Origin of the sequence: Flavisericum labens, assembly GCF_045446075.1 — a bacterium.
Taxonomy (GTDB): Bacteria; Bacteroidota; Bacteroidia; order Flavobacteriales; family Flavobacteriaceae; genus Flavisericum; species Flavisericum labens.
Genome location: NZ_JBJJBQ010000006.1, coordinates 116,601 through 174,271, shown reverse-complemented (window position 1 = coordinate 174,271; position 57,671 = coordinate 116,601). Strand labels below are relative to the sequence as shown.

Here is a 57,671-nt window from a genome sequence, read left to right as displayed (position 1 = left end):
CTTGGGTTGTACTCATGCATAACGGCATAAACGGCTTCGAAAATATCTTCGGCCGATGGTTTTGAAAAATAGTCGCCATCGTTTCCGTAGGCAGGACGGTGTGGTTTGGCCGTTAGCGTTTTAGGTGAGCTATCTAAATACTGAAATGCGTTTTGTTCATTTAAAATATGGTCTAAAATATAGGCCGAAGCACCACCAGGAACATCTTCGTCTATCACCATTACCTTATTTGTTTTCTTGATGCTTTTTACGATGTCATGGTTTAAATCGAACGGCATTAAAGACTGCACATCAATGATTTCCACATCAATACCTATCGCAAGTAATTCTTTGGCCGTTTGCTCGACAATGCGCAAGGTAGAACCGTAGGATACCAAAGTGATGTCGGAACCTTCCTTAATGGTTTCCACCACGCCAATAGGTGTTTTTAGTGCACCTAAGTTGTTGGGCATTTTTTCTTTTAATCGGTAGCCGTTAAGGCATTCTACGACAATAGCTGGGTCGTCGCCCAATAATAAAGTGTTGTAGAATCCAGCAGCCTTGGTCATGTTTCGTGGCACGAGTAAATTTACCCCTTTTGCTAGGTTTAGAATACCGCCCATTTGTGAACCGGAGTGCCAAATACCTTCTAACCTGTGGCCACGTGTACGTATTATTAATGGTGCTTTTTGTTTGCCCTTGGTACGGTAGTGGGTGGTAGCCAAATCGTCACTAATAATTTGAATGGCGTACAAGATATAGTCTAAATATTGAATTTCAGCAATAGGACGCAATCCGCGCAGTGCCATGCCGATGCCTTGCCCAATAATAGTAGCTTCACGAATACCAGTATCGGCCACTCGCAGTTCGCCATATTTTTCCTGTAAACCTTCCAGGCCTTGGTTAACATCGCCTATATTACCAGTGTCTTCTCCAAAAATCAATGTTTCTGGGTAACGGTTTAAGAGCGCATCAAAATTATCTCGTAAAATAATGCGACCGTCTGCTTGAGGCGCATCATCATGGTATGTGGGTTTAGTTTCTTTTATTCGCGTATTGGAACCCTGGGTTTCAGAATAGAGGTGCGAGCTAAATTTAGGCTGTGACAATTCAAATAGCGCATTGATCCAATTGGCGAGTTGGTTTTTTTCCGTGATTGATTCACCAATAGTATATCTTAAAGCTTTTCTGCCATGCGATAAAATATCTTTTCTGGTTGGCTCACCAATAGATGATAGGCTCTCTCTTATTTTAGCAATAAAAACGCCATTCGAACTTGTAGTTTCAACTTGTTTTAAAATTGAAATGAGCTCTTCTTGCTTCTTTTTTATTGGACTTAAAAATGTGTGCCAAGCGCTGTTTTTGGCTTGTCTTACCTCACGTTTTATAATTCTCTCTATGTCCAAAAGGTCTTCGTTGGTGGCAATACCGCTTTCAATCATCCATTCGCGCATTTTGGTATTGCAGTCACGTTGGGTTTCCCATTCTAACCGTTCGGGTGTTTTGTAACGCTCGTGCGAACCCGAAGTGGAGTGCCCTTGGGGTTGCGTGAGCTCGGTAACGTGAATTAATACGGGCACATGCTCGTCGCGAGCAATGGCTCCAGCTTCTTCGTAGGTTTCCATAAGGTTGGCGTAATCCCAACCCTTAACGCGTAAAATTTCGTAACCTTTACTGGCTTGATCACGTTGAAAGCCTTTTAATATTTCTGATATGTTTTCTTTTGTTGTTTGGTGCTTGGCGTGTACCGAAATGCCGTATTCGTCGTCCCAAATACTAATTACCATAGGTACTTGAAGTACACCAGCCGCATTGATGGTTTCAAAAAACAACCCTTCACTAGTACTGGCGTTTCCAATAGTCCCCCAAGCCACTTCGCTTCCTTTTTCAGAAAAATTTGTCGTGTTGATACCCTTAACTTCCCTAAAGATTTTTGAAGCTTGAGCTAAGCCTAAAAGCCGTGGCATTTGTCCTGCTGTTGGAGAAATATCGGCACTGGAGTTGTATTGTTTGGTAAGGTCTTTCCAACTGCCATTATCGTTTAAACTGTGCGATACAAAATGACCACCCATTTGGCGCCCGGCCGACATGGGTTCGAGTTCTAAATTTGTGTTGGCATATAATCCGGCAAAAAACTGTTCTGGGCTAAGTTCGCCTAGTGCCATCATAAAGGTTTGGTCGCGGTAGTAACCCGAGCGCCAATCTCCTTTTTTAAATGCTTTGGCCATGGCCAGTTGTGGTACTTCCTTACCGTCGCCAAATATGCCAAACTTAGCTTTTCCTGTTAATACTTCTCTGCGCCCCAACAAACTACATTCTCTACTGGTTACTGCGGTTCGGTAGTCGTTAATAACTTCGGTCTTAAAATCTTCGAATGATAGATTGTTTTCCAAATCGGGTAGGGTGTGCATTTGGTCTTTGTTTAGCTTGCGCAAAAGTAGGTAAATTTTACCTTTTTTGCAATAATAAGAGGCGTTAAACCTGTGTGAAATATATAAAAAAAAAGCTTTTTGTATGTTATATTTAAGAAAAATATATCTAAAAAGCTTTTTTAATAGGAATAATTCAAATTAAACCTAATACCAGCGTCTTCTAAAAAGCCCTAAGAGTGATTGGGGGTCTAAGGTAAATTTAAAGCGTATTTTTTGGTCGTAGCGGGGTTGGCCAATTTCCCAACCTAAGTTGGAATACATAGGTAAATAAATTTCAAAATAATCGGTTACCAAATTTACCCGAATACCAGAATCGTAAACAAACTTGGTCGAGTTGTGTTTGTTTTTCACTAAACCCATGTCGCCATATAACAAAACATATTTCCAAAGGGTTGTACTGGCGTTTAACGTGGTCATCCATTGGTTAGCATAAGGAGTTTCTAATTTCGATTTAAACCCACCTTCAGCGGTAATGTATTGCTGACTGAATATACCGGTGTCCTCGGAGCGGCCTAAATAGTTGTAATCAAATAGATAATCAGTTGGGCGGTCTAAAGCAAAACTAAAATAGTTAGAGCTTGGATCGTTATCGTTCTTTAGAAACGCCCCAGCAAAAATGCGTAAGTTTAATTGCCTGTTACTCTCAAAAAGTTTTCGGAATTCATAGTTGAAAGCCACTTTACTAAACTTTTTACCAAGTTGGAAATCGGTGTACCACTTGCTGAAATTGATTAAGTTGTCGTTAGAGTTGATGTAACGAATATTAAAAACACTGTAATTGGGCTCATTAGATGTTAGATTATTGTTCTCGTCTTTATCTCGGTTAATGTTTACATATCTGAATCTTAAAGAACTTCGTTTGTTAGAACGTAAATCATCATTTTCTCGAAATAAAAAGGTTAGCGACGGGGTAACTTGAGTAACAAATAAGTCTTTTGCATATGATGAATAGCCACCTACAATGCCATAGTTCATATAATAGAGGTCGCTGTTTTCAAAATAATGCGTGTTAGATACTGATGCTGAGCCCGTCAATGATTTAGACCCAAAGGAGTAGACGGGCGTTATTTTATAGTTGAAGGTCTTTCTTAGAACGGTCGTATTATAGGCTTTGGCACCTAAGGTGATACCGTCGTATATATTATTAAACTCAGCGATAGGCATCAAGAATACTTGATTGTAATAAGGGTCTTCAATGTCTTTGAATAACCTAAATTGTAAAGGTTTGTTGTTAAAAAAGAACCCCTTTAGTGATTTCCAGTTATCACGTTGATTGATTTCTGGAATAGTATTCTCGTAATTTAAAACCAGTTTGTTGGCCCCTTTTCTGGGTATGGTAATGGTTTTGTCGCCGTCTATATTTTCAATCCATGTTTTACTCACTATCTCGTCGTCATACAAACTATAAAGTGATACAGGCATATTGTTGTTACGCTTATTTTTAATAGTAACGGTAATAGAGTCTTGAGTTTTTTGAACGTTTTGAATTTTGAAATCTATCTTTTTTCTGGTTTTTAAATAATCGTTAAAAAACCAATCGATATCTTTTGTTGCTCTTGATTTAATATATTCTTCAAAGGCTTTCGCCGAGGTGTGCTCCAATTTGTTTTCTGCTAGAAACGATTCTACGCTTTGTTCAACAATATCATGGTTTACAAAATCGTCCAGATATTTTAGACCAACTCCCGCTTTGTATTTATTGGCAATATTGTAATTGAACTTCAATAAAGAATCTTTTGGTAAGGCCAAAGGCTGATCGCGGTTGGTGCGTGCCATTAGCATAAAGGCCAAAATGTATTTGTCATTAAATTTCATGTCGGCCGCATGGAACGAACGAACGCCCCAAAAATCGGCGATGGTGCCTAGAAATTTCATGTTGGGGTAGTGTTGGTCTACATAATTAATCAAGTAATAAATTTGAATACCATCCAATAACCATTGTTCTTTTCGTGGGTTTATCAATAATGTATTTTCCAAATAATTATGCAATGCAATTTTCAACAGTTTGAGTTCGTATTGAAAATGGCTAGGGTAGGGTTTTACAAAACTGGGCAGAAAATTTAATCCGTAAATAGGGTCTTTATCGTTATCAATTTGCGTTAGTAATAGCCTTTTGTGAGGGTATTTTCCGAAGTTATCGAATATAAAATTGGTTACTTTATCGGTAATTAAAACCTTATCAATCACTTCAAGATCTTTATCATGAATATTGGAAACTATAGTATAATCATCGGTTTGCAATGATGTAAACATTGAGTTTCGGCTTAAGAACAGTTTGTTATTAACGCGGTCTTTGCCATTTAAAGTTACAATTTGCTTGTATGGTAGGTGCTCAATTCTGGTTGTGTTCAGTTCTGAAGTCAATACATAGCCATTGGGGTGCTCAATCTCTAAATTAATATCAGCCTTTGGAATGTATAAATCGTCCAAATCTTTGTTACTGTAATATTGCCACTCGCCATCATAAACGGCTGGGGTGATGTACCAGTATCTTAAGTTATAATCGCCTTCATCCGTAACACCATAGCTTGTAAATTTGGCATGGGGCACCTGTACCGTATATTCCAAATTGAGGGTGTATGACTCTTTAGGTTTTAAAGGCGAGTTTAGTTCAATCTTTATAATATCTATTTGATTTTTGACTTGATTAAACTTTAGGTCTTCACCATTTTGTTTGATTGATGCTATAACTGAAAACCCACGATCTTCATTTTTTGCCAGATGAAAATCGTTTTTGTATTCATCGGCCATTCTAATGGCTAGTGGTGTTTTTTTTGTAGAATAACTATTGCTCCAGTCATTAAGATAAACGGTACTTAACTCGTCATTAGTTGAATTAAAGTATTCAATGGTTTGCGAAATCTTAATTTGCTTGTTCTCAATATCAAATACAGCTTTTATGTCAATTTTATTTTGACTAAAGTGTACCAAAGGAATTAGTAGGAGAATAATAAAACTAAAAAAGCGTATTTTCAATTTCAAAAAGCTTTTAGGTTAGCAATTTCATGTAAGGCGCTGCAAGATAATAAAATATATGAGGGCTAATGCCACATAATAAGATTTATTATGCATGCATAAGTGACTTAGCATGGTAATTTTTGTAAAGTACCTTTTTGTTTAAAAATTAGGACTTAAACCAGAATCTTTATAGAAGCTATCCAAAATATTGATAACCTCTTCTTCCGAATCTACAAGATGAATGAGGTCTAAATCTTTAGCACTAATATTTGAAAATGCGTTAAGCAGGGTTTTTTTCACCCAGTCAATAAGTCCTTCCCAGAAATCGGTTCCCACTAAAATAATCGGGAATTTTCCAATTTTATGGGTTTGTATAAGGGTAAGGGCTTCAAAAAATTCATCTAAGGTACCGAAGCCACCGGGCATCACTACAAAGCCTTGAGAGTATTTTACAAACATTACTTTTCTAACAAAAAAGTAATCGAAATCTAAACTTTTATCGGGGTCAATATAAGGATTGTCGTGCTGTTCGAATGGCAATTCAATATTCAACCCTACTGAAGTTCCACCACCTAAATGAGCACCTTTGTTACCAGCTTCCATAATACCGGGGCCACCTCCCGTAATAACACCATAGCCGGCTTCAACAATTTTTTTAGCTATGCTTTCGGCAAGTTTATAGTATTTTTGGTCTGGTTTGGTTCGTGCAGACCCAAAAATGGACACACAAGGGCCTATCTTGCTCATTTTTTCAAAACCGTTAACAAATTCGCCCATAATTTTAAAAATAGCCCAAGAGTCGTTGGTTTTTATTTCGTTCCAGCCTTTATGATGGTGTTCTTTTCTCATTGTTGTTTTTTAAACGTATTTTAATATCGGTACGCAAAATAATATTATTAAATGAAACATCCATAGTATAAAAATAAAGTCATTGAAGAAATGATTTAATGATTGCATTCCAAAGTAGGGTGAATAACAATAAAAAAGGCAAACCCGAAGGTTTGCCAAGTCATATTATTTTTAAACTGTACTATAATGGTTTGCGCCCGCTAATAATATTGTAAAGTATAACTATAACGGCTATTACTAGCAATACGTGAATCAGGCTACTGGTGCCCATTCCTGGAATGATAACTAATAAGCCCAATAACCAGGCGATAATGCAAATGACGGCTACTAACCAAAGAATGTTTTTTCATAGTGTTAATATTTTGATTTGTATTTAAATGTACGAAAAAAAATATTACAAAACTGCTGTTTATTTAATACCAGTTAACTTGTTAATGGTTTGAGCAAACGGTGTTTGTGATGTTGCATTTACTTCAATTCCTTTTTTAAAAATTGAGCCGTGTAACTTTTTTTATCTTTCAGAATTTCTTCTGGGGTGCCTTTTGCAACAATTTTTCCCCCACCTTTTCCGCCTTCATAACCAATATCAATAATATAGTCTACGGTTTTAATAACATCTAAATTGTGCTCAATGATTAGCACGGTATTGCCTTTGTTTACCAATTTGTTTAAAACCAACATTAGCACCCTAATATCTTCAAAATGAAGACCGGTGGTAGGCTCATCTAAAATATAAAACGTATTGCCTGTATCTCTTTTTGATAGTTCGGTAGCCAGTTTGATTCGTTGGGCTTCTCCACCAGATAGAGTAGTGCTTTGTTGCCCTAAGGTAATATATCCTAAACCGACATCTTTGATGGTTTTTAGCTTTTTGTGGATTTTGGGAATATGTTCAAAAAACTCAACGGCTTCGTTAATGGTCATGTTCAGCACATCGCTGATGGATTTTCCTTTATAACGAATTTCAAGTGTTTCACGATTAAAACGTTTGCCTTGGCAGATTTCGCAATCTACATAAACATCAGGGAGAAAATTCATTTCAATAACGCGCAGCCCAGCTCCTTGGCAGGTTTCACAACGGCCGCCTTTCACATTAAAACTAAATCGTCCTGGCTTGTAGCCCCGTATCATGGCTTCGGGGATTTTGGCAAATAAACTCCTGATTTCACTAAAAGTGCCCGTATATGTTGCTGGATTACTTCTAGGAGTTCTGCCAATGGGCGACTGGTTAATATCAATTACCTTATCAATATGTTCTAAACCCTTTATGCTTTTATAGGGCATGGGTTTTTTAACACCATTAAAATAATGGGCGTTTAAAATAGGGTAGAGGGTTTCGTTTATTAGAGTAGATTTTCCACTACCAGAAACACCGGTTACGCCTATCATTTTTCCTAAAGGAAATTTTACGGATACATTTTTAAGGTTATTTCCGGTACAACCTTTTAGTTCTAAAAACTTACCGTTGCCCTCACGGCGGCTTTTTGGGACTTCGATTTCTTTTTTTCCGTTAAGGTAATCGGCCGTAAGTGTGTTGTGTGTTTTTAGCGCATCTGGGTCGCCAATACTTATAATTTCACCACCGTGTTTTCCCGCTTTTGGACCTATGTCAATAACGTAATCGGCGCGCTCAATCATATCTTTATCATGCTCAACCACAATAACTGAATTGCCAATATCGCGAAGTGAAACCAGAGAATTAATCAGTTTTTCATTATCACGCTGGTGCAAACCAATACTAGGTTCATCTAGTATATACAGAACTCCCACCAGCTGTGAGCCAATTTGTGTCGCTAAACGAATGCGTTGTGCTTCACCGCCAGACAAGGATTTCGAGCTGCGATTTAATGCTAAATAATCCAAGCCAACATCCAAAAGAAACTGCAATCGGGATTTTATTTCCTTAACAACCTCTTCTGCAATCTTTATTTGCTTTTCTGAAAGATGCTTGTGCAAATTATTGAACCAATCTGCTAATTCAACTATGTCTGTATTGGCCAGTTCAGCTATATTTTTTTTGTTTATTTTGAAATAGAGTGATTCTTTTTTGAGTCTTGAACCTTCACAAACCGGACAATTTACTTTGTCCATATAATCTTTTGCCCAGCGTTTTAATGAGGTCGATTCGGCTGTTTTGTATTGATTTTCAATAAAGTTGGTCACACCTTCAAAGTCTATTTTGTAATCTCTGGTAACTCCCAAAGTTTTGCTTTCCACCGAAAATTTTTCGTTGCCACCATAAAGAATCATGTCTTTGGCTTCTTTGGGGATGTCTTTGTAAGCATCCGACAATTTAAAATCGAAACGTTGTGCAATGGTCGCCAATTGTTTAAAAATCCAACTGTTTTTTTCAGGACCATGAGGCGCCAAAGCTCCATTTTTTATGGATAAATTTTCGTCCGGTACAATCTTGTTTTCGTTAATTTGAAACAAGGTTCCAATACCATTGCAATTAGGACAAGCCCCTTTTGGCGAGTTGAACGAAAAGTTGTTTGGTTCAGGGTTAGGGTACGATATTCCGCTTGATGGACACATTAAATTTCGACTGAAATACCTTGTTTCTTTAGTGTCTTGGTCAATCACCAAAAGCACGTCTTCCCCGTGATACATGCCGGTATTAATGGTTTCGGTAAGTCGTTTGTCATTATCAACGTCGTCATTAATAACTAACCTATCGATAACAATTTCGATATCATGGGTTTTGTAGCGGTCCAGTTTCATCCCCTTTACAATATCTCGAATCTCGCCATCCGTCCGAACCTTTACAAACCCTTGTTTTGCAATTTGCTCGAACAGTTCGCGATAATGCCCTTTTCGGGAGCGTACAACTGGCGATAGAACGTTAATGCGCTTCCCGTTAAAATCTTTGATGATGAGTTCTTTTATTTGCTCATCGCTGTAGCTAACCATTTTATCGCCTGTGTTGTAACTGTAGGCATCACTGGCACGTGCAAAAAGCAGTCGTAAAAAATCATAAATTTCGGTAATTGTACCTACCGTAGACCGTGGTGATTTACTGGTTGTTTTTTGCTCTATGGCAATAACAGGTGACAAGCCGTCAATTTTGTCAACATCGGGCCGCTCCAAACCACCTAAAAATTGACGTGCATAGGCCGAAAATGTTTCAATGTAACGGCGCTGGCCTTCAGCATAAATGGTATCAAATGCCAACGAGGATTTTCCGCTGCCAGAAAGCCCGGTGATTACCACCAATTTTTCTCTAGGAATGGAAACATCAATGTTTTTTAAGTTATGCGCTCTAGCACCTTTTACTTCAATAAAATCGGTAAATTCACTCATAAAATGGCAAAAGTGCAAAGGTACAATATTAGTTGTTAAATTGTTGTGAAGTTTTGTTTTGGATTTATTATTATTGTGTTTGAAAACAAATGTTCTTTTTACAAAAACTAAGTAAATGAAATTATTAGGAATAGGTTCTCGAATTGATCATCCAGAATATGGAAAAGGTGTTGTAACCAACGTTACATCACAACATTATTGGGTAACTTTTATAGAAGATGGGTTGGAAACCATTGATTTGGATAGTGATTTTGAAGTCATTGAAGCTGCTGATGGCGATGTAGATACCATAAGTTTTTCTGAAGTTGAAAGTAGTTTGGTACAAATTCTTAAAAAATGGAGCGATGCTAGTGAAATTGTCCCAATTTCTGATAAGTTTAAAGGAGGCAAACTAATTCTTCAACCTGAAGAAGAAAGCCTAAAACCTTACGAATTGCCTATCGATAAGTTTTTTCATAAGATTATTATGGTTAGAGACCGATTGCGTGTAATGGAGCAGCGCATTAATGCCAGTGATTTAGACGAACAGCAAAAGATAGATTTACAACAGTACATCACTAGGATTTATGGTAGTTTAACTAGTTTTAACGTTTTGTTTAAATCGAAAACTCATCATTTTGTTGGGCAGCGAAGTAAGTAAATTATTTCGTGCCTTTAACACCCGTTAATTCCAATCCGAAGAATAAAAACTTATGGAAAATTGGTAATAGGGCACCGCTTTCTGTGGTGGTCCAGTCGGACCAAGTAGCTTCCAATCCACCAATGGGCAGTATGTTTACCCACATTTGGAATCTTATTGGTTTCCCGTTATCCTCGAGATGCCATAAATAGGAGTCTCCAGGTGTTGAGCCCCCAGAGGTATAGGTTACAAGTAAAGCATCTTTGTTGGTTTCGGTTTTTATCAATTGGCGCTTTGTGCCTTTGTCAAAAACTTTGTAGGGCGCAACCAGCCAGAATGAATCGTTTTCAAAATAACCAATGGCTTTTTCTATAAGGTCTTCTACCATATCGTTTTCGCTCCTAAAATTGTGGATGTACACCTCACTTTTGGTATAATCGCTTAAATTGAGAACGACTTTGTTTTCTTTCCAGAAAACAACACAGGTTTGCTTTGTTTTGTCCCATTGGTAATGGCGACGTTTTTTAAAGGTCCACTCAATGTAATTAGTGTTTTCATAAGCGTTGTAGTCTAGGGCATCGAGCATTTTATGCGCTAAAGCATCAGCTTTTGGCCCCTCTATTCCAATGGGAAGGTCTTCATTATACTTTATATACATAAAACCAAAAAAAAGAAGACTGGGCAGGGTGAAAAAAATGACTACTCCCGCAATAATTTTTAATGTTTTTTTTGATTTCATCGTTTTGGTGTAAATGGAAACCCATAATAATCAAGACCCAAATTATTAAATAAGCGGCTTTAAGAAAAAGAAAATCGCTAAAAACCGACGGCAGTATCATCCCCTCGATAATCGGCACCACCCTCATACGATTCATCCTCTAAAACGAGTATTGCATCGACACGGCCAATTACTGGTGAATGCTCCTCATTAATGGAATAGCCTTTTTCCACGAGGTTTTCTTTTAAAGACTCATCAAACGAATCGGGTTCCATGCGTATTTCATCGGGCAGCCATTGGTGATGAAAACGCGGAGCGTCAATAGCCTCTTGCATGGTCATGCCAAATTCATGAACATTTAAAATGGTTTGTAAAACGGTGGTTATAATGGTTGAGCCCCCGGGCGTGCCAAGCGACATATAAAATTCGTCATTTTTTTCAACAATCGTTGGTGTCATAGCGCTTAACATACGCTTTTCGGGAGCAATACTGTTAGCTTCAGCCCCAATAAGTCCAAACATATTGGGCTCACCAGGTTTGCTACTAAAATCGTCCATTTCATTATTAAGGAAAAAGCCAAGCTCAGAACAATACAACTTAGAACCATAAGCACCATTTAGCGTAGTGGTAACGGCAACGGCATTTCCATAGGGGTCTACAATGGAGTAGTGGGTGGTTTCGTCACTTTCAATTATTTCTATATTTCCATGGGATATTTTACTAGATTTTGTGGCCTTTTTAAAAGAAAAATCCATCATACGTCCTCTTAAATAAACTTCATTGATAAGGATGCTATCAGGAATTTTGACGAAATCGGAATCCCCCAAATAAAAGCTCCGGTCCGCATAGGCACGACGCTCAGCTTCAGTAATTACTTGGATGGTTTTTAGTGAATTGTGTCCAAGTTCATCTAAATGAAAAGGCTCCACCATTTTCATGATTTGAGCCAAACAAATACCACCACTTGAGGGAGGCGGAACGGAATGAACCGTTAAATCATCATAAGTGAAACTAATCGGTTTTCTCCAAATGGCTTCATATTTATTTAAATCGGCTTCGGTGATAATACCTCCATTTTCCTGAATGAATTTAGCTAAAGCTTTCGCGGTCCCCCCTTTATAAAACTCATCGCGGCCATTTTTTAAAATACGCTCTAAGGTTTGGGCTAATAAGGGGTATTTAATGGTGTCGTTGGTTTTCCAGTGTTTATCAAACGGAATGGAATCTTTGTTCACTTTAGGAAAAAAAGGTTGATATTCTTTAATACGGTCTTCTTGTTTTTTGGTAACCACAACCCCTTTATACGCTAAGTTGATGACCGGTTTTAAAATATCTTCCATAGAAAGTGAGCCTAATTTTTTATGCACGGCAAATACTCCCGCAATGGTTCCAGGAACACCAATGGCCATTGAGCCCAACGTACTTTTATCTGGAATAACATGGCCACTTGCATCCAAATACATGTTTTTGGTGGCTGCCAAAGGAGCTTTTTCTCTATAATCTAAAACGCCTGTTTCCCCTTTTGCTTTTCGGTAAACCATGAAACCGCCCCCACCTAAATTACCAGCGTAGGGGTAGGCGACGGCTAGAGCCATTTCTGTGGCTATCATAGCATCAAAAGCATTTCCTCCTTTTTTCATAATATCAAGCGCTATTTCTGAAGCTTCAGCCCGAGCAGAAACTACCATGGCATTTTTTGAGATAACACCTCTTTTGTTCTCAACAGGTTTAACCGTTTTTTTACAGGACGTAAAAAAAACGAAAAGTATTAAAATAATAATATAACCGCGTTTCATATGGTTTGATCTAATTCTTCTAATTTAAGCTTGGAAAATTGAATGAGTTCATCGAAAAAATTAGAGAATTCGTTTTCAAATTCGGTGTAGAATTCTTCAAGTTCAACCACAGCCTCGTTCATGCTAGACCTGTTTTTTGTACGTCTGTTCATACCATCCAAAACTCGTGAAATACCATCAATGGAAGCATAACTCAATAACCAATTATCGGCTAACAAATAAGGCATCATTTTTTGAATTCGCAAAGGAAGGATTTCGTAATGTTCCTCTAATGAATCGTAAAATGTTTCAACATATTCGCCTAACGGTACATCAGAATATCTGTCCCAGTTTTTGGCTAAAAAATGGTCATAAAGTATGTCGACAATAATCCCAGAATAATGTCCGTATTTTTTATGAAGCCGCTTGGTACTCAATCTTACAGTTTTATGAGCATCGGTATAAGTGTCAATATATCTGTGTAACAAAACACCAATCTGGATATTCTTGGGGTACTTTTTGTATTTACTGCCTTTTATGCCATCTGCAATAAAATTTCCAATAGTAACTAAATCATTTTCTCCTGAAAGGTAAATATGCGCCAAATAATTCATGGTTGAAATTTACAAATTCCACGTTAAGAAAACCCATTTTGAAATACTATATTTGTCATTTAACTTTTTAAAATACGTTATGACACTTATAAAATCTATTTCTGGAATTCGGGGTACCATAGGCGGAAAAGTAGGCGAAAACCTTACGCCCATTGATGCCGTAAAGTTTGCGTCGGCTTACGGTGTTTGGTTAAAACAGCAGCGTAACAAAGAAAACCATAAAGTAGTGGTAGGGCGCGATGCCCGTATTTCGGGGAAAATGATGCAGAATTTGGTGATGAATACGCTTATAGGCATGGGCATTGACGTGGTAAATATTGGGCTCTCCACAACCCCAACGGTAGAAGTTGCCGTACCACTGGAGCATGCCGATGGCGGTATTATTTTAACGGCTAGTCATAACCCAAAACAGTGGAATGCCTTAAAACTTTTAAATGAAAAAGGAGAGTTTTTGGATGCTGTGGAAGGCGCAAAAATCTTGGACATTGCCGAAAGAGGTAATATGGACTTTGCCGATGTTGACCATTTAGGGAAAATAACCAAAAACCAAGCTTATATAGATTTGCACATTATTGAGGTGCTGGATTTAGATTTGGTTAACGTAAAAGCTATTGAAGAGGCTAGGTTTAGGGTTGTTGTCGATGGTGTAAACTCCACAGGAGGTATAGCCATCCCGTTACTTTTAGAGCGTTTAGGTGTTGATGTAATAAAAATCCACTGTGAGCCTAACGGACATTTTCCACACAATCCAGAGCCGTTAAAGGAACATTTAACGGATTTATCGGAAGCTGTGAAGAAACATAACGCCGATTTTGGTATTGTTGTAGACCCCGATGTAGACCGTTTAGCCTTTATGGATGAAAACGGCGACATGTTTGGCGAAGAATACACTTTGGTGGCTTGTGCCGATTACGTATTGAGCAGAACACCGGGCAATACCGTGAGTAACATGAGTTCAACGAGAGCTTTAAGAGATGTTACTGAAAAACATGGTGGCACCTATGAAGCCAGTGCAGTAGGAGAGGTTAATGTTGTGAAATTAATGAAGAAAAACAAAGTGGTTATTGGTGGTGAAGGTAACGGCGGTATTATTTACCCAGCCTCGCATTACGGGCGAGATGCTTTAGTGGGAGTGGCTTTGTTTTTAAGCCATTTGGCTGATCAAAATATAAGCGTTAGTGCCCTAAGAAAAACCTATCCGAGCTATTTTATGGGTAAAAAGAAGATTGAACTGACTCCAGGATTGGATGTTGATGGTATTTTAAAGACCATGGAAGAGCGTTACAAAAATGAAAAACTAACCACCATTGACGGTGTAAAGATAGATTTTGCCGAAAGTTGGGTACACCTGCGCAAGAGTAATACCGAACCTATTATTCGAATATATACCGAGGCCAAATCACAGGAGGAAGCCAATGCTTTAGGCGATAAGTTTATTGAAGAAATTAAGAGCATTGCCTAAATATAACGGTTTCATTTTTAGCTGATAATAAAATTAATTTCATCCCGACTTTTATTTCTAAGGCGGGATGATTTTGTTTACATGGTTTTTAAACCAAGTAAAATAACTTATCTTGTCTCAAATTTATCTCAATTAGAAATTAACGTCAAAAACCCATAGAAGCTTTTTATGAAAAAACTAGCACTACACTGGAAAATAATTATAGGTATGGTTCTCGGAATCATATTTGGGTTTATTATGAATAACGTAGATGGCGGAAAAAATTTCGTAACCGATTGGGTTTCACCCTTCGGAACCATATTTATCAATCTTTTAAAGCTTATCGCCGTTCCTTTAATTTTAGCGTCCTTAATCAAAGGAATTTCAGATTTAAAGGATATTTCTAAAATCAAATCGATGGGCCTGCGTACTATTTCTATTTATATAGGAACTACCCTTGTTGCCATTATAATAGGATTAAGTATTGTAAATACATTAAAACCTGGCGTTGGCATGCCGCAGGACACCATTGAAAAAATCAAACTTAAATATGAAAACGACGCTGGAGTAACCGATAAAATCACAGAAGCCAGTGCACAAAAAGATGCAGGACCGCTTCGAGCACTGGTTGATATATTTCCAAGTAACATATTTCAGTCGTTTGCTGATGCTTCCATGCTTCAGATTATATTTTTTGCGTTATTTGTTGGTATCTGTTTGCTTTTAATAGGAGAAAAAAAAGCCAAACCCCTTATAGATTTTTTTGATTCGCTAAATGAAGTCGTCATGAAAATGGTCGATTTAATTATGCTTTTTGCGCCATATGCTGTTTTCGCCCTTCTAGCCAATGTTATTATTGCGTTTGATGATGCCGAAATACTTATCAAACTCGTTTATTATTCGCTTTGTGTTGTTGGTGGACTCATTTTAATGATATGTTTCTACCTCATTCTGGTTAGCGTTTACACCAAAAAATCGCCGCTATGGTTTTTAAAACAAATAAGTCCGGCGCAATTGTTAGCATTTTCAACCAGTAGTAGTGCGGCTACTTTGCCTGTTACCATGGAACGCGTGGAAGAACATATAGGTGTGGATAAAGAGGTGTCTGGTTTTGTTCTCCCAGTTGGAGCAACTGTTAATATGGATGGTACCAGTTTGTACCAAGGGATTGCTGCCGTCTTTATTATGCAGGTAATTTGGCCAGAAGGATTAACATTCACCAACCAATTGGTTATCGTTTTAACGGCATTGTTGGCATCTATTGGTAGTGCCGCCGTGCCAAGTGCTGGTATGGTGATGCTCGTTATTGTATTGGAGTCTATTGGTTTTCCGGCTGAATTATTGCCTATTGGTTTGGCGCTGATTTTTGCGGTTGATAGACCGTTGGATATGTGTAGAACCGTTGTAAATGTTACAGGAGATGCCACGGTTTCAATGATGGTTGCTAAATCTTTAGATAAGCTTCATGATCCGCACCCTAAAGAATGGGATGATCATTATGATGAAGTGAAATAAACAGTTTGAACATGGACTTAAAATCACCTATTGTTTCAGTTGAATGGCTAAATGAAAACTTAAATGCCAAAAATCTTATTGTTTTAGACGGAACGATTAATAAAACCTTTAATACTTCTCAAAAGCAGATTAAAAATGCTCGATTTTTCGATATCAAAAAGAAGTTTAGTAATACAGATGACCCGTTTCCCAGTGCTTTTCCTTCTGAAGAACAATTTCAAAAAGAAGCTCGGGCATTAGGTATTAATAAGAACAGTGCCATTGTGGTTTATGATGACAAGGGCATTTACTCAAGTGCACGTGTTTGGTGGCTATTTAAAGCTTTTGGTTTTGAAAACGTCGCTGTGTTGAACGGTGGTTTTCTGGCCTGGCAAAAAATGGAATTTCCGGCTGAACCGATGAAAGCATATTCAGGCAATATTGGAGATTTTGAAGCCCATTTACAACCTGGGTTCATGCAGTTTTTTGAAGATGTTAAAGAAGCCTCAAAACACAAGACCCACACCATAATTGATGCCCGATCGGCTGGCCGATTTAAAAGTCTGGAGCCAGAACCCCGCGAAGGCTTGCGAATGGGGAATATTCCAAATTCAGTAAATTTACCTTTTACGGATTTATTGGAAGATGGCAAGTTGAAACAAAAAGAGGCTTTGGAACATGCTTTTTTCAAACTTTTAAATAAAAAGGATAGCCGTGTTATTTTTTCATGCGGCTCAGGAATTACGGCATGCGTTTTGGCGTTGGGGGCAGATATATCTGGTTATACAAACCTGGCTGTTTATGATGGTTCTTGGACCGAGTGGGGGAGTCTGGTGGAAGAATAAGCTATGCGAAAAATGCGATTAAAAAATTAAGCGTATTGTTTTGATATTTTATGCGATGTCTCAATCGTGGCTCATTTCTACATGACTTTACAGGTGTTAGTTATAATTTACAAGTCATTTCGAACGCAGAGAGAAATCACATAATTAACTAGCTGTAATTGTGCTATGGAAAACATTACAAACAAGCTATTGTAAAAATTTACTTTTCAATTCGGGAGTAGGAATCATACAAGCGTCTTTTTTACCATACCACTTGTATCGGTTTTTGGCAATATAGTCGTAAACCCCATTCCTAATAAACGTTGGAATGATAAAAAACACAACCATCAAGTTTATTGGAAACCTTAGCTTTGATGCTATTTTTAAAGCGGCGGTTGATTTGTGCTCAATCCCTTTTTCTGGGGAGTAAAGCAGAATGGAATCGGTTTTAGAAGTGTCAATCTTAAACTTTTCAATAATTATCTTACCTATGTCACTTTGCAATGCGGCAAACATAAAAAGGTTGTTTTTGTCTTGCTTAATAACGTATTGAACACTGCCGGTACATAAATTGCAAACACCATCAAAGAGGATAAGTTTTTTGTTTTTAGGGAGGTTTACCATAACTGTCATTCCTGCCAAGGCAGGAATCTTTTTTTTGAGAGATTTAAGTTCATTGTAGATTCCTGCTTTCGCAGGAATGGCAAAACGTTACAAAGATAAGGCTTTAAAGCCTGTTTAAAAAGTCGGTTAAATCTGTTTCTTTGTCTAGGTTAAGTTTCTTTTTTAGACGGTATTTACTTTTTAGAACACTCTCGGGTAGCACATTAAGCATGGATGCAATTTCTTTTGTGGATAGGTTCATGCGTAAAAAGGAAGCGAGCCTTATTTCCTTTTCGGTAACATTAGGATCAATAGTTTTCAATTTATTGTCGAAATTGTTATGTACTTCAGAAAAGTAGGATTTAAAAACCTCCCAGTCTTTGTCTTCGGCACTTTCTTTTTTTAGCAGCATCACCAATCTTCTAAATTCTACTTTAAAGAGTTCAGGCGATTTTTTAATTTTTTCAAGATTCTTTTTCAATTCTTGTATAAAGGTGTTTTTTTGAACCAAATGTAAGGTTTGTGATGCCAATTCTTTCTTTTTAAATTCTATTTCCTGTTTGTAGATTTCTTTTTGTTTTTCGTGCTCAATATGGTTCTTTTTTATGCGTTGTTTAAAGCCAAAAAATAAAAGTCCGGATATTGCTAAAAATGAAAACGCACCAATACCATAAAGTGATTTGGTTAGTTTGTCGTTTTTTGCTTGAACATTTAGGGTTTTAATTTCTTCGTTTTGTAATGCAATTTTGGCTTCTTTTTTTTCTAAATCAAAGGTGGTCCTTAATTCTTCAATAATTTTAATTTTTTTCGTATTGATTATAGAGTCACTCAATATTTTGAACGCTTTAAAAGCTTCTAGAGATAAACTTGCTTTTCCTTGTTTTTCGTAGGCTTGACTTAAGTATTTCAACGCTGAATTTTTAATGGATATGTTTCCATTTTTTTCGGCGTAATTAAGAGCGCTATTTACGTATTTTAGGGCAATGGCAGGTTCATTTTTTAAAATATAAAGTTTTGCCATTTTGTTTTCTGCAATGGCGATTCGTCTTAGGGCGTTAATAGATTTTGAAACTTCTATTGATTTATTTAGGTGTTCAATGGCTTTATCATATTGTCCTTGTTTTATATAGGACTCACCAATATTGGTTTCTGCGGCAGCTTCCAAAGACTTTACTTGTGTTAATTTGCTTTTTTCAATACTTCTTCTAAAAAAAACTAATGCTTTTTCCTCTTGGTTTAAAAGGTTATACATTACGCCGATGTCATTTAAAACTTGGGCCTGATAATATGTGTCGCCAAAGTCGTTATAAATTTCAAGGGCCTTTTCGTTGTAAGTAATGGCTTTGTTCAAATTACCCAAGTTATGTTCAATAGTGGCCAAATGGTTATAGCAGTCAGCAATTCGTATGGAGTCTTCTAGTTGTTCAAAAATGTCGAGTCCCTTTAAGCTATTTGACAAAGCAAGGGAGTAGTAGCCTTTATTCTGATTGATTGTTCCTTTAAAATCATAAGCTAGAGCGATTCCTATAGAATCATTATGTTTTTTGGAATTTAGTAGGTCTATATCATTGATGCTATCAGCATTATTAAGGTTGCCTTGGGAGAATTCGAGAATAGCAAGCCCTCTATAAGATTGAGATATATATGCTTGATTTTTAAGTTCTTTGGCAATTTTAAGGCTTGAGTTGTAATAATATTTTGCTGAATCAATTTTGTCTTTATTGTTATGAAGGATACCTAATTGATAATATGCTAATGATATTCCAGATTTATACTCCAGTTGATTTGATAGCCTTAACAGTTCTTTTGCATAATACTCTGCTTTGTCTGGTGAGCGGTACATATAGTAGTTTATAATACTATTTGTTGTTCTAGTTTTTAATGTATCTATGGCTTGAGCTTCATATGCAGTTAAAAGACTATCGATATTCATTTTATTCTGAGAACCTCCAATTTGAAAAAGCACCAAAAATAAAATAAACAATGAGTATTTAGGTTTCATATAAAAAGTGTTTATGTTACTAAGTTAATGATAAAAGGTTTTCCTTGAAACATATGAAAAGCCTTAAAAAATCCAGGTGTCTATGTGTTGTCCATTTAAAGGTGTTTTATAAAACAATTTAAGTTATATTAAGGTATTGTAAATCAAATGTTTAAATGTTTTGGTTTTGTTTTTTTAAAATAAGGAGTCCATGTTTAAAGCATACTTGTTTATCGCTTCATGTCCATAGTTTGTCCATGCCAAAAATTAGTTTTCAGGTGTTTCCATATATAGTTTTACAGTGTTGAATCACAAAAAATCAGAAATTATGAAAACACAGCTATTAACAATCAAAAACATGGTTTACGGTTTTCTTTTCGCTTTCATTTTAATATTAAGTAATGGATGTAGCAAGGAAAGTGTAGATGACGGTAAAATTTCAGTAGAAACCCTACAAGAAAACAATTCTCTGCTGGCAAGCTTGGGCAATTTTGAGCAGCCAGAAATCACAGGAGAGGAATTTATAGAGGATGTAAGTAAAGAACGCGAAGGGCAGAGCGATGAGTGTGTCGTTAAAAAATACAAAACGGCTCCCGGGTTTAGTGAAATGATTTTATTAGATCCGACAAGCGATGTTATTTATCCGGGGGCCATGCTAATAGGAGAATCCATTCCCACTGGAGAATATATTGAAATTACTGGAGGTAGAGCCCCTATTACTTTATCGGTTTCTTTAGAGAATTTAAATGGAAAACCATCTACAGTTGTAGAAAACCCAAATTTAGCCACCGTTAGGGAGAGTGTAAAAGACATGCTTCAACAAGGTGTTACGGGGTCGGCCTCAGCTGAAGTATTTTTTACTACCGAAGAGGTCTATTCCGAAGAGCATCTCAATGTTGCTTTGGGCGCTAGTTATTCTAAAGGAAAAAATAGTATTTCCGGATCTTTCAATTTTAGTAGTTCAGAAAAACAATATAAGTATGTTATTAAATATTTGCAAGTGTATTATACCATAGATCTAACTGTTGAAGACAAGCAAAACCCTGGCAAACTTTTTAATGAAATGCCAAGTTTTAATGCTACAAGCCCTGTAATCGTTTCGTCTGTAAAATATGGCCGTATGTTAATATATACGGTAGAAACCAACTCTAAATTTACTGATACCCAAGCTGCTTTTAATGCCGCTTTCAGCGGTGGGAATGCTGGAGGCGAGGGGCAGCATCAATCGTTTTGGGATAGCTCTACCGTAAAGGCTTTGGTTATTGGTGGGTCATCGGGCGATGCAGCAAAAGTGGTTACCGGTCCACAAGGGGTTTATGAGTATATCACCGAAGGTGGTGAGTATTCAGCCAATTCTCCAGGGGCGCCATTGGGCTATACGCTGCGGTACATTAGAAATGGCTTCCCAATAGCCAATGTGGTTTTATCCAGCGAATATAATATTAGAACATGCTATCCAGCTTACCAAAAATTTGGTATTCAGCTTCATGGATTAAGAATGGTTGATAGTAATGGCGACAATGATATCAAATTGCATGGCAATATGTATGCAGCCATTTATCAAGATGGTAAGCGTAAGGGCTTTGTATCCTATACACGCACTACAAATAATTATATAAACGTGGCTGAAAATACATTTTGGTCTATCCCTTCAGATGATGATACTCGAGAGGTGGAATTGTATATGCCTGATCTAGAAAAGGACTACATCATCCTATCCGCAGAATTTACCGAAGATGATTTGCTGTCTGCCAACGAGTATCTAGGAAAAAAAGAAGAGAAGATTCTTTTAAAGAATGTACAAAATGGTAAGAATGATTATATTAGAGTGAATCTAACTGAAGATCCAGATATTGATATGCGTACTTATTTTTACGCATGGCGTATTTACTAAAGAGACTATTATTCAAGCAGTCGGTGCCTTAAGTTGTGAGATTCAACAACTTGGTGCTGGCTGTTATTTTTTAACGGCTTCCACTAACTCCAATTGGTCAATGCTAACATTGGTGGTAAATATGCCATAATTTACAACAGCTTTGTTTTTTTCAATTTTGTGGATGCTTCCAATAGCACGACCGTCTTCCATGCGTACACGGTCGCCTACTTTTAATGTGGGTCTAGGTTTTGGTGCTAGAGTTTTCTTCTTCTTTTCGGCCTTTTTCTTTTTTCTGATAACTTCCACCTTCTTTTCAACTTCCTGCACCACTTGTTTTTCTTTGGCTTTTTCCGCGCGTTTTTGTTTTGTTGAGACTCTTTTGCGTTTAGAGTTTTCAATTTGAACCAATTTAAAAAGCTCAGACATCAAATCTTTCTTTCGCTTGGTTTCAAAGTAATTTTCGGCCAAATCGTTTACTTTTTGTCCAAGGTAAATCAGGCGTTGGTTAGTGTCGTAAAGCTCTTGGTAGCTTTCTAGCTTTTTCTGGATTTTACTGTTTATTTCTTCAAGTTTATCAGTTTCCTCAATCTTTTTCTTTTCGTTGGCTTTTAATGATTGACCGGTTTTTTCTAAACGAGAACGTTCTTTTTGCAGCTTGGCAATGGTGGCATCGAAACGGACTTTACTACGTTCAATTTTCTTTTTGGCACGATTGATTAGGCTATAGGGAATACCATTTTTTTGCGCTACCTCGAAAGTGAAACTACTCCCAGCTTGACCGATTACCAGTTTATAAAGTGGCTCTAGCGTGCGTTCGTCAAACAACATATTGGCGTTTTGCATAAAAGGCATTTCGTTGGCCAATATTTTTAAGTTGGAATAATGCGTGGTAATTATGCCAAAAGCTTCACGATGGTAAAACTCCTCTAAAAAAGTTTCAGCCAAAGCGCCTCCTAGTTCAGGGTCACTACCGGTACCGAATTCGTCAATTAAAAAAAGTGTATTCTTGTTACATTTTTTTAAGAAATAATTCATTTGCTTTAAGCGATAGCTGTATGTACTCAAATGGTTCTCTATGGATTGGTTGTCACCAATATCGCTTAAAATCCTATCGAACAAACACACTTTGCTGCGCTCATGAACGGGAATGAGCATGCCACTTTGAAGCATAACTTGAAGCAGCCCAACGGTTTTTAGGGTAATACTTTTTCCTCCGGCATTAGGGCCAGAAATAACAATAATTCTGCTATCTTTTTCTAAAGAAATGGTTTGTGGAAAGGTTTTTTCGACTTTTTCTAAATTCGTTAAATATAACAATGGGTGGTAAGCATCACGCAAATACATGCTTTTGTCTTCCGAAATCTCAGGCAGAATAGCATCCATCGATTTGGCGTATTTCGCTTTTGCTGAAATAACATCCATATTGATTAAAAACTCTTGGTAGTCTTTTAATAAAGATAAAAACGGACGGATAAAGTTGGTGACCTCTTTTAAAATTCGGGTTATTTCTTCCTTTTCTTCGTATTCTAAGTTATTAAGTTCGCGTGTATGCTGAATGGTGGTTTCGGGCTCTATGTAAACAATGCTACCTGTTTTACTGCTACCCATTATTGAGCCATTCACTTTACGACGGTACATAGCCTTTACAGCCAAAACGCGCTTATTGTCCACAACGGTTTCTCGAATATCATCTAAATATTCAAGTCCGTGATACATGTTTAGAGCGGTTGTAAAGCTGGCATTTATTTTGCCTTTGACTTTGTTAATCGATTGTCGGATGTCATTAAGCAGTGGTGAGGCGTTGTCTTTTATATCACCAAATCTATCAACAATACTGTTTATTTTTTCAATTAAAGCTTTGGTGACCTCAATGTGTGAAGTTAGTTGATTTAAATGGGGATAATATTCCTCAAATTTTTTGAAATAAGTAACCAATTCATTCACAGTTGAAGACATGGCAACAATTTTCTTTAAACCATACACCTCTAAAAAGGTATTTTCGATATTTAAAAGCTTTATCTCTTTCGAAATAGTATCGAAACCATGATTAGGTATGCGGTTGTCGTTATAAAAAGACGATACATAATCGTTGGTTAAATTCAAAGAAAACAATAGATCTTCCTTGGTTCTATAAGGTAAAACTTCTAAGGTTTTCTCGTTTCCAAGCGGTGTAATACAATGTTCGCTTACTTGTTGTAAAACGGTTTGAAACTCTAAATCCTGTAATGTTTTTTTGTGAATGTTAATCATGGTTTACTCGACATCAGCATACTTAAAGTTTGCAAATTTAATTAATCTTAACGAGAAGTGTCTCCTTAAAAGCTATTCTTAATAAATCGTTAATTAACAGCGTTATAAGATTTTTAACATATCCCTAACATCTGTCAGTTGGATTTCTGCATAACTTGGTTGACCATCAATCATCAAACTTCAATTATTATGCAAACAAATTACTTTTCTTCAATTTTTACGTATTTTTTTCTTGTTTTAAGCTTAAACACATTCGCTCAATTAAGCACACCACGAGGAAGCCAGCAGGCAACGGTTTCGCAGCGTGTGGGTATTTCAGATGTAATCATAACTTATTCTAGACCCAGCGTTAAAGGGCGTGATATATGGGGCAAACTTGTGCCTTATGGGATGAATGACCTCGGATTTGGAACCGCAACAGAAGCCCCTTGGCGTGCCGGAGCCAATGAAAATACAACCATAACATTTACCCATGATGCCAATTTGGAAGGGAAACCTATAAAAGCGGGCACATATGGTTTGCATATAATGTTGAAAGACAAAAATAATGCTACAATTATTTTATCTAAGGATGCAGCAGCTTGGGGAAGTTTTTTTTACGACAAGTCGAATGACGCTTTAAGGGCTGGTGTGGCTACTGGTGAAGTACCTCACAGAGAATTATTGACCTACGAGTTTAATAGTGTAAAACCTAATTCAACGACAGTATCATTGGTTTGGGGGGAAAAGGAAATTCCGTTTGAGGTCGAGTTTGATGTACCTAATATTGTCTTAAACGATTTTCGCGATAAACTGAAAGGCCAACAAGGTTTTGTAAGGCAAAATTGGGAGCAGGCCGCTAGATTTTCCTTAAACAATGGAGGGGATTTAAATGAAGCATTGGATTGGGTTGATGGGGCGATAGCTGGTAATTTTTATAGTCAGAAAACCTTCAATAATGTAGCCTTAAAAGGTCAAATATTAAATAAACTAGGAAGAACCAATGACTATGCCGCTTTGATGGATGAAGCTGCGGGTATGGCCAATAAAAACCAATTGAACAATCTTGGTTATCAAATGCTCGCCATAAAAGATTATGATAGAGCCCTTAAATACTTTAAACAAAACGTAGCAAACAATCCTAAGGACGCTAATTCTTATGATAGTTTGGGTGAGTGCTACAAAATAATGGGAGAAGAGAAGAAGGCCATAAAGAACTTGAAAAAATCATTGTCTTTAAACCCACCGGCAAATGTAAAAGCAAACTCAGAAAAACTTTTAGCAGAGCTAAACGCTATTTAGAACATCATCAATCAAACTACAACAGTAATTTTAAGCTCAACCAGAAAGGGTTGAGCTTTTTTGTAGATAATAACTTAAAGCATGAAACGAAGCTGGCTTAAATCTCCATACGTTGCCTTCTCAATAATATTTTCGCATAATCTCGAGCGAGTTTATCACCATAATCCCTGTAAGCTCGTTGTGCCCATTGCAAAGCTAAATCAGTATTACCTAGCACTTCATTAGAAACAGCTATATTTAAAGCTGCACGACCAGCAGATTTACTTCTTGGGTGCTCCTCAACAAGGCGCTTCCAAGCTTTTATGGCCTCATTCCATTTAGCTACTTCAGAAGCACGCCATCCTATGCTGAACAAATCCTTATCACGTCCTTTTCCTTTTTTGTACATATCGCGCTTTATGCGATAATATCCCGGCAAAAAACGGCTTATATAGTCTTGGCCGGCAGTATAAGCGGTTTCGGATAAAGCATTAAGTGGTGGTACTCCATTAACCAGGTCAAAATTCATATAATGTGTTTGCTGGTACTGGTCTATAATAGTTTTGTTGTACGGATCGTACAGTCGCCAATAGCTTTTTACGTTTACACGAGCCCTTGTTGGCACTTTTGGGATAGGCTTGCCAGTGGTAATAACGGCATTTACTTGATCTACTACAGCGGCTCTAATTATATCGGAGTTAGAATCGAAAGTTTCCAAAACCAGTAAAACATCGGCATTAGCAGCTTTACATATTTCAGAAACTTTATTCCAGTTTATTAAATCGGGCATAGCGCGAGTACCGGTGCCATATAATCGCAAAGAATCAGGAATAATAATTTGTATATGACTGCGGTTGTTAATTCCATCGAATACACCTTTTATAGCTTCATCGGAAGCTAATTTATCGGATCCCATAATTTCACCTGTTGTTATGGCTTCAATGGTTTGGTTGTTTTTGTCTTCGTCTTTGGTTAAAGAACGATTAACTAAGACAATATTCGAAACATTCTCTGGAAGTAGGACCTGAGGTTCCTGTGGGTAATTTAAATACACGTAGCCTGAGCTTCCGCAAGACGCTAAACTTAGTGCTGCTATCACCAAGTAAAAAAAGTAGTGGTTTTTCATAATAAATTAGATTTGGGTTCTTCTGGTTAAACAATAAACATGCCATTTATGTATTTATAACTTATTTCAAAATGTTTAATGTTGCTAGTGTTTTTTACGAGAACAGGTGTTAACTAATATAATTCCATATATTCTTGAACTTGCTAAGCTGTTTATAAGTATGTAAAATTACTTTATTTTCAGCGTTTGAAAGGCTCGGGTCTTCGTTAATTGTTTTCTTGGCGAGGTGTCTGGCCCCCTGTAAAATACTTTTATCTTTAATAATATCGGCTATTTTTAAATTTAAAACACCGCTTTGTTGGGTGCCCATAATATCGCCTGGACCGCGGAGTTTTAAATCAACTTCCGCAATTTCGAAGCCATCACTGGTTTTTACCATGGTTTCTAACCTCGTTTTGCTATCGGCGCTCAATTTGTGTCCTGTCATTAAAATGCAATAGCTCTGTTCGGCACCACGGCCAACACGGCCACGCAATTGGTGAAGTTGAGATAGCCCAAATCGTTCTGCACTTTCAATAATCATTACGGAAGCATTAGGCACGTTTACGCCCACTTCAATAACGGTAGTGGCCACCATAATTTGTGTTTCACCTTTTATAAAACGTTGCATTTCGTAATCTTTATCGGCAGGTTTCATTTTACCATGAACAATAGAGATTTGGTAATCAGGCATAGGGAAGTCCCGCGAAATACTTTCATAGCCGTCCATTAAATCTTTATAATCCATTTTTTCACTTTCCTGAATCAATGGATAAACTATATACACTTGTCTGCCTTTGACAATTTCGTCTTTTATAAACCGAAAGACATTCAATCTATTCTTGTCGAAACGATGAACCGTTTTTATGGTCTTTCTACCAGCGGGCAATTCATCAATAACCGAGATATCCAAATCACCATAAACCGACATGGCTAAGGTTCGAGGGATAGGGGTTGCGGTCATCACTAAAATATGGGGAGGGGTAGAAGCCCCTCCAACCTCCCCAACGGGGAGGCTTTTTAAGGTTTGTTCAATATACTTTGTAATGTTGTCTATATCGCCAATAACTTGGTCGTTTGTAAAGCGAATGACTTTGAAACCTAGTTCATTCAGGATTTTTGTTCTTAAATCATTAGCTTCTTTTTGCTCTATAGTATTGTGGTAACCGCCGTCAACTTCAATAACTAAATTCTTTTCAATACAAAGAAAGTCAATAATAAATTCGTCTATAATGTGCTGTCTTCTAAACTTAAAACCTAACTTTTTAGTTTTTAAATATTCCCAAAGAATGCGTTCAGCTTCGGTCGAGTTTTTTTTCTTTTCAACTTGTAATTCTTTTATCAAATTGTAAGTTGATGGGCGAGCCGTCATATATTTTCGACGTATAGATTGTGCTTCCTCCCTTTGGGAGGATTGACGTGAGCCCTTTCTCCACAATTTACTTCGTTGTGCTACTCCAAAACGATGTTGTTCGTCAATTATAGCAAGCCCTAAATTTTTGAATTTCACCTTATCTTCAAGGAGCGCATGGGTGCCAATTAATATCTGTAAATCGCCATTTTCTAAGTTTTTATGAATTTCTTTTCTTTCTGAAGTTTTAGTTGAACCTGTTAATATTGAAATACTGATATTCAAATAATTAGATAATTCAAGTAATCCATTATAGTGTTGAACTGACAAAATTTCAGTCGGAGCCATTAAACAAGCTTGAAAGCCGTTGTCAAGTGCTATGAGTATTGACATGAAGGCGACTATGGTCTTTCCTGAACCCACATCACCTTGTAAAAGTCGGTTCATTTGGGCGTTGCTGCCTAAATCGGCTCTAATTTCTTTTAAAACCCGCTTCTGTGCATTGGTCAATTCAAAGGGTAGATGCTTCTCAAAAAAGGTGTTAAAATAGTGACCGACTTTTACAAATGTAAAGCCTTTAATTTTACTTTTATGAATGCGATTTTTAATAATGAGTTGTAACTGAATATAGAAGAATTCTTCAAATTTCAATCTAAATTGTGCCTTTGCTAGTAGCTCTTGGCTCTTCGGAAAATGCACATTAAAAAGCGCTTCACTTTTTGAAATTAATTTTAATTCACCTCGAATATTTTCAGATAGGGTTTCGTAAAATCTGCCTTTAGTTTCAATAAAAAGTTGCTGGATAATTTTAATGATTACCCGATTGGTGATTCCCTTATTCGATAATTTTTCGGTTGAGGGGTATATAGGTTGCATGGCAGAGCGTAAATTTTTTTCATGCTCGTCTTGCAACTCCAGTTCGGGGTGTGGCATGCTAAATTTACCGTTGTACCAATTGGTTTTCCCAAAGGCCACGTACGGTTTGTTCAACTTTAAGCTTTCGCGGATCCATTTTTGCCCACGAAACCAGACCAATTCCATGGTTCCAGTGTCATCTTGAAAAGTCGCAACCAAACGTTTGCCTCGTTTTTGGGCTACTTCTTTAAATTCTACAATTTTTCCAATAACCTGAACATCAGCATTATTGCGCTGTAGCTGATTAATTTTATAATAGCCCGTTCGGTCAATATATCGGTTTGGAAATAAGTTAATTAAATCCTGATAGGTATGAATGCCCAGTTCTTTACGCAACAAATCGGCACGGTTAGGGCCAACGCCTTTTAAATAATCTATGGGAGTTTGAAGGTTAACCGACATGAGGGCGAATTTAAGCAATTCGAACAAAAGTTAATAGCCCTAAATTTGATGAATTATTTAGTTTTTTAGTTTAAAAACCATTATAAGTTAGTAATTAATTCTTTTTCATTGGTTAAATTTGGCTTTTTTAAAGGTTAACTTAAGTTTATTTATTGATGAGAAAGCTGAACGAATTTATATGGGAAACGCATGGCATTCATGCTGGAACGGAGCAAGACCACGTAAAACATGGTATAGATAAGTTAGAGGATATAATTGATAGGGCCATTGAGGCCGGTAACCCCAGTATTACATTTATTATTCATTCACCTAGGTTGACCAAATTTCGATACATTGCCGAGCGTGATACTAATGTAAAATTTATTCGTGGTAACCGTTCGTACCTAAATTATCCAAAACGCATATCTAATCTTCGTAAAAAATATGAAGGGCAAATCAATATAAAATATGGTATTGAGTTGGAGTGGATGGGCCCCGAATTAGGTTTGCAATGGAGTCGCTCAAAAATATTTCAAGCTGAAGATGCCGATTATGTTATCGGTTCTGTACATTTTGCTCCTGAAGGATTACCATATGATGGCTCTAAGGAGGAAGCTGAAGAACTGCTGAAAATTCGTGGAAGCCTTGAAGCCTATTGGGATGGGTATTTCAATGAAATGATTCAGATGATTGAATGTTTTGGTGATATGATTCAAATCATCGGTCATATTGATTTGCCAAAACTGAACGTAGATATGCCTGAAGCTTTGGTGAATTTTGAAACCAGTGCGCATCCTTTGGCCAATAAATTTAGAACGCTTTTGGAATTAATTGCGGACAGAAACTTATCACTAGACGTTAATATGGCAGGAAAATTTAAAGGCGTTGGTGTATATCCAATACAAAATATTCTGCGTCGTGCCAACGAACTACAAATTCCGGTTTGTGTGGGTACCGACACGCATCACGTACGTTATTACGGCTTAAATTACAAGGAAAGTTTAGAGTATATTCAGGAAGCTGGTTATGAAAGCTATGTGAGTTATTCCAAATTAATTCCTGAAAATAGAACGATTTACGACGACCACGAACTAAAAGTAAAATATACCATTCTGAATAAAGGGATTGAACTATTGAATCAACGATTGGACGATGCTCATCGCCGAATTATACCGGATTTCTCTTTTGGAGGCTCTTTTTCTGAGTTTGTTGATATTTATAAAAATTCAACGGGAATGGGCGATTATAATGCTATTAGAATCAGAAAATGGGGGAAATCTATTACTGTGACCGATGAGGCGCCTAGGAGGCCTGAAAAACAGGTAAACGGTCTGTTTTCAGAGCATATGGACATGCCGGGAGTTATTTCTTCCTTGTTTAACACTTTGGCTTCTGAGGGTATTAATGTGGAAACGGCACGTTTAAAATCGAATAACGACGGAACGGCTGTAGCATTTTTGTCTATTGATAATAATGAAGGGAACATCCAAAGTGCCATAGATTTTATAAACGGTACTGATTCTGGGCTTTTCAAGAATTTGACTTATAAGGAGAATGCCTTCTTGCCCCATTATAACAATGGCGGTGTGTATTTATTGGAAATGGATGGCGTACGTTTAAATTTGGGTTTAAGCGAAAAAGTGATTCTCACCAAACATCATAATGCGCCTGGAGTTTTATTGATTTTACTATCTGCACTGGCTTCAAGAAATATCAATATTAAAGATTTGAGACTAGGAAAGTTGAATGATGTGGGTTATTCGGCTATTGCCATTGATGGTGATAGTAATGTGGTGAGAAACTTGCTTTCAAAATTGGGAGAACAATATTACGAGGCTAATTTAATTGAGTTTCATAGTTTCTAATTTATTGTTTTCGTTTTTGGACTAATCTTTGCTATCTTGAAACGCATGAAACGTTTCAGTTTTTTTCTATGCTTTATAGTTACCTTTTCTTGGGGGCAACAAACAGATTATGTTGATTTCACAAGTTGTAAGGCTGATATTAATTTTAATGTTTCACAAAAAAAAGTCCATGGTCAGATAAGGTATAAGTTTAAAGTTTTAAAAGCTGTTGATACCATATATCTAGATGCAAAGAATATGCGTTTCATGCAGGTAATGATGTATTCTGAAAAAATAAAATTGGACAGTCTTTATAGGGGAATGGTCCAATATGAAAATGATGGCGAACGATTACAATTAATTCATAATTTCAAGGAAGGCCTAAATTACACTTTGCGATTTAGATATTTCTCAAACCCCAAAAAAGCGCTATACTTTATTGATTGGGAATACGAAGACGGTGTCACTTCGAGTGATTCCGGTGATCATCGGAATTGTATCGAGAAGAAACAAATCTGGACCCAAGGTCAGGGAAAATACACGAGCAATTGGCTGCCAAGTATTGATGATATGAACGATAAAATAGAGTTCGATTTATCCATCACTTTTGATAAGGAATATGAAGTCATTGCCAACGGCAAATTAACAGATAAACAAATCCTCGATTCAACTAATATATGGCATTACGATATGCAACAGCCCATGTCAAGTTATCTAGTAGCATTGGCAATTGGTAAATACCAAAAGAAAGTAGAATACTCAAAAAGTGGTGTTCCTTTGGAAATGTACTACTATCCCGAAGATTCATTAAAAGTGGAGCCCACCTACCGCTACACCAAGCAAATGTTTGATTTTTTGGAAGCGGAAATAGGTGTGCCATATCCGTGGCAAAACTATAAGCAAGTGCCCGTAAAGGACTTTTTATATGCCGGAATGGAAAACACGAGCTGCACCATTTTTTCTGATGCATTTGTGGTAGATTCCATTGCGTTTGTTGATAAAAATTACGTCAATGTTAACGCTCACGAGCTGGCTCACCAATGGTTTGGTGATTTGGTTACTGAAACTTCAGGAACGCATCATTGGCTTCAAGAAGGTTTTGCTACGTATTATGCATTATTGGCCGAGCGCGATGTTTTTGGAGATGATTATTACCATTGGCGATTATACGAATATGCCCAAGAATTAATAGAGCAAGACAAAGCTGGACAAAGTACATCCTTGTTAGACCCACGATCAAGCAGTACCACGTTTTATAAAAAAGGGGCTTGGGTGTTGCATATACTTCGGGAAAAAGTAGGAGATGAGGCGTTTAAAACAGCTGTAAATAGCTATTTGGTAAAGCATCAATTTAAAAATGTTGAGACTGACGATTTTATTTTTGAAGTAGAAAAGGCAAGTGGGCAGGATATGGAAGAGTTTGTTGGAGTTTGGTTGGAAACAGCAAAGTTCCCAAAGGAAAAAGTTTTAGAAAGCATTAAAGAAATTAAAATCATTAAAGATTATTTGGATGTTAATTATGAAACAGTCGATTCAAAATGTGATTTTTCTCTAGAGTCAAATATTTCGGATAAGACAAAAGCTAAAATCGTTGGTTTGATGCCCGGTAAGGTAAATAAATCGACGTTTGGTGAAAGTTTAAAAGTCCGTCAAGCCATTGCTCAAAACTTAACCGAAATCCCTACAAATTTGAAAGTTGAATACGAATCGCTTCTAAACGACAAATCTTATCTAACTATTGAAGCGGCCTTGTTCAATTTATGGAAAAACTTTCCGCAGGAACAGATAAAATATTTAAACAAAACTAAAAGCATTGTCGGTTTTAACGATAAAAACGTAAGAATCCTTTGGTTAACACTAGCTTTGATTACCGAAGATTTAGAACCCGAAAACAAGTCGGAGTATTTTGATGAGCTAACGAGCTATACCAATGCCAAATATGGATTTGAACTGAGGCAAAATGCATTTTTTCATTTACAACAAATTCAGGCTTGTAATGAAGCATGTCAAGAGAATTTAAAAGAAGCCACAAAGCATCATAATTGGCGGTTTTCAAAATTCGCAAAAACGATGTTGAAAGTTATAGATGCAAAATAAATTATTTTCTGCGCTCCAACCTTGTAGGGTCTCTACAAATTAAACAACCTGCTAAATAGGTAATGGAAAGTTCGTAAACGCCATCTGTTCTTCCGATTTTAGATGTGTTGATGTCGTACGAAAACCCAAATCGTAATTGCTCAAATTCCAAACCAACAAAAGCGTTGACCGAAGTTAACAAATGGCTGTTGTTATCGTTTTTAGCTGGGTTGGTTACGGCCATAACACCTAGCATTAACTTTTCCAATTGAGCGGTGGCTCCGAGGTCAAAACGATTATAGGGCCCTTGCTGCATATAATTTGCGGAAAGCATGATGTCGTTATAATCATAATACGGAAATTTATAATTGGCATGAAAGGAGTAAAAAATATCCAAAGGAACATTGCCGTTTTCAACAAATGAGATATTGGGCTTGTTAAGGTGCTTTAAGGAGACTCCTAACCAAAGGTCAGTATCATTGTTTATGTTTTTTTTATCGAAAACAAAACCTGCGGTAAAATCCACAAAATTAACTTTTCGGTTGGCATTCATGGCATACGGATCCGACGACGAGTCACTTATTGTGCCAGAATTTATATTGATTTGATCTGCTAAAACCAAGTTGTTGAAGTTGAATGATTTTGCACCAAAACCAACTTCTACGGCAGGTCTAAAATACCAATCGTTTGCCAATTTAACATGATAAGCAAAATTGACATTGCCTTGTAAATGATTGTAATTTGTATTGTTTTCATGTTGATTTAAAATGCTTACCCCAATGCCGCCAACGTTTTCAATCCATGAGTTAAAAAAAGCGTACTCAGTATCTACTCTTAAATCTAAACTGGGCCACTGTGTTCTGTGTATCAAGCCAAAGTAGGATGCTTCTTCAAACCCTGAAAATCCAGGGTTTAAGGTTTCAGGAACCAAAAAATATTGCGAAAAAATAGGGTCTTGTGCATTGGCCTTCGTTAAAAAGCAACACATTAATGTAAATATAGTTATTTTCAATTTCATGTTTTGGTCGCTCTATTTTATGGATACAAATGCTCCTTTATGGGTGATGGTTTTTCCGTAAAATGTTTGTCCTGTAAAGGTGTAATAATAGTTGCCGTTTTCAGCTTCGGAATCGTTTATTTTGCCGTTCCATCCTTTGATGGTATCGCCTTTTTCAGAATAAACCAAACTACCCCAGGTGTTATAAACGTTAAATTCCATATTGGTTAACGCGATAGATTCTGGCGCAAAAAAAGCATTCATAGTATCGCCGTTTGGGGTAAAGGCATTGGGCATAATCAAACTGTATCCTTTTTCAATATTTAGTGTGATCGGTTTGGTGTAAATGCATCCAAAAGGGTATGCGACTGTTTGGGTTACCTTGTAACTGCCTTCGTTTAGATAGGCGTGAGTCGGATTTTCTTCAGTTGAAATCGTGCCGTCTCCGAAGTCCCAAGCGACTGAAACGTAATCTCCTTCAGCTAAATTGATGAATTCAATGGGGTCTTCAATAGAGTAAAATCCAAAAGTACTCAAAGCGTTGGAACTGATATTGAAATCGGCATCCCCAAGTTCAGGAATATTAACATTATAGGAGAAATTAGCTGTACAACCTTGGTTATCGCTAACACCTACTGATACTAAACCATTAATGTCTGTGCTCATCATTTCTCCGTTGGTGCCACTAACTGTTCCACTTGACCAATTAATGTTGTAAGGCGGAACACCACCTGAAACTTGAGCAATGAAGGACTGGCGAACCTCACGAGTTTCACAGTTGAAATCGGTTTGGGTTTCTACTTCAAGTGACATGGGCTCAAAGCGGTTAATAGTATAGTTGCCTGCTACCTCGCAATTGTTGGCGTCGAATACAATTACTTTGTAGTCGCCAGGTGGAATATTGCTTAGATCTTCTGTTGTCGTACCATTAGACCATGAATAGGTCATAGGTAGAACGCCTCCTGTTATTATTAGGTTTATACTGCCCGAGTTGGCATCATCGCAATCTAAAGCGTCAACGGTATTTGCCGAAAGTAATAATTCGTTGGGTTCTGTAATTGTAAAAGTTTCGGTAATCACGCAAGGTTTACCATCATTAATGGTTACGGTGTAGGTTCCAGGCCCCATGTTGTTACGTTCAACTCCAGCGCTTGGGTCGTCATCCCAAGATAGATTTACCGGGTCGATACCACCTTCTAAATTCAAAATAATTCTTCCATCGTTGGCCTCAAAACACGACACGTCTTCTACAATAGGTGAAATTCTGAAAATAGGTGCTTCCTCAATGATAATAGTTGCTTGTTTTAAACAATTTGTATTATCGGTAACCGAAATGATATATGTCCCTGCGGATAAATTGGTTTGCGACACCCCGGATCCAAGATTGCTCCAGGTAATGCTGTAAGGCGGATTACCCCCAGTAATATTATTGATTGTGATGGATGCATTATTGTCGCCGTAGCATTCAATTTCGGTGGTTGAGTAATCTATAATGATTTCATCGGTTTGGTTCAAAATAGCTTCCAAAGTGTCGGTGCAATTCGATTTGTCGGTAACGGTTAAATCGTATGTTCCTGCAATTAAACCCGATAAATTTTGTTGGTTACTGGTGAATCCATTCGGTCCAGTCCACGAATAGGTGTAATCAAAAACTCCTGGGGAGGTTTCAATGGGCCTTCCGCCGGTAAGGTTGATGTTAATTTCTCCCGTGGCATCGCCAAAACAAATAATATCTACTTGGTTAACTAAACTAACATTAAGTTCGGCTGGTTCAATGATGGGAAAATTTTGGGAAATGGGTGTACAGTTATTGGCATCTGTAACGGTAACCTCGTAGTCGCCAGGGGTTAAATTTGATAGATCCTTGGTTGTGGCAAACGGGCTTCCGTTTCTTGTCCAATTATAAGTATACGGTATTGTTCCACCAGAGATATCAATACCAATAGTACCATCATTGGCGCCAAAACAAGAAATGGTTTCGGGGTCAAAAATTACATTACTGAAAATAAGTTCGTCAGGTTCGGTAATCGCGAATGTTTGCGTAAATGGGCAACCGCCATCGTCAAGAATGTCAACGGTATAATTACCTGGAACTAAGTTAAAAATATCTTCATCTGTGCTTGAATAGGCGTTAGGCCCTGTCCATGTAATTTGGTATGGATTGCCTGTTGAGAAGGGAACACCACCGCTTATTTCAATTTCTAAAGAACCAGTATTCGCTAGATAGCAATTGCTATTCGTTTGGGCAGAAGTGATGCTGATAGATGGGTTTACCGTAATAGTAACTTCAAAATCGTTTCCAACGCAATTTCCAGAAGTGGGCGTAACAGTATAGGTTACTGTTGAAGGATTTATAGTTGTATTGACCAACGTTTGACCTATAGAATTTTGTGGCGAAGTTTCATTTGAGGCTCCCGTAATGGTTCCTGTTGGCGAAATTATGGGGTTTGTCCATGTATAAGTTGTACCTGCAGGAGCGATGTCACCCCCAGTATTATCTGGTGAAATATCAAAAGCATTTCCGCTACAGATAGTTTCAGATTTCGAATTGATATTTGGGGTTTGGTTAATAGTGATTTCCGCAACGTTGGAGGTAATTTGTGTACATCCACCAGAAGAGAACGTAACAATTGCATAGTAGTAAACGGTTCCGATATTTCCCGAAGGCGGATTGAAAGTAGTTTGAGTTTCCCCTGAAATGGCAGTTCCTGATGTTGTGTCATTAACGATATTTGAATACCACTGAATGGTTGGTGTACCTACGCCATTAGCATAATTAATTGAAAGCGGATTTAAACTATCACCAAAGCAATAAGTGTCTGAAATGGGCTGAGTTGTAAAATTTGGTGCTGGGGTTACTGTAATCTCAGAGGTGTTGCTTGCAGTGCTACAGCCATTTCCAGGTTGCGAAATAACAACATAGTAATACATCGTACCAACAGCACTTGTAGGCGGGGTGAAAACACTGTTTATTTCCGACGGAATCAATGTGCCGCCCGTATTGGAATTTGTGGTATGGCTATACCATTGGAAGGAATAAGTAATTCCCAAACCGCCAGAAACTTCAACTTCTAAATCTTGAGGTGCTATGCCTTGACAAAGGGCTTGAGATGCGATGGGCTGCACATCAATAACAGGGTCTTCAACTACAATAACTTCAGCTACTTCACTGGTGGTATTGTTGCAACCGCTTCCGTTTAAGTAAATTTCAACATAATAGTAAAAGCTGCCTGAACTTGTAAAAGTTGGCGGCGCGTAGTCAATGTTCGTTGCTCCAGTAATTACTGCACCGCCCGTATTGCTGTTTGTCGTATTTGAATACCATTGATATGAAATAATTCCTGTGCCACCAGAATGATCAACGGTTAAAGGTGTTAGCAAGTCGCCACCCACGCAAAGGCTTTGTGAAGATGTTGGATTCATGTCAATTTGGATACCAGGGACAATTTCTATTTGAGCAACATTTGAAGTAATCTCATTGCATCCAGCGCCTGAACTGAATGATACTACACAGTAATAATAAATTATTCCAACTGGATTATTGGGAGGTGTGTATGTCGAATTTGTTTCTCCTGAAATCATTGTGCCGCCAACTGATGAATTACTTGTGTTGCTATACCATTGATAACTGGGTGCTCCGGGTCCATTTACGGTGATTGATAATGGAGCTAAAGTTCCATTTTCGCAAACTGTTTCAGATTGTGGTTGACTTGTAAATTCTGGTGCGGGGTCGACTGTAATGACGAATTTGGCCGAAGGACCATCGCAGCCATTTAAGGATGGTATTACGGTAATGTCAACTTCTTGGGAAGTAGGATTGGAATTAAAAATGGTTTGAACGGGAATAATATCTGTGGTGCCTGATGTTACGTATCCTGAAACACCTGTACCCGCTGATGCCGTCCATGTAAACGTTGTACCAGGAATATCTGCAGTTAAGTTGATTTCGGTTGTTTCCGTGCCAGAGCAAATGGTTTGTGTTAAATTGGTATTTGTAATTGTGGGGATAGGACTTACTACAAAATCTTCAGTATCTGTGGTAGTGCCACAACTTGTTGTTACGCTCAACGATATTTGATAATCGCCAGGCACAGCATATGTGATGGTTCCGGGGTCTAAGTCGGTGGATGATGCTGGTGTCCCTCCGGGAAAGTTCCAGCTGTAAGTTGGGGTTTCGGAAATTGGTGCACACGGGTCAACCGTTGCAACAGGATTGATAGATGCTGTACCACAGAAATCTGCAATAGGGTTAACAGATACAGTTGGCGGTTGTTTTACTTCTATGGTTTCAGAGAAACTATTGCTTCCACAGGAATTTGTGGTTGTCAATGTTAGTGTATAAGTGCCTGCGGTAACAAAGTTAAAACTTGGGTTAGCCGAATTTTCATCTGTCCCGTTTGTAAAGCTCCATTGCTCGGGTGCAGTACCGCAAAAACTTGAAATATAGGTGACTTCCCAAAGGTATTGCTCATTGCCGCAACTTGTACTTAAATCGGTAGTATTGCTTGTTTGAACTTCCAATGGTGAACAACCATTATTTATATCAAGAGTAAATGCAGCCATTAAAGGGTCTTCAATACATATGCTTTTTGTTACCGTGTTAGTAACTCCACAAGAATTTTCACCATACAATGAAACGGTATAGGTGCCTGAGCTCGTATAAGTGTGGATAGGGTTTCTTGCTGTTGAGGTGTTGCCATCACCAAAATCCCAATAGTAACCATCGTTAATACTACAGTTGTTACTATAACCGTCTAGCGAGGTATTGGTAAATTGTACGGCGGTATTTACACAGCTTGTTGGAGGGTCTTCAAAGTCTATTTCTGGTTTCCGTAAAATAATAATGGGGCCCGCTGTTAAATTGGTTTGCCCACAAGATGTTGTAATGTATAACAATACCGTGTAGCTGTTTGGGCAACTGGTTTCCGTATAAGTATGTGGTATTGGGAAAGCTTGAGAATTAGCTGGGTCGGCCGAATTGTAATATGTTGAAGCTTCCAATTGTTGTTGGGTGTAAAGCTCTATAGTTCCATCACCATAATCAACACTGTATTGTGTGTCGGGAGGATTATTGCCCCAAGACCCTATAGCGAATTCAATTGGGTTTACTGGGGTACATAAATTAACGGTATTCCCTGGGTTTACAATAGCTCCAGTAGGGTTGCTTGAGTTTTTGATAAGATATGTTACGGTATTGTCGCAGTTATCACCACGCCCGGTAATGTCCATACTGAAAGAACCTAATTGCGTGTAGGTGTGTGAGGCAGGAAAAGTCACCGCTGTTTCAATTGGGCTGCCATCTCCCCAGTCCACATCATAAGAATTGATGCAAGATGCCGAAACATTATCAATCCCAACATTGATAGTGTATGTCGGGTCTGTGGTATTGTTTCCACAGTTATTAAAAGCATTGAAAGGTTGGTCTATATCTCTAAATTCCAAAAGAGGTTTTTGCTGTACAGGAACAGCTTTGGTTACAGAGTTGCTGCAACCATTGCCGTCAGTTACAGTCAAGGTTACATTCACATTTTGTGAACCGCAGCCTAAGGAGGTAAATGTATGTGTAGGGTTGGTTGCTGCACTTGTACTGTTGTCGTCAAAAAATGTCCAGCTATATGTAAAAGGAGCATCTCCACTAACGTTAGAGGTAAAATTTACTGGAGTTCCAGAACAGGCACCACTATTGTTAAAAGTAAAATCTACTGATGGTTCGCCGATAGTTACAGTAGCCGTGCCGCTAATATTTACGGCTTCTGCATTATCCTCAACCGATACCAATTCATATATAAACGTTCCCGTATTATTGGTAGGTACATTAACTGTTACGCTATCATTACTACCAGTGGTGGTAACCGTTAAATTTGATCCATTGTTAATTGTATAGGTAAATATATAAGAGCCATTCCCACCGTTACCCGTAAAAGTTATTTGTGGTTGCGTTTCGTTTCGGCAAACTTCAGTTGTCCCAGAAATGGTGGCTGAAGGAGGAAGTCTATTCTCTATAATTTTATTTTCATGCGATTCGATTTTTATTTGGTTAAGCGCAAAAATTGAGACGGAAATAACGAAAAATGTTAATGCAATTGGCAAAGGGTTCTTCCTCATGTAAAAGAATTATGTTAATAGCTGACACTAAAATAAATATTCTTTTTAATGAGAAGCTGTAATTTGCCAATTTATAGTTGAAATTACATAAATATACCTTGTAATGGGTATTTGGATTGCTATGACATAGAAGAAATAAGAAATTCCATTAAATTCGAATGAAAATAATATCTTTATCAACCAATCAAACTAACATGAGTATATTTCAATGAAAGCTTTAGTGATTTCTGGTGGTGGCAGTAAAGGTGCTTTTGCTGGTGGCGTGGCCCAATATCTTATTGAAGACCTCAAGCGCGACTATCAATTATATATCGGCACTTCTACCGGAAGTCTATTGACTTCGCATTTGGCGCTTCATAAAATTGAAAAAATTAAAGACGTTTATACGAGTGTAACCAACAGTAGTATTTTTGATGTGTGCCCTTTTGTAGTTAAGCAAAAGCATGGCAGCCAAAATATAGGTATAAACCATATTAGCGTTCTTTTTAATTTTTTAAGAGGAAGTAAAACTTTTGGTGAAAGCCAGAATTTAAGACGTCTCATAAAAAAAACTTTGACGGAAGATGAATTTATAGTCCTAAGGAATTCTTCTAAAGATGTAGTTGTTACTGTTTCCAATCTGTCATTGAATCAAGTGGAATACAAAAGCTTAAAAGAATTTGGGTATGAAGAGTTTGTAGACTGGATATGGATATCGTGCAATTATACGCCATTTATGACTCTCGTAAAAAAAAATGGTTGTGAGTATGCCGATGGGGGTTTGGGAAACATGGTGCCTATAGAAGAGGCTATCAATCGAGGGGCTACAGAGGTTGATGCCATTATTTTACAAACAGAAGTCAATCAGTTAAATAGAATGCCTTCTAAGAACCCATTTTCATTGCTTACGAATATGTTTACTTTTATGCTAGATAGAATTGAATCCCAAAACATCAAGATTGGTAAATTTGTCGCCAATCATAATGATGCCATCATTAACTTTTATTATGCACCTACGGTTTTAACAACTAATTCGTTAATATTTAATAAGGAGAAAATGACCCAGTGGTGGCAGCGCGGTTATAATTTTGCTGAACACAAAAATCAACAAACAAGTCAATTAGAGGATTAGAATGTCTTATAAAATTAAAGGTTATAAAATTCAAAAAGGCTGCTGTTATCATGTCTTTTCTAAATCCAAACTCAATATATCTTAGTAAATGAAAGCATTAGTGATTTCGGGAGGAGGAAGCAAAGGTGCCTACGCGGGTGGTGTGGCGCAATATTTAATTCAAGAAGAGGGGAGGGATTATGATTTGTTTTTAGGAACTTCAACAGGAAGTTTGTTAGTGCCTCATATAGCTGCAGGTAAGATGGAAAAGATTCATAGGGTATTTACTAACGTAAACCAGAGTAATATATTTAGTGTCAATCCCTTTGTGATTAGAAAAAAAGGAGAACGTGAGTTCGTTTCCATCGACTTTTTAAATTCGCTTTGGCAGTTTATAAAAATGAAACGAACCTTTGGTGAGAGTAAGGCGCTGAGGCGGTATATTAGAAAGCATTTTACTTACGACGAATATAAGTTGATCAAGGAGACCAAGGAAGATGTTGTGGTTACGGTGTCTAATTTATCAAAAAACGGCGTAGAATATAAGTCGATAAAAGAATTTAGTTACGACGAATTTTGCGATTGGATATGGATTTCCTGTAACTACATTCCGTTTATGTCGCTGGTCAAAAAAAATGGTTTTGAATATGCTGATGGTGGTTTGGGGTGTGTGGTGCCCATCAGGGAGGCTATTTTAAGAGGAGCCACAGAGATTGACGCTATTATTTTAGAGTCTGAAAATATGGAGTATAACAAGGTTTTAGGCAAGAATCCATACTCCTTAATGATTAATTTGTTCGGGCACCTGCTGGACCAAGTGGAAAGAAGTGATATTATTATTGGAAAATTGGCAGCAAAAAATAAGGGCGTAAAACTGAACTTGTATTACACGCCAGCTAAGCTCACTGAAAACTCCTTAATCTTCAATAAAAAGTTAATGACTTCTTGGTGGCAACAGGGCTATTATAATGCCAAGAAAAAATGCGAGGAAACGCAGTCAAATGAACTTCGTATGGATAAATAATTTACCAGATTTCCGAAACTTCATCTTTTATAAAAGACAATGCTGCATCACTTGGCGAACGTCGTTCCATCATTTCGGTTAAAACCACTTCTCTAAGTTTGTTGGCTGTGTCCGTTTTCTCTAGCATACCAGCTTTTCTAATAAGTTGAATAGTGGCATTTTTTGCCGTAGTTACAATGTTCCAGCACTTATCGCTTATGTATATTTGTTGCGATAAATTATGTTCAAATTCTTGTTCAATATTTTGTATAAGTAAAGATTCATAATCTTCTTTGCTTGAGGATATTGGTTTAACTCGAACAAGTAGTTTTGAGGGTGAAATTCGTTCTAAAAAAAGCGCCATGCGCTCATAGGCTTGTAGGCGTAATGGCATAGCGTTTACCTGTAGGTCTTTCTTTAATAAAAACCGCCGACGCCCATCTTCGTTTTTTGTATGTTCCCTGAAAAAATAATAGGCAATCACTCCTGTGATTACGGTGGGTATAGCGAATAAAAACAAATCAATAATTCTGGAAATTTCCATAAGCAGTTAGGTGTTTTTTAGATGGGTTTCATTTTGTTTACTCCCCAAATATAAACAATCTTTTAAATTTTGCATACCGTTAAAGCGAACCGCTGTTTTCTCGTACATGTAAGTTCGGTTTAATTCCTTTGAAAGATTGTGGTCGTCAACGTTCATTTCTATGTCGCTCATTCTAAATTGACAAGGGTGCTCATAACCTGCGGCGTGCGTTATTTCAACAAGCTCTTTTCTAAACGTTTTAAAATACTGAGCGAGTCGCGCGGATTTTAATGTAGTATCAATACCATTCTGAAGCCATTTGTTTTGTGTAGCTACACCGCTAGGGCAACGGTTTGTATGGCAAACCTGTGCTTGAATACAGCCAATACTCATCATAGCTTCTCTGGCCACATTGATGCAATCGGCACCCATGGCAAAAGCCATAGCGGCTTTAGCTGGAAAGCCTAGCTTACCACTTCCTATAAAAACAATACGTTCGGTTAAACCGTGATTTTGAAATAGTTTATAAAGATCGCTAAACCCATAAACCCAGGGCAGAGAAACATGGTCTGCAAAACTAGGGGGTGCGGCGCCAGTACCGCCTTCACCACCATCAACAGTTATAAAATCTGGGCCTTTACCTGTTTTTAGCATGATGTTAGCGAGTTCTTCCCATTGTTCCAATTTTCCTATGGCTGCTTTTATTCCAACAGGCAGACCTGTGGCTTCAGCGATATCTTCAATGAAATCACTCATTTCTTGAACATTGGAAAAAGCAGAATGATTGGGTGGCGACAATACATCTTTACCTACTTCAACGCCTCTTATCTTTGCGATTTCATGCGATATTTTAGCACCTGGCAAAACCCCTCCTTTTCCGGGCTTCGCACCTTGGGAAAGTTTAACTTCAATAGCTCGTATAAAGGGATTGTCATTAACAAGTTTTATCAATTTTTCCATCGAAAAATTTCCGTTTTCATCGCGAACACCAAAATAGCCTGTTCCGAAGTGAAATATAACATCACCACCATTACTGTGATATGGAGATAGCCCTCCTTCTCCTGTATTATGGTAGGCTCCTGCTATCTTAACGCCTTTGTTTAATGATTCTATGGCTTTTGCCGATAGTGAGCCAAAACTCATGGCAGAAACATTAATTACAGATGCTGGTCTGTATGGTTTCTTTCGTTTATTATATGCGCCCATCACTTTTGCGCAGGGCAAAAAAGTTTTGTCGAACTTATTGGGATGATCTTCTGAAATTTTATATGGTATCATGGCATTGTTCACGAAAATATGCTGGTGCTGGTAAATATCTCTGTCGGTACCAAAACCTTCGTAATTGTTTTCCTTTTTTGCAGACGCGTAAATCCAGCTGCGTTCAATTCTATTGAATGGGAGCTCTTCGCGGTTATTGGCAACAAAATATTGACGCATTTCGGGGCCAATGCTTTCAAGCCAGTAACGCAAGTGTCCAACAATAGGGTAATTATGGCTAATGGTGTGCGCTCTTTGTAAAAATATATCTCGAATGGCAACCACTAATAGAAAAATGATTAACCATCCCCACCAAGGAATGTTTGATAAATAAGTCAGGATCGAATCCATCTTTAATTTAATTAGAGCTTAAATATATTTAAAATATGATAAAGCCAAGGAGGCCTTACTAATTGTTTATAATTATTAATAAATCAACCCAAATAAACGCTCATTATTGGTTAATTTCACGTCTTTAAAATTGATGATGATTTGGAAAAGTATTTAAGCCAGTTAAACGATGCGCAGTTAGAGCCCACCTTACAAATAGATGGCCCTATGATTGTTATTGCAGGGGCGGGTTCTGGGAAAACGCGTGTGCTCACTTACCGGATAGCTCACATGATGAGTAAGGGCATCGACCCATTTAACATTTTATCTTTAACCTTTACCAACAAGGCAGCTCGAGAAATGAAAGAGCGTATTGCTCAAATTGTTGGTGCCAGTGAGGCCAAAAACCTATGGATGGGAACGTTTCACTCTGTGTTTGCAAAAATATTGCGCATTGAAGCGGATAGATTGGGGTACCCTAGCAATTTTACTATTTATGACACACAGGATTCCGATAGGTTGATTCGGGATATCATCAAACAGATGAATCTTGATAAAGACATTTACAAGTATAAACAGGTAAGGTCAAGAATATCCTCGTATAAAAACAGTTTAATTACGGTTCGTGCATATTTTCAAAATCCTGAATTGATTGAGGCAGATACCATGGCCAGAAGACCACGAATGGGCGATATTTACAAAGAATACGTAAATCGATGTTTTAAAGCGGGTGCCATGGATTTTGACGATTTACTCCTAAAAACTAATGAGCTGCTTACTCGTTTCCCAGAGGTACTGGCAAAATATCAAAACAGGTTTAAATATATTTTAGTAGACGAGTATCAAGATACCAACCATTCACAATATTTAATAGTTAGAGCATTGTCAGACAAATTTCAAAATATTTGTGTTGTGGGTGATGATGCGCAGAGTATTTATGCCTTCCGTGGAGCCAACATAAATAATATTCTAAATTTCCAGAAAGATTATGATGATGTAAAGATGTTTAGGCTCGAACAGAATTATCGTTCAACCAAAAATATCGTAAATGCCGCTAATTCTATTATAGATAAAAACCAAACTAAACTTGAAAAGGTAGTTTGGACCGCCAATGACGAAGGAGCTAAAATAAAAGTACACCGCTCACTCACCGATGCAGACGAGGGGCGCTATGTGGCCAGCACCATTTTTGATGATAAAATGAACCACCAGCTTGGCAATAGCGATTTTGCTATTCTATACAGAACAAATGCCCAATCGCGTTCGATTGAGGATGCTTTGCGAAAACGGGATATTCCATATAGAATTTATGGAGGAACATCGTTTTACCAACGTAAGGAAATAAAAGATATGCTGTCGTATTTACGTTTGATTATTAATCCAGCTGATGAAGAGGCATTAAAACGTGTTATTAACTTCCCTCCACGGGGTATTGGCCAAACTACCATAGACAGACTGATAGTGGCTGCAAATGGTTACAACCGAACCATTTTTGAGGTGATGAAAAATATCGATAAAACAGATGTTAAAATCAATTCAGGGATTAAAAACAAACTTCAAAATTTTGTTACTTTAATAGAAAGCTTTCAGGTACTGAACCAAACTGCCGATGTTTTTGAATTGGCGGAACACGTCTCCCGAACCAGTGGATTGATAAAAGAATTCAATAAAGATGGAACGCCTGAAGGTGTGGCCAGAATGGAAAACATTGAAGAGCTTTTAAATGGGATGAAAGACTTTGTTGAAGGGCAAATGGAATTGGCAGATGCTACAGGGTCTTTGGCTGAATTTTTAGAAGATGTAGCTTTGGCTACCGATATGGATAACGATAAGGATGATAGTGATAAAGTAGCACTGATGACTATTCACCTTGCCAAAGGATTGGAGTTTCCGTATGTGTTTATTGTGGGGCTGGAAGAAGATTTGTTTCCTAGTGCCATGAGTATGAATACGCGCAGCGAATTAGAGGAAGAGCGACGTTTGTTTTATGTAGCGTTAACCCGTGCTGAAAAACAAGCCTATCTCACTTATGCTTTATCGCGTTATCGTTGGGGTAAATTGGTAGATTCTGATCCCAGCCGCTTTATTGAAGAAATAGATGAACAGTATTTGGATATTGTGACACCTATAGAAGAACGTCGGATAAACCCAATGCTTTCGGCTGATATATTTGGAGATGTAGAGCAGAACCAAGTGCGTTATAAACCGGCCAAGCAACCCATATTAAAAAAAGGTAAAACAAAAGGTGAACAGGAGAAATTTCAAGTTACAGTTCCTAAAAAACTGAAACCCGTGGCGCAAACCAATGGGAATGGTAAAACGAACTTGTTCGATGGAAAACTTGCCGTTGGAAATACCGTGAAGCATGGAAGATTTGGAACAGGGGAGGTATTAAAAATTGAAGGGGCAGGAGCCGATACTAAAGCCGAAATTAATTTTCAGCACGGTGGGGTTAAAAAGCTATTGTTGCGTTTTGCTAAATTAGAAGTAATAGGTTAAGTCTTATGGCAGATTTTATTAGAATTTACGAAGAAAACCCGAACCCTAAAGAAATTGAAAAGGTTGTTAAGGTTTTAAAACGAGGAGGGTTGATTATTTATCCAACCGATACGGTTTACGGTCTAGGTTGTGATATTACCAATATTAAGGCCTTAGAACGTGTTGCCAGAATGAAAGGCGTAAAACTCGAAAAATCTAATTTCTCGTTCATTTGCCATGATTTAAGTAATTTAAGTGATTACGTAAAACAGATTGACACTTCGGTGTTTAAGATATTAAAACGAGCTCTACCAGGCCCGTATACGTTTATATTACCAGGTTCTAAATCTTTACCCAATCCTTTTAAGAAAAAGAAAACGGTAGGTATCCGCGTGCCTAATAATAATATAGCCTTAGAAATTGTAAAACAACTAGGCAATCCTATTATTTCAACCTCAATTCGTGATGAAGATGAGGTTTTGGAGTATACCACAGACCCCGAACTGATTCTTGAAAAGTGGGATAATTTGGTCGATTTAGTGATTGATGGCGGTTATGGGGGCAATGAGCCTTCTACGGTTATCGATCTATCTGAAGATGAACCCGTCATTGTTCGTGAAGGTAAAGGGGGTTTAGAGATTTTTTAGGATATTTCATTTGATGCGTATAGACGTGCTTAAAAAATGGCTACGACAGTTAAAAATTATGACAAAAACACGATATTTGCGATTAACTAACCAAAAAGAATAAAGATTATGGCAATGAATAAAAATACGGTATTAGCTTGGGCAACTTGGATTATGATTTTTGTAGGTCTCGGATTAATTGCCATGGGGGCTTTCAAGTATCAAGAAGTTGCTGGCTGGGGCTTTGCTTCCGTAGGAGTGGGGTTTTTTGCAATAGCATGGGTATTTAATGCTTTAAAAGGACGTGTTTAATAATTAGGTTTACAAGTAAACAATGAGCGACGATAAAAAGATTATATTTTCAATGTCTGGGGTAACCAAGACATTTCAAAGTGCGAATACACCTGTACTAAAAAATATTTATTTAAGTTTTTTCTACGGGGCTAAAATCGGAATTCTTGGTCTAAATGGATCAGGAAAGTCAACACTATTAAAGATTATTGCTGGTGTTGATAAAAACTATCAGGGTGATGTGGTATTCTCTCAAGATTATTCGGTAGGTTATTTAGAACAAGAACCACTACTTGATGACGAAAAAACGGTCATGGAAGTAGTGCGCGAAGGTGCTGCCGAAACGGTTGCCATTCTTGAAGAATACAATAAAATAAACGATATGTTTGGTTTGGAAGAAGTGTATTCCAATCCAGATAAAATGGAAAAGTTAATGAACCGGCAAGCGGAACTTCAGGATCAAATAGATGCTACTAACGCTTGGGAATTGGATACTAAACTTGAAATTGCCATGGATGCCCTTCGAACTCCGGAAGGCGATAAAAAAATAAGTGTTCTTTCTGGTGGAGAGCGCCGTAGAGTTGCTTTGTGTCGATTGTTGCTTCAAGAACCCGATGTATTGCTTTTAGATGAGCCTACCAACCATTTGGATGCTGAATCGGTACATTGGTTAGAGCACCACTTGGCACAGTACAAGGGTACAGTCATTGCGGTAACGCACGATAGATATTTTCTTGATAATGTAGCGGGTTGGATTTTAGAGTTGGATAGAGGTGAGGGTATCCCGTGGAAAGGGAATTACTCGTCTTGGTTAGACCAAAAATCAAAACGTTTGGCTCAAGAAAGCAAAACGGCTTCAAAACGTCAGAAAACGTTAGAACGTGAGTTGGAATGGGTGCGTCAAGGAGCCAAAGGGCGTCAAACCAAGCAAAAAGCACGTTTAAAAAATTATGATAAGTTGATGAGTCAAGATCAAAAACAACTTGACGAAAAGCTGGAAATATATATCCCAAATGGACCACGACTAGGAACCAACGTTATTGATGCTAAAGGTGTTAGTAAAGCATATGGTGACAAGTTGCTCTATGAAGACTTAAACTTTAATTTGCCACAGGCTGGTATTGTTGGTGTTATTGGTCCTAACGGAGCTGGTAAAACCACTATTTTCAGGATGATAATGGGAGAAGAAACACCAGATAAAGGTGAGTTTGTGGTTGGTGAAACGGCTAAAATCGCTTATGTAGACCAAAGTCATTCGAATATCGATCCGGAAAAATCCATTTGGCAAAATTTTAGTGATGAGCAAGAATTGGTTATGATGGGAGGTCGACAAGTCAATTCAAGAGCGTATTTAAGTCGATTTAATTTCAGCGGAAGCGAACAAAACAAAAAAGTAAAACTTCTTTCTGGAGGTGAACGCAACCGTCTTCATTTGGCTATGACACTGAAAGAAGAGGGTAACGTCTTGCTACTGGATGAGCCTACTAACGACTTGGATGTAAATACACTTCGTGCCTTAGAAGAAGGTTTGGAGAATTTTGCTGGATGTGCGGTAGTGATATCTCACGACCGTTGGTTTTTAGATAGAATCTGCACACATATTTTAGCCTTTGAGGGCAATTCTCAAGTGTATTACTTTGAAGGTGGTTTTTCTGATTACGAGGAAAATAAAAAGAAACGATTGGGTGGCGATATTATGCCAAAAAGAATTAAGTATAAAAAATTAGTAAGATAAAAATTATAAGCGCTCACTGAAAAGTGGGCGTTTTTTAATTGTCGCCACCGTACATATGGCCTTCAGTAAAATCGCGATATGGCTTTTCTTCCTCTTCATCCATTTTTTTATTCATAGCTTCTAATCGTTCATTTTCTTTTTTGAGTTTATAAGATTTTCTTACCCCTAAAAGCAGTAAAACCCCAAAAAAAACACCAACAGTTATTAGAATAGTAGTGGCGGCTGACGCAAAAAACAAAGTCATGTTCTGTAAAGATGGTATAGATAGACTTACAAGCATGTTATAGGCTATGATTGATTAATAGCTGTTCAAATATAGTGTATTTTACCTTTCTAAAACCGAAAAAAGCCACAATATTATCCACCAACTTATCAAAAAAAGTTAAAAATTATTGTAACAAACAAAAACCGTGGCCTACTTATATTTTGAGCATTTAAATTTTGAATTCAAGATTTTTTAACGAAATTGCTTGTCCGTAAATTTGTTCAACTTATAAAATACTAAACACAGCATGTCAGACGATTTTGATTTATTAGAAACCTCATCAAACGAAAAAACCGAAAAAGTGGATGTTAATTGGGGAAAGGCCATTGACACCATGAAATCTAAATTGTCTCAGGAAGACGATCCCGAAGTTAGGCAGAAAATATTGAATGCCACTTTAGATGACGTTGTCGACATGGCAGAAAAAGACAGGACGTCGCTTTTGGATGCTATTAAGGATTTAACCGATTACCAAGATGAGGTAGGTATTATTTTTGAAAAGTTTTCGTCATTAAACGCTACCGAACAAAAAGTTATTGATGATGCCCAGAAAGCATTGGAGCGTGCTAAAATTGAGTTGGAGGATGCCGTGGCAAAACCAGATACCTGGTGGAACAACCTTTGGGGGCGTAAAAGTAAAATAAGAAATGCACAAGAGGAATTGCAAGCTACTGAAAAAACACGTGCGGCTGCCGATAACAAAGCCAAGGCCATGTTTCAGGAGCGCATTGAAAGTGCCGATGTGCAAACCCTATTGAGTGAACTGTCTTATAAATCGCAAGCTGCAGTATCACGATTGAAAAACCGTGAGGTAGAGATTAAGGAAGTTGAAGACAAGTTGCAAGATGCCATTGTTGAGGCCACTAAAAACCATACCAAGGCACTAGAAAAGAAAAAGGAAGTTGAAGCGAAGCTTGAAGAGCAATATGCATTGTTAAAGCAAGCTAGACAGGAGTTGGAAGATATCGCCGATAAACAGTCGGCCGAGTATGCTCAAGCTATTGGAAAGGTTACTAAATTAGAACAAAAGGTGGAAGAGTTGGAAGGTTTAAAAAACGCTTACACTACACTTGCTGCGAGTAAGGATAGTTTTGTTCATAAACATAATTTAACCATTAAAGTGCTTACCTCTTTGCGCAGCAACTTGCAAACACACCGTGCTAAATTAAAGAGTGATACCGAAGAAAGACTGAAATACTACGATGGTTATGTAGTGGCATTAAAAGCCCGAACCGACCAAGAATTCGCTGCTATTTTAGAGCATTTGGGGGTTAAAACCGATGAGCATATAGGAGAAACGTTGGCTGCCATGCATACGGCTAGTGCCAAAGCTCGACAAGATATGATGGATAACATACCGGTTCATGAAAAAGTAATGCAAGGTGTTTACGGCAGCTATGCTGAAGCTTTACAGGAAATAAGAGCAAAGGATGGCGAAATACAAAAGAATTTTGCTGAACGTTACGGTATAGACATGAAAGAGATTTTTGAAGATTACTATAAAGCCGATGCCAACAAACCTTCTGGTGATGATGGTGAGCCGGCCGGAAAACCAAAACCTGAAGCAGGAGAAGACGATTTGTTAAGTTAATTTGGAGACCTCATTGCAAGTAGCTCCTTAAAGCGGCGTCGCAATCTGTTTAAATAAAAAACGAAACTTAAATAGTAAATTGGCTTCGCGTTAGGGATTGAACGGCTTGTTTGAGCTCCCGGACGAAGTAGGAAGCGAGTAGTGAAAGCCCGACCTTTAGGTAACGCCCAGATATTAAATATAAAAACATTAGTGCATTCGTGGCAAAACTGAACACTAAAACATGTCCATAAACCATATAGTTACACCTCTAGACTCCGCCATTCTCGATTCTAAGGAGCAATATGTATTTTATCATAAAATGATAGATTTTGCTTTTAAAGAGTTGATTGTGGCCGTGCAAAGACAAAAACTTTGCAATGAGCAAGAGGTGCTTTTGTTTAAACAATATTGTGATTTACTTTTGTACTCCATTGAAGCTATGCGCATTAAGTATATGTACGATGAAAATGATAATATGAAAGTGGATTTGACGGAGTCTGGTTTTCCTAATTATTTGGAGTTCCGTTATTTGTTTAACGATTTAGAATTGCGCGATGAATACATAGGTAAGCTAACCCCAGTTGCAAAATTGAAAGAAGAGTTTTTGCATACTTTAATGCATAAAAAACAACTGGTTAAAAAAAGCAAATTGTTTCAAGCAGCATCGATTGTTTATTACTCTTCAGTAAATAAACAATATATTTTCAACAGGTTTGTACAGGGGAAGATTTTAAGTGCTCCTGAAGGTTCTGAAGCTGATTTATTAACCAGTTGGAGTTTTTATGATGTATCTCATAATAGACCGTTTATCTGCTTTATGTATTTTAATTATGATGGGTCTCGAATAAATGATTATAAAGATGACATCTACGAGGTTTTAAAAACGGTAGCGGATAGAGAGATGAGCCTTGATGCCATGGCTTATACCATCGATAGGAAATTGCCAAAAGTTTCACCAAAGCTTATAAAGCGCATAGATTTAGGACCTATCCATAACGTGTTTGCAAAAGATGAAAATCGATTGACCCATGCTATTTTAGAAAGCATTGGTAAAAAAGAAATTCCGTTGGAATCATACGCTATTTCTTTTAAGATAGATGAGGTAAAGTCTGAAAATGAATTTAAAGACGGTGGGTTTTTTAGTAAGCAAATATTGCAAAAATGGGATTCTGTGTTTAAACAAAACTATGTGTTTGCTCCCCACAGAATTATACAATTGTTATATAATAAAACTCCTGAATTGATGAACGGTTTGGCTAAAGCACCGATTGAGCTGGCAGAATTAAAAATTGACTTAAAAAACGTAACGTCATAACGAGGAGCATAGCGACATGATTATCTTCTCAATTTTAACAGATTGCCACGTTGCACTCGCAATGACGTAAATATTTAAAACTATGGAGCACAACTCAACATTCCCAATAAAATTATCTGAACTGGACATGCTTCGCGACGAAGCAACATCTTATTTAAAATCTGTACAATGGGAGCAAGGCGCCCGAGCCAAAAACAGAGATAAAGATGCCAAGGACGAGTCAATTTTGTTATACTTATCTAGAGCCAATAACGGCACGAATACTTCTGAAATCACGTCAGTTTCGAAATCCATTTTAGCATTAAAAAAACGCTTGTTGCCAGATTCTGTAGCTATTCCGGTTTATTTGAACCAAGCCCTTTTTGCGGTTCAAGAAGGCATTACTTTAGGCATTTGGATTAAAGATAGCTTTTACGATTCTTCCGGATTGTCAAGCTTAAATGAAAACAAGTCGGCTTTAGATACTAGTGGAAAGCGTGAGTTTGAAAGTAAAATGCACACGGCAACTGCATTTATGTTGTTTTCGTCTGCTTATAAAATTTTATACGATTTAAAACCATTTGCTTCAGATGATTTAAGTGTGATGAAACAAAAATTTGCTGGGATTCCTGAGATGTCCTTTATGTCGCCCATTAAAGGAATTTCGTGTGCTTTATTTTATTATGATAAGTATTTGGGACATCCGGAAATTATTAAGTCAGATAAGGATGTCATTGATTTCACAGTGGTATATTTTGAAGCCTTGATTGATGAGATTCAGTTGCGTAAAAGCACTTTGGAATACACAGAAACTATTGAAGATAGAACTTATAAATTAGAGAAGTCGGAGTTCGCCGTTTCCGGTTGGAACAATGTGTTTCAGGGGACTGCGAAGAGTGTGGAATTCAATAAAATTCAGTTTGAACAAATCGTCGGAAATCGAGATGCGAAGCACTTTGCACGCCGATTGACTGAGCGTTTGTTGAGTTATGATTTTACGGTAAAGAAAAATCCATTTCAAGAATTGGGCGGTTTTATGCCTGTATTTATGGGATATGGAATACCAGGAACGGGAAAAAGTATGTTGATTGCAGCTATTGCTACGCGATTAAAGGAACACTGCGCCACGTTAGATATTCCGTTTTTGTTCCACCCCATGCCAGATACATTAATTTCGACCTTTCAAGGAGGGTCTGCCGAAAAGATGGTAGAATGGATGAAACCCATGCAAGACCCCACAAAACTTATTTTTGCACCGATCGATGATGCTGAAAATAATCTGCAAGAACGTACCGCACAAGGGGTTTCTGCAGGAGTAAAAGAAGTGATTGGTGTGTTTTTGCGTTATACCGAAGGTGCTTATGCAGTAAACTATGGAAATAGTTCTATTGGGCTCTTTACCAATTTACCTGAAATGTTGGATAAGGCGGTGATTTCTCGTGTTCAAGGTCGATTCAAAATTAATGGTGCACGCACCGAACATGATTTTTTAGACCAAGACCATTTGTGGTGGCGTAAACTAGATGACACCATGCCCGATTTTGTAAATATGCAAGGTCCGGAAAATTACAGTTACCTTCAAGACCAAGGTTTGGCAAAAAATATGGGTGAAATTTTAAATGTTGCAAACAAACCAACAGAAGAGCGTGTCCACGATATTTATGATAAAGTTGAAAAACAATTTAAAGCCAATCAGCATTTGTTTTATGCTAATTTATATAAGGATATGCAAGAGGCATTTCCGTTTTTCTCATCGCGCGATGTTCGGAATATTCAAAGTGCAGTTTCATTGCGTTTAACTGATTTTGATTTGGAAGAAGATTGGTTTGAAAACCCAGAAATCTATTTCAAAAAAGATTACGAAACCAAATTCAATATGCTTCAGGAATTGATGCGTGCCAATATGAAAGGATTGGATTTTTCAGAAATTCGTCGTCAGGAAGTGGTACGTTATTTAGACAACGTGGCAACCATAGCAGATACTGATTTTAAGCGAAAAGTAGATGCCCGAGTTAATCAACTTAACATTGATGCTGAGGCCAGAAAAACATTCGAAAATGAACGATAAGCAAATCAAAAATATTGAAAAGACCTTACTTTCAGATAATTATTATATTCTCAATCGGGTAACGTTTGATTATCTAATGAGCAGTGGCCAGTGGGTTAATCAAATGCGTGAGGTTTACGACCGTGGTGATGGCGCAGGAATTCTGCTGTACAATAAGAGTAAAAAAACGGTTATTTTAACAAGACAATTTAGAATGCCAACTTTTATGAATGATAATAGTGATGGTTTTTTGGTAGAGATTGCGGCTGGAATGTTGGACAAAGATAATCCTGAAGCCTGCGTGATTAGGGAAACGGAAGAAGAAGTAGGGTATAGGCTTAGTGAAGTTAAAAAAGTGTATGAAGCGTATTCTTCCCCCGGAGTGATGACCGAAAAAATGCACTTTTTTGTTGGCGCATATACCGATAACATGAAAGTTGATGAAGGCGGAGGATTGGATAGCGAACATGAAGATATTGAGGTCTTGGAATTGCCGTTTGAAAAAGCGATAGACATGCTAAATAATGGTAAAATAGAAGATACGAGAACTATTGTGTTGTTGCAGTATGCACAAATTCATAAATTAGTAGAATAATATTGTCATTCCTGAGAAGGAAGGAATCCACTTAAAAGCAAAAAAATAGGACTGATATTCATGAATTCACGGAAAATAAAAATCAAATAAATAGATTCCTGCCTTCGCAGGAATGACAGAAAATGGACAAACTAAAAGAAGCCAAATTATTTAGGAGTGAATTAATTCCCGTTAGCGGAAAACTAGTTGAGCGTTATAATAAATGCCTATTGAAGCTTGGTTTTACCAAAACCAAACTAAAAACGTTTCATATTGATGGAATGGGTTGGAGTCCTGAAATTGCTCAGGAAAAAGCGGATAATCATTACCTTAATAATGGAGAGGCCAATCCGCATGGTATTATCATTTCACCAGTGCAAAAAGGTAAGCCGGTGTATTTGCCGTTCCATAGTTTTGATAAGGATATGATGAAATTTGCATTTAAAGTCCATGGAGAAAAAATAAAAGACATTACAAGAGATTGTGCCATTTGTTTGGATTTTGATCAAGGCATTGATGCCTTTTATGAACCCTTGGATGTGCTAAAATATGATAAGGTCGCGGTTCGCTTTCATTTAATCAACGATTTGGATAAAATTCAAAAGCAACAGCTAGCTTTGGTCGATACTTTTAGCCAGGGAAATAACTTTATTGATGAAAATTTACATCAACAGCTCTTAGATTCTGCTAAGCAATATGGTGATTTAAGATATCGGGATTTAGAGCTTCATGAGCTTCAATATTCTACAGGTTCTTTTTTTACAAGGTCTTTCGGTGGTGTTTATGTATTGCTTGATTTTATTACCCCCATAGTTGTTTTTGAAAGCAAAAAGTGGCACAAAGAAGCCATAAAAGATACCAGTCATGATGTTTTAATTTACCATGTTCAACAACCCGAACTTATGGATAAATTACGTGACCATGTAATTATTGACTATGACTTAGAAAAAGTTGTTAAAACCAAACGTTACGATCGCATTAAAAAGTTTGAATTAGCCCAATTCTTAAATGAAACAAAGCACCCTCTAAAGGATGTTTTAAACGATCCTATATTATTCAAAAGCTATCTGAATAAATTAGATATTGAACCTCGTAAAAAAGTAATGTGTGTTGAGCGGTATCTGGAGAAAATTGAAGTGAGCAATGAATATAAAATTGCAGATATGGTGGATTTAAAATTTTTTGAGGCCTTGCATCAGCCTCATTCGTCTTTAGAACCTAAACATCAGGATTTAATTTGGAAATTGCTAATTAGCGTTTCGCCAAAAGATGTTTTGTATTGGTATTGGTACGATAAAGAGGCCTTTTATAGCAGTTTTAAAACTTGGAACGAATCATTTAAAGAATGGGTTGTTGAAACAATAAGTAAAAATATTTAAGAATTATGACACTAGAACTAATCATTTTTATAGCATCCATATTATTTGGTGCTTTGATATATTGGCGAGAATCGCAAGGCAATGGATTATATAGATTTTTTAATAAACTTATGTATTCTAAAGATTTACAAATGAAATCAACTGACAAAACAGGCTTTGTGTACCAGCAGAAATTTATAATAAGGTTGGTGTTTATCGGGTTTTTGTTTTTAATAGGTATAGTGGTCACGCGCTTTTTGATTCCTATAGACGTGGCTACCATATCCATTTTTGCATCTATGATTGTTGGTACAATACTAGGTACGTATTTAGCGAATTTTATATTTGAATCAAGCAAAGTGATTGATGAAAAAAGTGACTCTTTGGAAGACATCATGGAAAGCACCATTGAAAAAGGAAAAGATTTTATTGAAGATTTAAAACCAAAGGAAAAAGAAGATGAAAAAATTGAAGAAGTAAAAAAAGGGCCTAAAACTGAGGAAAAGAGTGCCCGAGATCGATTAAAAGACAAAGGGTTGTTGTAAGAACGTCATTACGAGGAGTGAGCGACGAAGTAATCTTTTAAAATTGAAATTCAAAATAATAAAAACAGATTGCCACAACTTTTCTTCAAAAAGTTTCGCAATGACAAAATGTTTAAAATGATAAAAAACTACTGGAAAAAAGGTAAAAAGCAAAAAATAATAACCGTAATTGTTGCGTTGGTTTTATTTATCCTGCTTTTCGTTTTGCGCGACGATTATCAACCGGCCTTGCTGTTTGTTAGAAAATATATTTTCATTGTTCTATTAAGTGCAGCGGTGCTGTTTTTTGGTCTGCGGAAGTTTAGAAATTCGGCAAGTACTGCCGGACGACTTGGTATTCTTGCACTTTTAGTTGTTTTCTTCGGAATTTTATTTGTCATAGGTTGGCACTTCAAAATGTATGAATACATGAAGACCTATAATGTGTTCAATAACTTAATTAAAGTTGAAATAAACGAATTACCATTAACCCAAAATGAGCGAATACAACCTTTAAGGAACATATTTTCAATGGCTAATGAAAGTGTTGGTGAAACTAAAGATGTTTCGTTGCCGCATTTGGTAAGAATTGAAGGCGAAAACAAATGGACCATGGCCATTCAGCCCACTGAAAAATATATGTGGCAGGGCATGACCGATAATACCGAAGAAGTATTTGCTGTTTCAAGCACGACACCCTTTCCCCGGTTTTCTAGTGAAAATAGGATTCCTGTAACATTTTCTATTGGCGAATCTTTAAAATTTAGTCGAAACACTTACAACGCTGTGGTGCAACGTTTTAACTTTTTTCAGTTGTTTACCATGGAGCCCAGCGACACCTATTACATGAAAAATGATAACGGGCAATGGGTAGAAGTAGTGAGCTTAATAAAGTGGAAAGGCTTTTTGTTTCCTTACCCAACCTTTGGTGGGGTTATGGTTATTGATAGTGGTGA

The 57,671-nt window shown here is 37.4% G+C and carries 39 protein-coding genes (2 of these 39 cut by a window edge); 21 read left to right on the top strand and 18 right to left on the bottom strand.

Translation table 11 applies throughout. The features are described from left to right. The 5 genes from ACIEHO_RS11560 to uvrA all read right to left on the bottom strand — a co-directional run. Positions 1-2,390, bottom strand: the 5' portion of a protein-coding gene (locus tag ACIEHO_RS11560) for an alpha-ketoacid dehydrogenase subunit alpha/beta (RefSeq protein ID WP_406971903.1). 22 nt of this gene lie to the left of the window's left edge; the window shows 2,390 of its 2,412 coding nt (coding positions 1-2,390); the start codon lies at positions 2,388-2,390; the stop codon falls past the left edge of the window. Positions 2,391-2,555: 165 nt separating this feature from the next. Further along, on the bottom strand, positions 2,556-5,393 hold the full coding sequence (locus ACIEHO_RS11555) for a gluzincin family metallopeptidase (RefSeq protein WP_406971827.1): 2,838 nt from the start codon (positions 5,391-5,393) through the stop codon (positions 2,556-2,558). Positions 5,394-5,528: 135 nt separating this feature from the next. Beyond that, positions 5,529-6,218, bottom strand: coding sequence for an LOG family protein (locus ACIEHO_RS11550; protein WP_406971825.1), 690 nt, complete (start codon positions 6,216-6,218; stop codon positions 5,529-5,531). Between the two features lie 181 nt (positions 6,219-6,399). Next, positions 6,400-6,558, bottom strand: coding sequence for a lmo0937 family membrane protein (locus ACIEHO_RS11545; protein ID WP_406971901.1), 159 nt, complete (start codon positions 6,556-6,558; stop codon positions 6,400-6,402). Positions 6,559-6,686: 128 nt separating this feature from the next. Further along, a complete protein-coding gene (uvrA, locus tag ACIEHO_RS11540; RefSeq protein ID WP_406971823.1) occupies positions 6,687-9,518 on the bottom strand; it encodes an excinuclease ABC subunit UvrA in 2,832 nt (943 codons plus the stop codon). A gap of 115 nt (positions 9,519-9,633) precedes the next feature. Here uvrA and ACIEHO_RS11535 point away from each other — a divergent pair, with 115 nt between their 5' ends. Continuing rightward, positions 9,634-10,158, top strand: a complete 525-nt coding sequence (locus tag ACIEHO_RS11535) for a hypothetical protein (protein ID WP_406971821.1) — start codon at positions 9,634-9,636, stop codon at positions 10,156-10,158. Position 10,159: 1 nt separating this feature from the next. Here the strand turns inward: ACIEHO_RS11535 and ACIEHO_RS11530 are convergent, their stop codons facing one another. The 3 genes from ACIEHO_RS11530 to ACIEHO_RS11520 form a co-directional block, all read right to left on the bottom strand. After that, on the bottom strand, positions 10,160-10,876 hold the full coding sequence (locus tag ACIEHO_RS11530) for a hypothetical protein (RefSeq protein ID WP_406971819.1): 717 nt from the start codon (positions 10,874-10,876) through the stop codon (positions 10,160-10,162). 77 nt (positions 10,877-10,953) lie between these two features. After that, positions 10,954-12,651, bottom strand: coding sequence for a gamma-glutamyltransferase (gene ggt / locus ACIEHO_RS11525; protein WP_406971817.1), 1,698 nt, complete (start codon positions 12,649-12,651; stop codon positions 10,954-10,956). Further along, a complete protein-coding gene (locus ACIEHO_RS11520; RefSeq protein ID WP_406971815.1) occupies positions 12,648-13,244 on the bottom strand; it encodes an acyl carrier protein phosphodiesterase in 597 nt (198 codons plus the stop codon). The genes ggt and ACIEHO_RS11520 overlap by 4 nt, the downstream gene beginning before the upstream one ends. A gap of 79 nt (positions 13,245-13,323) precedes the next feature. Between ACIEHO_RS11520 and glmM the strand changes: the two genes are divergently transcribed. From glmM to ACIEHO_RS11505, 3 genes are all read left to right on the top strand, one after another. Further along, entirely contained in the window at positions 13,324-14,706 is a 1,383-nt protein-coding gene (gene glmM / locus ACIEHO_RS11515; protein WP_406971813.1) for a phosphoglucosamine mutase, read from the top strand. 168 nt (positions 14,707-14,874) lie between these two features. Beyond that, positions 14,875-16,200: a dicarboxylate/amino acid:cation symporter gene (locus ACIEHO_RS11510; RefSeq protein WP_406971811.1), complete on the top strand. Its 1,326-nt coding sequence runs from the start codon at positions 14,875-14,877 to the stop codon at positions 16,198-16,200. A gap of 11 nt (positions 16,201-16,211) precedes the next feature. Then, positions 16,212-17,024 carry a sulfurtransferase gene (locus ACIEHO_RS11505; RefSeq protein ID WP_406971809.1) on the top strand — a complete coding sequence of 271 codons (813 nt, stop codon included), beginning with the start codon at positions 16,212-16,214 and terminating at the stop codon, positions 17,022-17,024. 186 nt (positions 17,025-17,210) lie between these two features. On the opposite strand, the gene ACIEHO_RS11500 is transcribed toward ACIEHO_RS11505, so the two are convergent. Beyond that, positions 17,211-17,636 (bottom strand): thiol-disulfide oxidoreductase DCC family protein, encoded by a 426-nt coding sequence (locus ACIEHO_RS11500; protein ID WP_406971899.1) that lies wholly within the window; start codon positions 17,634-17,636, stop codon positions 17,211-17,213. 94 nt (positions 17,637-17,730) lie between these two features. Continuing rightward, on the bottom strand, positions 17,731-19,608 hold the full coding sequence (locus tag ACIEHO_RS11495; RefSeq protein WP_406971807.1) for a tetratricopeptide repeat protein: 1,878 nt from the start codon (positions 19,606-19,608) through the stop codon (positions 17,731-17,733). Between the two features lie 307 nt (positions 19,609-19,915). Here ACIEHO_RS11495 and ACIEHO_RS11490 point away from each other — a divergent pair, with 307 nt between their 5' ends. Continuing rightward, complete coding sequence (locus tag ACIEHO_RS11490) at positions 19,916-21,481, top strand: thiol-activated cytolysin family protein (protein WP_406971805.1); 1,566 nt, start codon at positions 19,916-19,918, stop codon at positions 21,479-21,481. Between the two features lie 63 nt (positions 21,482-21,544). On the opposite strand, the gene ACIEHO_RS11485 is transcribed toward ACIEHO_RS11490, so the two are convergent. Then, positions 21,545-23,713: an endonuclease MutS2 gene (locus tag ACIEHO_RS11485; RefSeq protein ID WP_406971803.1), complete on the bottom strand. Its 2,169-nt coding sequence runs from the start codon at positions 23,711-23,713 to the stop codon at positions 21,545-21,547. 189 nt (positions 23,714-23,902) lie between these two features. Between ACIEHO_RS11485 and ACIEHO_RS11480 the strand changes: the two genes are divergently transcribed. Further along, positions 23,903-24,994, top strand: a complete 1,092-nt coding sequence (locus tag ACIEHO_RS11480; RefSeq protein ID WP_406971801.1) for a DUF2911 domain-containing protein — start codon at positions 23,903-23,905, stop codon at positions 24,992-24,994. A gap of 97 nt (positions 24,995-25,091) precedes the next feature. Here ACIEHO_RS11480 and ACIEHO_RS11475 read toward each other — a convergent pair whose 3' ends face one another. Both ACIEHO_RS11475 and ACIEHO_RS11470 read right to left on the bottom strand, forming a co-directional pair. After that, positions 25,092-26,099 carry a DUF6340 family protein gene (locus ACIEHO_RS11475; protein ID WP_406971799.1) on the bottom strand — a complete coding sequence of 336 codons (1,008 nt, stop codon included), beginning with the start codon at positions 26,097-26,099 and terminating at the stop codon, positions 25,092-25,094. A 109-nt stretch (positions 26,100-26,208) separates the two neighbouring features. Beyond that, positions 26,209-28,746 (bottom strand): DUF559 domain-containing protein, encoded by a 2,538-nt coding sequence (locus tag ACIEHO_RS11470; protein WP_406971797.1) that lies wholly within the window; start codon positions 28,744-28,746, stop codon positions 26,209-26,211. A 155-nt stretch (positions 28,747-28,901) separates the two neighbouring features. Between ACIEHO_RS11470 and ACIEHO_RS11465 the strand changes: the two genes are divergently transcribed. Both ACIEHO_RS11465 and ACIEHO_RS11460 read left to right on the top strand, forming a co-directional pair. Then, a complete protein-coding gene (locus ACIEHO_RS11465) occupies positions 28,902-30,590 on the top strand; it encodes a histidinol-phosphatase HisJ family protein (RefSeq protein ID WP_406971795.1) in 1,689 nt (562 codons plus the stop codon). 45 nt (positions 30,591-30,635) lie between these two features. Next, positions 30,636-32,666 carry a M1 family metallopeptidase gene (locus ACIEHO_RS11460; RefSeq protein ID WP_406971793.1) on the top strand — a complete coding sequence of 677 codons (2,031 nt, stop codon included), beginning with the start codon at positions 30,636-30,638 and terminating at the stop codon, positions 32,664-32,666. A 1-nt stretch (position 32,667) separates the two neighbouring features. Here the strand turns inward: ACIEHO_RS11460 and ACIEHO_RS11455 are convergent, their stop codons facing one another. Both ACIEHO_RS11455 and ACIEHO_RS11450 read right to left on the bottom strand, forming a co-directional pair. After that, positions 32,668-33,663 carry a PorP/SprF family type IX secretion system membrane protein gene (locus ACIEHO_RS11455; RefSeq protein WP_406971791.1) on the bottom strand — a complete coding sequence of 332 codons (996 nt, stop codon included), beginning with the start codon at positions 33,661-33,663 and terminating at the stop codon, positions 32,668-32,670. 12 nt (positions 33,664-33,675) lie between these two features. Beyond that, positions 33,676-39,747 (bottom strand): PKD domain-containing protein, encoded by a 6,072-nt coding sequence (locus ACIEHO_RS11450; RefSeq protein ID WP_406971789.1) that lies wholly within the window; start codon positions 39,745-39,747, stop codon positions 33,676-33,678. A 208-nt stretch (positions 39,748-39,955) separates the two neighbouring features. Here ACIEHO_RS11450 and ACIEHO_RS11445 point away from each other — a divergent pair, with 208 nt between their 5' ends. Continuing rightward, the gene (locus ACIEHO_RS11445; protein WP_406971787.1) at positions 39,956-40,858 is read left to right on the top strand and encodes a patatin-like phospholipase family protein; all 903 of its coding nucleotides are present in this window, start codon (positions 39,956-39,958) and stop codon (positions 40,856-40,858) included. An 88-nt stretch (positions 40,859-40,946) separates the two neighbouring features. Then, positions 40,947-41,861 carry a patatin-like phospholipase family protein gene (locus tag ACIEHO_RS11440; protein WP_406971785.1) on the top strand — a complete coding sequence of 305 codons (915 nt, stop codon included), beginning with the start codon at positions 40,947-40,949 and terminating at the stop codon, positions 41,859-41,861. Between the two features lies 1 nt (position 41,862). Here the strand turns inward: ACIEHO_RS11440 and ACIEHO_RS11435 are convergent, their stop codons facing one another. Both ACIEHO_RS11435 and ACIEHO_RS11430 read right to left on the bottom strand, forming a co-directional pair. Next, positions 41,863-42,384 (bottom strand): DUF7935 family protein, encoded by a 522-nt coding sequence (locus ACIEHO_RS11435; RefSeq protein WP_406971783.1) that lies wholly within the window; start codon positions 42,382-42,384, stop codon positions 41,863-41,865. A gap of 6 nt (positions 42,385-42,390) precedes the next feature. Then, positions 42,391-43,971, bottom strand: coding sequence for an FMN-binding glutamate synthase family protein (locus tag ACIEHO_RS11430; protein ID WP_406971781.1), 1,581 nt, complete (start codon positions 43,969-43,971; stop codon positions 42,391-42,393). Between the two features lie 141 nt (positions 43,972-44,112). Here ACIEHO_RS11430 and ACIEHO_RS11425 point away from each other — a divergent pair, with 141 nt between their 5' ends. The 4 genes from ACIEHO_RS11425 (at position 44,113) to ettA (ending at position 49,080) form a co-directional block, all read left to right on the top strand. Continuing rightward, positions 44,113-46,449, top strand: coding sequence for an ATP-dependent helicase (locus tag ACIEHO_RS11425; RefSeq protein ID WP_406971779.1), 2,337 nt, complete (start codon positions 44,113-44,115; stop codon positions 46,447-46,449). A 5-nt stretch (positions 46,450-46,454) separates the two neighbouring features. Next, on the top strand, positions 46,455-47,075 hold the full coding sequence (locus ACIEHO_RS11420) for an L-threonylcarbamoyladenylate synthase (protein ID WP_406971777.1): 621 nt from the start codon (positions 46,455-46,457) through the stop codon (positions 47,073-47,075). 108 nt (positions 47,076-47,183) lie between these two features. Next, positions 47,184-47,366: a CAL67264 family membrane protein gene (locus ACIEHO_RS11415; protein ID WP_406971775.1), complete on the top strand. Its 183-nt coding sequence runs from the start codon at positions 47,184-47,186 to the stop codon at positions 47,364-47,366. Positions 47,367-47,388: 22 nt separating this feature from the next. Beyond that, positions 47,389-49,080 (top strand): energy-dependent translational throttle protein EttA, encoded by a 1,692-nt coding sequence (ettA, locus tag ACIEHO_RS11410; RefSeq protein WP_406971773.1) that lies wholly within the window; start codon positions 47,389-47,391, stop codon positions 49,078-49,080. A 34-nt stretch (positions 49,081-49,114) separates the two neighbouring features. Here the strand turns inward: ettA and ACIEHO_RS11405 are convergent, their stop codons facing one another. Further along, positions 49,115-49,360 (bottom strand): hypothetical protein, encoded by a 246-nt coding sequence (locus ACIEHO_RS11405; protein ID WP_406971771.1) that lies wholly within the window; start codon positions 49,358-49,360, stop codon positions 49,115-49,117. 232 nt (positions 49,361-49,592) lie between these two features. Here ACIEHO_RS11405 and ACIEHO_RS11400 point away from each other — a divergent pair, with 232 nt between their 5' ends. The 7 genes from ACIEHO_RS11400 to ACIEHO_RS11370 all read left to right on the top strand — a co-directional run. Continuing rightward, positions 49,593-50,936: a microtubule-binding protein gene (locus ACIEHO_RS11400; RefSeq protein ID WP_406971769.1), complete on the top strand. Its 1,344-nt coding sequence runs from the start codon at positions 49,593-49,595 to the stop codon at positions 50,934-50,936. Between the two features lie 223 nt (positions 50,937-51,159). Then, positions 51,160-52,233 carry a hypothetical protein gene (locus ACIEHO_RS11395; RefSeq protein ID WP_406971767.1) on the top strand — a complete coding sequence of 358 codons (1,074 nt, stop codon included), beginning with the start codon at positions 51,160-51,162 and terminating at the stop codon, positions 52,231-52,233. A gap of 82 nt (positions 52,234-52,315) precedes the next feature. Beyond that, the gene (locus tag ACIEHO_RS11390) at positions 52,316-54,280 is read left to right on the top strand and encodes an AAA family ATPase (protein WP_406971765.1); all 1,965 of its coding nucleotides are present in this window, start codon (positions 52,316-52,318) and stop codon (positions 54,278-54,280) included. Then, the gene (locus ACIEHO_RS11385; RefSeq protein WP_406971763.1) at positions 54,270-54,854 is read left to right on the top strand and encodes an NUDIX domain-containing protein; all 585 of its coding nucleotides are present in this window, start codon (positions 54,270-54,272) and stop codon (positions 54,852-54,854) included. Before ACIEHO_RS11390 ends, ACIEHO_RS11385 begins: the two co-directional genes overlap by 11 nt. A gap of 122 nt (positions 54,855-54,976) precedes the next feature. Beyond that, positions 54,977-56,212 (top strand): DUF6638 family protein, encoded by a 1,236-nt coding sequence (locus ACIEHO_RS11380; RefSeq protein ID WP_406971761.1) that lies wholly within the window; start codon positions 54,977-54,979, stop codon positions 56,210-56,212. A gap of 5 nt (positions 56,213-56,217) precedes the next feature. Then, complete coding sequence (locus ACIEHO_RS11375) at positions 56,218-56,736, top strand: hypothetical protein (RefSeq protein WP_406971759.1); 519 nt, start codon at positions 56,218-56,220, stop codon at positions 56,734-56,736. Positions 56,737-56,853: 117 nt separating this feature from the next. Then, a protein-coding gene (locus ACIEHO_RS11370; RefSeq protein WP_406971757.1) for a hypothetical protein crosses the window boundary here: on the top strand, positions 56,854-57,671 show its start. The gene runs 877 nt beyond the window's last position; only the first 818 of its 1,695 coding nucleotides appear in the window; it begins with the start codon at positions 56,854-56,856; its stop codon lies beyond the right edge, outside the window.

What these genes read in the sequence shown, in the direction of transcription:
- ACIEHO_RS11550 (WP_406971825.1), bottom strand. Translation starts at nt 6,218, where the DNA reads ATGAGAAAAGAACACCATCATAAAGGCTGGAACGAAATAAAAACCAAC.
- uvrA (WP_406971823.1), bottom strand. Translation starts at nt 9,518, where the DNA reads ATGAGTGAATTTACCGATTTTATTGAAGTAAAAGGTGCTAGAGCGCAT.
- ACIEHO_RS11535 (WP_406971821.1), top strand. Translation starts at nt 9,634, where the DNA reads ATGAAATTATTAGGAATAGGTTCTCGAATTGATCATCCAGAATATGGA.
- ACIEHO_RS11530 (WP_406971819.1), bottom strand. Translation starts at nt 10,876, where the DNA reads ATGAAATCAAAAAAAACATTAAAAATTATTGCGGGAGTAGTCATTTTT.
- ggt (WP_406971817.1), bottom strand. Translation starts at nt 12,651, where the DNA reads ATGAAACGCGGTTATATTATTATTTTAATACTTTTCGTTTTTTTTACG.
- ACIEHO_RS11520 (WP_406971815.1), bottom strand. Translation starts at nt 13,244, where the DNA reads ATGAATTATTTGGCGCATATTTACCTTTCAGGAGAAAATGATTTAGTT.
- glmM (WP_406971813.1), top strand. Translation starts at nt 13,324, where the DNA reads ATGACACTTATAAAATCTATTTCTGGAATTCGGGGTACCATAGGCGGA.
- ACIEHO_RS11510 (WP_406971811.1), top strand. Translation starts at nt 14,875, where the DNA reads ATGAAAAAACTAGCACTACACTGGAAAATAATTATAGGTATGGTTCTC.
- ACIEHO_RS11505 (WP_406971809.1), top strand. Translation starts at nt 16,212, where the DNA reads ATGGACTTAAAATCACCTATTGTTTCAGTTGAATGGCTAAATGAAAAC.
- ACIEHO_RS11500 (WP_406971899.1), bottom strand. Translation starts at nt 17,636, where the DNA reads ATGACAGTTATGGTAAACCTCCCTAAAAACAAAAAACTTATCCTCTTT.
- ACIEHO_RS11495 (WP_406971807.1), bottom strand. Translation starts at nt 19,608, where the DNA reads ATGAAACCTAAATACTCATTGTTTATTTTATTTTTGGTGCTTTTTCAA.
- ACIEHO_RS11490 (WP_406971805.1), top strand. Translation starts at nt 19,916, where the DNA reads ATGAAAACACAGCTATTAACAATCAAAAACATGGTTTACGGTTTTCTT.
- ACIEHO_RS11485 (WP_406971803.1), bottom strand. Translation starts at nt 23,713, where the DNA reads ATGATTAACATTCACAAAAAAACATTACAGGATTTAGAGTTTCAAACC.
- ACIEHO_RS11480 (WP_406971801.1), top strand. Translation starts at nt 23,903, where the DNA reads ATGCAAACAAATTACTTTTCTTCAATTTTTACGTATTTTTTTCTTGTT.
- ACIEHO_RS11475 (WP_406971799.1), bottom strand. Translation starts at nt 26,099, where the DNA reads ATGAAAAACCACTACTTTTTTTACTTGGTGATAGCAGCACTAAGTTTA.
- ACIEHO_RS11470 (WP_406971797.1), bottom strand. Translation starts at nt 28,746, where the DNA reads ATGTCGGTTAACCTTCAAACTCCCATAGATTATTTAAAAGGCGTTGGC.
- ACIEHO_RS11465 (WP_406971795.1), top strand. Translation starts at nt 28,902, where the DNA reads ATGAGAAAGCTGAACGAATTTATATGGGAAACGCATGGCATTCATGCT.
- ACIEHO_RS11460 (WP_406971793.1), top strand. Translation starts at nt 30,636, where the DNA reads ATGAAACGTTTCAGTTTTTTTCTATGCTTTATAGTTACCTTTTCTTGG.
- ACIEHO_RS11455 (WP_406971791.1), bottom strand. Translation starts at nt 33,663, where the DNA reads ATGAAATTGAAAATAACTATATTTACATTAATGTGTTGCTTTTTAACG.
- ACIEHO_RS11450 (WP_406971789.1), bottom strand. Translation starts at nt 39,747, where the DNA reads ATGAGGAAGAACCCTTTGCCAATTGCATTAACATTTTTCGTTATTTCC.
- ACIEHO_RS11445 (WP_406971787.1), top strand. Translation starts at nt 39,956, where the DNA reads ATGAAAGCTTTAGTGATTTCTGGTGGTGGCAGTAAAGGTGCTTTTGCT.
- ACIEHO_RS11440 (WP_406971785.1), top strand. Translation starts at nt 40,947, where the DNA reads ATGAAAGCATTAGTGATTTCGGGAGGAGGAAGCAAAGGTGCCTACGCG.
- ACIEHO_RS11435 (WP_406971783.1), bottom strand. Translation starts at nt 42,384, where the DNA reads ATGGAAATTTCCAGAATTATTGATTTGTTTTTATTCGCTATACCCACC.
- ACIEHO_RS11430 (WP_406971781.1), bottom strand. Translation starts at nt 43,971, where the DNA reads ATGGATTCGATCCTGACTTATTTATCAAACATTCCTTGGTGGGGATGG.
- ACIEHO_RS11420 (WP_406971777.1), top strand. Translation starts at nt 46,455, where the DNA reads ATGGCAGATTTTATTAGAATTTACGAAGAAAACCCGAACCCTAAAGAA.
- ACIEHO_RS11415 (WP_406971775.1), top strand. Translation starts at nt 47,184, where the DNA reads ATGGCAATGAATAAAAATACGGTATTAGCTTGGGCAACTTGGATTATG.
- ettA (WP_406971773.1), top strand. Translation starts at nt 47,389, where the DNA reads ATGAGCGACGATAAAAAGATTATATTTTCAATGTCTGGGGTAACCAAG.
- ACIEHO_RS11405 (WP_406971771.1), bottom strand. Translation starts at nt 49,360, where the DNA reads ATGCTTGTAAGTCTATCTATACCATCTTTACAGAACATGACTTTGTTT.
- ACIEHO_RS11400 (WP_406971769.1), top strand. Translation starts at nt 49,593, where the DNA reads ATGTCAGACGATTTTGATTTATTAGAAACCTCATCAAACGAAAAAACC.
- ACIEHO_RS11395 (WP_406971767.1), top strand. Translation starts at nt 51,160, where the DNA reads ATGTCCATAAACCATATAGTTACACCTCTAGACTCCGCCATTCTCGAT.
- ACIEHO_RS11390 (WP_406971765.1), top strand. Translation starts at nt 52,316, where the DNA reads ATGGAGCACAACTCAACATTCCCAATAAAATTATCTGAACTGGACATG.
- ACIEHO_RS11385 (WP_406971763.1), top strand. Translation starts at nt 54,270, where the DNA reads ATGAACGATAAGCAAATCAAAAATATTGAAAAGACCTTACTTTCAGAT.
- ACIEHO_RS11380 (WP_406971761.1), top strand. Translation starts at nt 54,977, where the DNA reads ATGGACAAACTAAAAGAAGCCAAATTATTTAGGAGTGAATTAATTCCC.
- ACIEHO_RS11375 (WP_406971759.1), top strand. Translation starts at nt 56,218, where the DNA reads ATGACACTAGAACTAATCATTTTTATAGCATCCATATTATTTGGTGCT.